Genomic DNA, 56,761 nt, shown 5'->3' on the forward strand with positions numbered 1-56,761 from the left:
CACCGGTGGTGGTGACGACAGGCTCACTATTGATGCGGACAACCTCTACAGTGTCTCCGCTGGCGATGGGAACGACAGGCTGCGGATCTCAGCCGATTATGCGCAGGGCATCAACGCCGGTGCAGGCAATGATATCATCAGCTTACACGCGACAATTGCCGAACGCATCAGCGGCGGCGATGGGGCCGATGCGATTGACGTGACGGCGGCGCGGGGCTCTGTGGATGGCGGTGAGGGCGACGATCTGATCCGCATTTCCGCAACCGAAGCGGTGACCGTCAGCGGGGGACGCGGCAATGACCTAATCGAGGTGCGCAACGGCGGTGGCACCGTCACCCTGTCGCGCAAGACCGGGGACGGCGATGATATTGCCATGCTGGCTCCGGGGGCGAACCTGACCATCGCCTCTGCCGCGCCCACCAGCATCACCCGCGAAGGCGACAAACTGCTCCTGCGCTATGCCGATGGCGGCAGCCTCACCCTGAGCGGGATTGATCAGGCGGGAGAGATTTCCCTCGCCAATGCCCGCGGCGGTGATCCGGTACCGCTGCAAATCCCGCCGGCAGACGCCAATGGTGTCGATACGAGGGTCTGACATTCGGATCTGACAGAGGCCACGGCTGCCGCCCCTTTAGATGCCCGCGAAGACATGGGCCTTGGTCTGCACGCTGGACGCACTCGCGCCCCGGCGTGCGCGCCGTTCACCGGCGTTGCGCGTATCACTCGAACAAAGACATCTGATCTGGATGCGGCTGTGTGGGTGTCTTGGGGCTGTCCGCAAGGACTGCATCATCCAACGCGCGGAGATCTCTGGCCAATGCGGACGAAGCGCTCGTTTGCCACCGCCCTACCAAGGTCTGCTATCGCGCTCGAGACAAGGTTACGACCTTGATTCAGGTCAATGACGCAATCCGATCAACCGCTAGCCTTCAGGCATGCCAGCAGCAACCAACAAAACCGATCTACTAGTCGTTTTCGATAAAGACTTGGCCAAGCTCCGCAAAACGCTCGATGGCGTCGACGAAGCAAAAGCTTCTTTGTCGCCCCCCGATGACGACACGACGATCAAAGGTGTGATTGCGCACCGCACCCATTGGATGGGCATGTTTCATGGTTGGTACGAAGACGGCGTTACTGGCCGCGAGGTTCATGTCCCCGCCAAGGGCTATAAATGGAACCAGCTAAGAGAGTACAACGCGCCGCTCTACGAGAAAGGCAACGAGACGCCGTGGGCAGACTTGCTTTCCGATTTTGAGGCCGCTTGTGACAAGTTGCGCCGGTTTATTGCAGCACAAGACGATGAAACGCTCTACGCTGGCGGCGCACATGCGTGGACCGGCAAGTGGACGCTTGGCCGCTTTGCAGAAGCATCTGGTCCGTCGCATTTCCGCTCCGCGAACACCTACATCCGGAAAGCGTTGCGTAACGCCAAATAAGGCAGGCTAAGCTATCGGCACGTCTAACTTTCAAGTTTACGAAACCATGAAGTGCAGTTCGTAAACTGACTGTTTTTGATGAACTCAGTACAGCGAAGTTGCAATTCCTCTAAGCCGCAGCATCCAGTAAAGCGGGCTCAAACCCGACGTTAGCATAGATGCCTTGCACTCGCAGCATTGCTGGCCCAACTTGGCGTTCAGCGCAGAACAAACCCCGCCCGACGGGCCTGTCGGACGGGGCTCAATTCTGTTGCGCCAGTGGCTTCAGAAGCCGCGCGGCGTGGGGTGGTTGGCGTAGATCGCGGCGATTTTCTTTACCGCGTCTTCCGGGCTCATCTCTTCGCTTTCGCCGGTGCGGCGGCTGGTCACCTCGACGACGCCGTTCTTCAGCCCGCGCGGTCCGACGGTGATGCGCCATGGCAGGCCGATGAGGTCCATGCTGGCGAATTTGCCGCCCGCACGCTCCTTGCGATCATCATAAAGCGGCTCCAGACCAATGGCGGTCAGCGCGGCATAGAGCTGCTCGCAGGCGGCATCCGCTTCATCGTCGCCCTGCTTGAGGTTCACGATCCCGCAGTGGAAGGGGGTGACACCCTCGGGCCAGATGATGCCCTTGTCGTCGTGGCTGGCCTCGATGATGGCGCCGAGAAGACGCGACACACCAATCCCGTGCGAGCCCATGTGGACCGGCACGCTGTCGCCCTCGGCGGTCTGCACGGTGGCGCCCAGCGCCTCGGAGTATTTGGTGCCGAAGTAGAAGATCTGGCCAACCTCGATACCGCGGGCGACGCGACGGCGCTCTTCTGGCACCGCGTTGAACAGCGCCTCGTCGTGGGTCTCGTCGGTGCGGGCATAGCGCGAGGTGAACTCTTCGAGCACCGCCTGACATTGTTCGACGCTGTCATAGTCAATCTCGCGCGCGCCAAAGGTCAGATCGGTGATCTCGCTGTCATAAAAGACCTCCGACTCGCCGGTTTCTGCCAGCACCAGGAATTCGTGGGTGTAGTCGCCACCGATCGGGCCACCATCGGCGCGCATCGGGATCGCCTGCAGACCCATGCGCTCGTAGGTGCGCAGGTAGCTGACCAGATGGCGGTTGTAGGCGTGCAGCGCGTCCTCTTTGGTGAGGTCGAAGTTATAGCCGTCCTTCATGTAGAATTCGCGCCCCCGCATCACGCCAAAGCGCGGGCGGATCTCGTCGCGGAACTTCCACTGGATCTGATACATCGTCAGCGGCAGATCTTTGTAGCTGGACACATTGGCGCGGAAGATGTCGGTGATCAGCTCCTCGGCGGTGGGGGTGAACAGCATATCGCGGTCATGGCGGTCGCGGATGCGCAGCATCTCCTCGCCATAGGCATCATAGCGCCCGGACTCGCGCCACAGATCGGCCGACTGGATGGTGGGCATCAGCATCGGGATGTGGCCCGCGCGCATCTGCTCTTCGTGCACGATGCCTTCGATCTTTTTCAGCACCCGGTAGCCCAGCGGCAGCCAGGAGTAGATCCCGGCGGCGGACTGTTTGATCATGCCGGCGCGCAGCATGTAACGGTGGCTGACGACCTGCGCCTCGGAGGGGGTCTCCTTGAGGACAGGCAGGAAATAGCGAGACAGGCGCATAATGGCTCCATGCGGTGAACGAGTGTTCTGCCCGGTTTAGTAGCTGGCAGGGAGACGGACAAGGGTGCAGTTGCACCGCGCGGGCATCGCGCCCCGTGATCAGGGCAGCCAAGGGGCGGCCCATGGCGAAAGTCGCGGTTCCGCCCGGCAATACTCCCCTCTGGATTGCAATGCTTCGCCCGCGCAATTGGCGTTTCCGCAGAGGCGGCGCCGTGATGGTGATTTTGCGATAAAGACGGAGCGCGCAATTCCGCATCGGAGATTTGCACCAATGCCCGCGGTGCGGTATGTCGTCAGGGGAACCGCTGCGTGGGAGGACCCGACCCCCGGACCCAAAAATCACCCGGATCAGCCGCAAAACCGACGGTCATGACCCCTGTCGCCCCGTGTCACGACCTTTCAGCCCCCTGACCTCCCGCGAGCCGTGTAGGCGCGCGGAATCGACTCGCCACTCGCGCGAGGCACCGCGCCCGCCCGACCAAACCCAAGTTTCACGAATTACGGATAACCCCCTGTCACCACAGCCGTTTTTAAAGTCATAAAAATAATTCCAATTAAATATAGTTTTTTGATACATTCTCGCAGAATGTGAGTATTCAAGTATCGGAATTTTGGCACAATAGTCGTGCCCAAGCTGTAATGCGGCCCCTGCCCGCGTGATGTTAAAAGATGTTTTGTTCATGACCCATGCCTTGCCACTGACGCCCGATGCCTATGACGTGCAGCTGCGCGAACTGGGCCTGGTCGAACACCACAGCGAAGACGCGCTGGACAATCTCACATCGCTGGCCGCCCGCGTCCTGAACACGCCCACCGCGATGATTTCGGTGGTGCAGCCCAGCCAGGACCGGCAGTTCTTCAAGAGCTGCATCGGCCTGCCCGACATGGTGAGCGAGTTGCGCCAGACGCCGCTGTCGCATTCCTTCTGCCAGTATGTGCAGGCCACCGGGCAGCCGCTGATGGTCGACGACAGCCGCGACAACGGCCAGCTGCGCGACAATGAGGCGGTGCGCGATCTGCATATGATCGCCTATCTCGGGGTGCCCATCCACCTGCCCGACGGCACTGCCATCGGCGCACTCTGCGTGGTGGATCGCAAGCCCCGACCGTGGCAGCACGGCGATCTGGAGACCTTGCAGCAGCTGGCGCTGACCGTCGATCACCTGATCGCGCTGAAACAGGCCCGCGACAGCGCCGAGGCGTCAGAGGCCACCGCCCGGCGCGAGGCCGAGGCCCGCAAGACCTTCCTGGCCCATATGAGCCACGAGATCCGCACGCCGCTGAATGGCATCATCGGCTCGACCGATCTGTTGATGCGCAATGTGACCGGGATCGCCAGCTCTCCGCGGCAGCAGGGTGAATTGCTGCGCACCGTCAACCGATCTGCACAGAGCCTGGAGCGGCTGCTGAATGATGCGCTCGACATTGCAAAGATCGACGCCGGCAAGATGGAACTGGCCCCGACCCCCTTTGACCTGCGCGAAACCATTCAGGACGTCGTGCAGCTGTTTTCCGCCAATGCCGCGCGCAAGGGCATCGAGATCACCCACAATTTCACCGACATCGCCATGGGCGAGCTGCGCCAGGGCGACGGGTTCCGGCTTGGTCAGGTGCTGGGCAACCTGCTGAGCAACGCGGTGAAATTCACCGATCACGGCCGGGTCTGCCTCTGTCTGCGCGGCACCCCGCAGGCGGTGCATATCACCCTGCGGGACAGCGGCTGCGGCATCGCGCCCGAGCAGATCGACGCTCTGTTCAAACCCTTTGTCCAGGCCGAGCCCACCACGGCGCACAGCAAGGGCGGCACCGGGCTGGGCATGGCGATCGTGCAGCAGATGGTGCAGCTGATGGGCGGCCGCATCCGTGCCGAGAGCCTCCCGGGCGAGGGCACCACCTTTTTCCTGTCGCTGCCGATGCCGGTGGTCGCGCCGGCGCTTGCGGACCCCGGTCGCGGGGATGACCACCCCCCGGTGGAGACCGACGCGCAGATCCTGCGCGGCAAGCGGGTGCTGGTGGCGGATGACAGCCCGGCCAACCGGCTGGTGCTGCAAAAACTGCTGGAGAGCCTCGGCGCCGAGGTCGACAAGGCCTATGACGGCGGTGACGCCTTCGGGCGCGCGGTAACCACCCGCTATGACATTCTGTTCCTCGACATCCAGATGCCGGGCTACAGCGGGCTCGAGGTGCTGGAGAAGCTGCGCGCCTCGCCGCGCCATGTTGCCCGTGACGCGCTCTGCATCGCGGTCACCGGAAATACGCTGCCCAGCCAGGTGCAGCAATACCGCGACAGCGGCTTTGACGCCTGGCTCAGCAAACCGCTGCGCCACAGCGACCTGATCCGCGCCCTCTCGCCGCTGCTCGCGCCCGCCGGCCCGGCAGAGGCCTGATCGCCCGGTCGCCGCCGGCGGCGGTCATGCGCCCCTATGCACCAGCAGCAGCCAACCGTCGCGCCAGCGCCAGGCTCAGCGCCATCGCCGCCAGCAGGAACACGGCGCCAACGCTCCAGGCCACGGGGGGTGCATAGACGTCGGCAAGGGCCCCCGCCAGAACCAGCCCGATCGCCGCGCCACACTGCTGGATCAGGGAGCGCAGCGACAGCATGGTGGACCTCTGGCGATCCTCCACGCAGCGATGCAGCAGGCTGCTCGCAGGGGTCTCGCTGGCGCCGAGGAGGATGGAGTAGAGCGCAAAGATAACGACAAAGCCGACGATGCCGCCCTGTATCGCCAGCGCAACCTGCACCCCCGCGAGACAGGCAAAGATCGCCGCAAGCGTGCGCGCATGGCGCCGCCTGAAGATCCGGCTGATCTGCGGCGACAGGGAGGCGCCGATGGCGATCGCAAGGAAGTAGCCCGCCGTCAACGCCCCGATGACGGTATTGGCATAGGCCGCCTCCAGCATCGGCTTGGCGTGGGTCGGCCAGATCACCTCGACCGGGTTTGTCGCAATCAGGAACAGCGCCAGAGCCGCCAGAAGCATGGCAAGCGTCCGGTGTCGCAGCGCCAGGCGGAAGGACTCGGCCACCACCGACGGGACCCGCGCAAAACCCTGTGCAAGCGCATGGGGCGTCAGCGGCCGGGGGTCTTCGGCGATGGCGCAGAGGGTGTAGATCAGCACGCCGACCATCACCACAAAGCTGGCCGCATAGGACACATCATAGATGCTGATCCCATGGCGCAGACCAAGCGCCCCAAACGCGTCAGGCAGCAGCCCGCCCAGGACAGCCCCTACCGCGAGCCCCAGGGCGTTGGCCCCTTGCGCCCTGGCCAGCGCGGGCTGGACATCCACATTTGGCGCCGCCGCCCTGAAGGTCTCGACAAACCATGCATCCAGCGTGCCAGAGCGCAGGGCGCGCCCGAACCCGATGAAGGCGAAGGACAGTGCAAGCACGCCAAAGTCGCGCGACATGAGAAAAAGCGCCAGCGACACCAGACTGGCAAGGGTCGCTGCCAGAAAGACCGGCTTGCGCCCGATCGAGTCCGCCAGCCCGCCGAAGGGCAGTTCCATCGCCATGGTGGTCAGGGAGTAGATCCCAAACAGCAGCGAGATCTGAAACAGATCCATGCCGCGATCGGTCAACGCCAGCGCAACCACGGCAACCGTGAGCCCCATGGCAAAACGGTCAAGGAACTGATGTATCTGAAACACCCGGATGTGCCGCCGCGCGCCGTCGGTCAAGGCCGTGAAAGAAAAATCGAGTTCCGTCGTCATGGCGGCAGCATCCGCCTTTCCATCTCCCTGCGCAATGGCGGATCAGCCCCCGGGATGCCAGGCCCCGACCCCGCTGCACCAACCCGTGGCAAACGGCAGATCCGAGCCCAAACCAATCTACTGGAACGAGTTCTCCTATTGGCCGCTATAGTGTAGCCTAGTGCCAATTTAGATCATGCTGGGAAAACGCCGTGCACTCGCAAAAATTCAAACATGCGTCAGCGTCGAAAGGAGACGACTATGAAATGGTGGCCTTCGGCGATGCAAGTGACGGTTCATCAGACTATGTGCTTTTGCAGTTGGCATACGAATTTGACGATCAAGATCGCGCGACTGGGATGGACGGAATATATTTAGAAATCAACGATCAAGCACATGGCGCTTACAAGATTGTGCGTCGAATTGAAGTTTTTCTCAACGCTGTGATCATTCATTTCTCATCTCAACAGCTAAAGCTGCCAGACACGCTCAACCCGTTTTGCATTCCGCTTGACGACGTTACCCGCCTGAGCCCTGATGTTTGTGCGACGTTGGCCGGGATGGCTTGCCGTGCTGGAATAGACCTTGAGAACAAGCCTACCGAGTATTGATGCACTGCTACGGCAGCTTTGTCCGCACGGCAGACACGCCCGCAAGAGGACACGCGAGATCGCTTCGCCGTTGGCACACGAGGCGGAGGCAACGCGTCGCACAATCAGCCCACTCACTCCGGTGCGGTGTCCTGTGTCAGAACGCATTGATGCCACGGGGGGCGCAAGTCTGACTTGAAACGCTGCGCCCCATCGGCGATCACAGGGGCATCCGCGATCCACCCGTCCGCGACCCACCAAAGCGAGGATGCCTGACCATGGCCCTGCCCGCCCGCAAACAACTGAAATACTGGGGAATTGCCGCCGTCCTCTTTGCCATCGTCATGTGGGCGCTTGGCAATGTGCTGATGCCCTTCATCCTGGGCGGTGCCATCGCCTATATGATCGACCCGCTGGCGGACCGGCTGGAACGCGCGGGCCTCAGCCGCGAGGGGGCGACGGCGGTCATCACGGTGGGGGCGGTGCTGATCTTTCTGGTGCTGCTGCTGCTGATCGTCCCCGCGCTGATCAACCAGATGATCGATCTGGTGCAGACGCTGCCGCAGGCGCTGTCGAACCTGCGCGACTTTGCCCAGGAGCGGTTCCCGGCGCTGTTTGAAGACAACAGCCAGGTGCGCGAGGCGCTGGCGGGCCTGTGGAAGATGGTGCAGGACAAGAGCATCAGCCTGCTCCAGACCTTTGTCGGCTCGGCGATGTCGCTGCTGAACATCGTGGTGCTGCTGGTGATCGTGCCGGTGGTTGCGGTCTACCTGCTGGTGGACTGGGACCGGATGGTGGCCCGCATCGACGAGCTGCTGCCGCGCGATCACGCGCCGGTGGTGCGCAAGCTGGCCGGCGAGATCGATGCCGTGCTGTCGTCCTTCATTCGCGGCATGGGCACGGTCTGCGTGATCCTGGGCACCTATTACGCGGTGGCGCTGATGCTGGTGGGGCTGAACTTTGGCCTGGCGGTCGGGTTTGTCGCCGGTCTGGTGACCTTCATCCCCTATCTCGGGGCGATCTTTGGCGGCGTGCTGGCGATCGGCCTGGCACTGTTTCAGTTCTGGGGCGCGGCAGAGGGCGCCGACGGTGAAATGATCCGCCAGAGCACCGACTGGCTGCGCATCGCGCTGGTGGCGGGGATCTTTGTGATCGGCCAGATGGTCGAGGGCAACTTCCTGACCCCCAAGCTCGTCGGCAACTCCGTCGGGCTGCATCCGGTGTGGCTGCTGCTGGCGCTGTCGGTCTTTGGCGCGCTGTTTGGATTTGTCGGCATGCTGATCGCGGTGCCGGTGGCTGCGGCGATCGGGGTGGTTGCACGATTTGCCGTGGACCAGTATCTGCACAGTCGCCTCTATCAGGGGCTGAGCCACCGGGACGTCGCGTCCCTTTCCGCCGAGGCGCCGCAGGACGGTGCAGAGTAAGAAGACCCGATGTCCGAACAGCTGAGCTTTGATCTCCCGGCGAAACCTGCGCTGGGGCGGGATGATTTCTTTGTTGCGCCGTCGAATGCCATGGCCGTGGCGCTGATCGACCCGAGTTTTGCCTGGCCTTCGGGTAAGCTGGTGCTGACCGGGCCCAAGGGATCGGGCAAGACCCACCTCGCCCACGTCTGGGCCAAGGAAAGCGGCGCCCGCGTGGTGCCTGCACAGCAGCTGACCGAGGCCGACGTGCCGGAACTGGCCAGCGGCCCGGTGGCGATCGAGGACGTGCCGGAAATCGCCGAGGACGCGTTGGCGCAAAAGGCGCTGTTTCATCTGCACAACATGGTGCTGACCCATGGCCACCGGCTGATGCTGACGGGTCGTCCGGCGCCCAACCTCTGGGGGCTGGGGCTGGCGGATCTGCAAAGCCGGGTGCAGGCGGCCACCCATGCCGCGCTTGAGGCCCCCGATGATGCGCTGCTGGCGGTGGTGCTGGCGAAACTGTTCAACGACCGCCAAATCACCCCGAAACCGGATGTGATCCCCTATCTGGTGGGGCGCATGGACCGCAGCTTTGCCGCGGCGGCGGCGGTGGTCGATCAGCTCGACCGGCTGGCGCTGGCCGAGCAGCGCACCCTGAGCCGCGCGCTGGCGATTCGCATGATGGCCGCCGACCGCGAAAGCGAAGACAGATGACCCGGCGCCTCTGCAGCCCGAGGATCCCCCCGGCACCGCGGGCGGAATTGACCTCCGCGACCCGATACATCATTCTTTCCAAAGCCCAAACATCCGGTCCCCAGGGCCGGACCATCCCGGAGCCCGCATGACGATCCTGCCAGACGCCCCGCACCTCGCCTCCGAGACCACGCCTTCAGACGGCACAGAGTCCGATCTGGAACCGCCCGCGGGCAGCAGCGAGGACTGGGGCCCGTTTGGCCGCCCGCTGTTCGATGATCCGGATGCCCGCGCCCTGAAACGGGTCGGCGTGGTCGATGTGGGCTCGAACTCGGTGCGACTGGTGGTGTTTGACGGCGCAGCCCGCAGCCCGGCCTATTTCTACAACGAAAAGATCATGTGCGGCCTTGGCGCCGGCCTGTCGGAAACCGGCAAGCTCAATCCGAAGGGGCGCGTGCGCGCGCTGGAGGCACTGAAGCGCTTTCAGATGCTGGCGCAGGGGCTCTTGCCCTATTCGCTGATCGTGGTGGCCACCGCCGCCGTGCGCGATGCCAGTGACGGGCCGGAATTCTGCGCCGAGGTGGAGGCCGCCACCGGCCTGCGCATCCGTGTCATCACCGGCGAGGAAGAGGCGCGGCTGTCGGCGCAGGGGGTGCTTCTGGGCTGGCCCGGCGCCTATGGCCTGATCTGCGACATCGGCGGCTCCTCGATGGAGCTGGCGGAAATCCACGACGGCGAGGTCGGCAAATGCGTGACCTCGAACCTCGGCCCGCTGAAGCTGAAGGACATCAAGGGCGGGCGCCGGGGCCGCAAGAAACACATCGACGAGGTCATGGTCGCGCTGCGCGACCAGCTTGGCGATCAGCGCGACCGGCTGTTTCTGGTCGGCGGCAGCTGGCGGGCCATCGCCCGCGTCGACATGCTGCGGCGCAACTACCCGCTGACGGTGCAGCACGAATACCGCATGACCGCCAAGGACGTGCGCGAAACCGCCAAATACCTGGAAAAGAACGATCTCGACAAGATCCGCAGCGACTGCGGCATTTCCTCAGCCCGGATGGCGCTGGTGCCCTATGCGGCGGATGTGCTGTCGCGCCTGATCAAGACCTTTCGCCCCAAGGACATCGCCATTTCCAGCTATGGGATTCGCGAGGGGCTCTTGTATGAACAGATGCCCGAGCGGCTGCGCGAACGCGACCCGCTGATCGAGGCGGCCCGCTTTGCCGAGGCCAAGGACGCGCGGGTGCCGGGCTTTGGCAAGACGCTCTATACCTTTGTAAAACCGCTGTTTTCCGGCGAACCCTATGCCAAGATGCGGCTGGTGAAGGCCGCCTGCGTGCTGCATGACGTGAGCTGGCGCGCGCATCCCGATTATCGCGCCGAGGTCTGTTTCGACAATGCCACCCGCGCCAATCTCGGCGGGCTGAAACACTCGGAACGGATCTTCCTCGGGCTGGCGCTGCTGCATCGCTACCGCAACAAGCGGCAGGGCACCCATTTCGAACATCTCTATGATCTGCTGGCCGCGGCACAGCAGGTGGAGGCCGAAATCCTCGGCAAGGCCATGCGCTTTGGCGCCATGCTGATGGTGGGCGAGGATCAGGACATCGGCCGCCTGCGCTGGCAGCCGCGCAAACGCATCCTGCATGTGGAGCTGCCCGCCGCCAGCGCGGCGCTGTTTGGCGAGGTGGCGCAATCGCGGCTGATGTCGCTGGTCAATGCGCTGGAGGCCGAGGTGCGGGTGACCATCGCCGGCAAGCGCGGCGCGTTGTTGGAAAAGGACGCGCGGGGCTAGCGCCCCAAGATCACCGCAGGGCGAACGCCCCAAGATCACGATGGCGCCTGGCTCAGAGCTCAGAGCTCAGAGCTCGATACTGCCGTCCTCTTGCGCCTCTGGCGTGCTCTCGGGCTGTGGCGCCTTGCGGCGGATGATGATGTCGCCGTTGGGCAGGATTTCCGGCATCTCGTAGACGCTCCAGTCCTCCACCTGATTGGCGATATCCGCCAGCGCGGGCCCCATCTCGGTGAGAAAGCTGCGCATGGAAGGGCCGATTTCGGCAAAGAGGCGCGCGGCCTCGTCCAGCGTCGGCTCCATCTCGCGGCGCAGCCCCTCAAAGAACAAATCCGCTCCGCGCTCCATCAGTGTCGGCCCCTCCTCGTCGGTCGGGGTGTCTTCAGCGGCGAGCGGCAGCGCCAACAGGGCCGCAACCCCAGCCCCAAGGGCAAGGCGGCGAAACATGCGGGGGCGAATATCCTGTGTCATGCCTCAGAATATAGCGCGCTTCTGTAACAGGCATAGGGGGACAAATCCGCGCCGCTTACCCCCGCCACATCGGCTTGGCGATCTCTTGCCGAAGGGCGGCGCGGGTCCAGCCTGCATCCTGCAATGCGCTGTCGGGCGCGCCGAGCAACTCGCGAGCCAGCATCAGGCGCAGACGACGACGGGCAAGCCACAGCGCCAGCCCCCGCTGATCCGGGGCGCAACAGATCGGGCGCAAGGGGCGCGCGTGCGGCAGGGTCAGAATATCGGCAGACATGAGAGGCTCCTTTGTTCCAATACCGCCAGATTATCCCTACAGTGACCGCAGAAAAATTGAGTTCTTCTCCTGCCCTTTGGTCTTTCTAGGAACATATGAGACATCTGCCACCCCTCTCCGCCCTGCCCGCATTCGAGGCCACCGCCCGGCTTGGGTCCGTGACCGCTGCGGCCGCCGAACTGGGCCGGACCCATAGCGCCATCAGCAAGCAGCTGCGCCATCTGGGCGAGGATCTGGGTGGCGCGCTGTTTGAAAAAGACGGCACCGGATTGCGGCTGACCCAGCGTGGTGCACAGTTGCAGGCGGAGCTGCGGCCCATGCTGGACCGGCTGGATCATGTGGCGCAGCAGTTGCGACAGCAGCAGGATCAGCGCCGGGTGCGACTGGCGGTGAGCGCCACCTTTGCCACCCGCTGGCTGACCCCGCGCCTGCCCCGGTTTTATGCGCAGCACCCGGATGTGGAGGTGGATCTGCTGATGTCCGGTCCCCACCGCGACATGCGCGACACCTATGATCTGATCCTGAGCTATGATCGCCTGCGCGGCCCTCTGCGGGACACGCGCAGGCCCGAAATCCTTGGCGATACCTCTTATGGTCCGGTCTGCGCGCCGGGCTATCCGCTGGTGCGATCGCCCGAGGGCTGGCGTGCGGAGCTGCGGTTGGTGCACGCAGGCGCGCCGCAATCCTGGGACGCGTGGTGCCGTCTGAGCGGCGTGGCCCTGCTCGCTGCGCGTGAGAGCGCCTATCCGCACCACATCCTCGCGCTGGAGGCGGCGGCAGCGGGGCTTGGCGTGGCGGTGGCAGAGCGGCGGCTGGTGGCGGATGATCTGGCCTCGGGGCGGCTGATTGCGCCGCTGGGATTTGTGCGCGTGTCCAATGGCTTGCAGGCGATCGTCACCCCGGCGGGTGAGACCAGCGGCCAGCACAAACATGCGGTGTGCGCGGTGCTGGACTGGCTGCGCGCCAGCGTCGCCGAAGAAAACGCACAGGATTAGCCGGAGGCAAACGCCAGATCCAGCGTGACCGGGAAATGGTCCGATGCGGTCAACAACGCCTGACAGAGCGGGGGCGTGCCATAGCAGGCCGCGTCCTCAAACGGGTGCCAGATGCGCCATTTCGGCTGATGCGCCTGCAAGGGCGGCGAGATCATGATATAATCCAGCAGCGCCTGAAAATACCGCCCTTCCAGATGGTTATAGAACCGTGCCGAGGTCGGCAGCCCCTGTTGATTGGGCCGGAGCAAATGGCGCGCCTGGGGGTCAAACAGCTCTGCCCCCATGATGATTTCCACCGAAGAGCGGCCAAAGAGCGCCTCGTAAACATCAAGGCCGGGGCCGTCGTTCAGATCCCCCATCACCACCAGCGGATCGCCCGCCTCCAGATGATCCTCCACCCGCGCCCTGAGCCAGACCGCCTGCGCCAGCTGCTTGCGGCGGTTGGCAATGGAGATCGCGCGGGCTTCTTCCGGGGTGCGTGCGCCATGGGGGGCCTTGGATTTCAGATGCGCGCCGATCAGGCGAAAGGGCATGCCATCCGCCGGGGTCACCATAAGCTCCATCGGGGGTTTGGAAAACCGCACCATATCGGCCTTGGCATCGACATCGAGGTCGATTTCAAACATCGCATCAAACCGGGGCGCGCGGGGCGATGAGATGGGCGCATGCTCCGCCTGCATCACATTGGAATCAAATAGAAATGCGATTTCCTGACGGGTGTCATTGGCAAAGCCCATCACCACGTCCCTTGTGCGCAGATCCGCCCATTCGGCAAACCGCGTGAGGGCGCGCACGGTGCTTTGACGTTTGCCGGTGTTGGGGCCCTCAATGATGGTGATGCCATCGGCATCGATGGCGCGCAGCACATCGGCAATGGCCTCGGCCTGCGCGCGGCGGCTGACCTCGTGACGGGCGGAGGGGGCCTCATCCAGACGCAAGTGATCGCTCTCGTCAAAGAGCGCCTCGAACCATTCGATATTATACGTGCTCAGGCGCATGATCGCGGGCTTGCGCCTTGCCGCTGAGGTCTTCCCACGCGCGGTTGATGTCGATCATGCGCTTTTCGGCCAGCCGGATCGCCTCTTGCGGGACGCCGCGCGCGATCATCGCGTCGGGGTGATTGTCGCGCACCAACCGACGCCAGATGCTGCGAATGTCTTCCATCGGGGTGCCGGGGGCCACGCCGAGCACCTCATGCGGGTCCTTGGGGGCATCCTCGACAAACCGCGCCCGAAGCGAGCGAAACTGCGCCTCGGACTGGCCAAAGATGCGGCTCACCTCCTCAAGGAACACATCCTCATTGGGGTGGTAGAACCCGTCGGCAATGGCGATGTGAAACAGCCCCTCCATCAGGTCACAGAGCGTTTCGGGATCATCCGAGAACATCGCCCGGATGCGGCGGGCATAATCGTCGTAGCCTGCGATATCCTGCCGGGCGAGGTTGAAGACCCGCGCGGCCTGTGCCTCATCCTCGGCGGCGATCTGGAACACCTCGCGAAAGGCGGCGACCTCATCGCGGGTCACCTGCCCGTCGGCCTTGGCCATTTTAGCCCCCAGTGCGATCACCGCGATGGTGAAGCCCACGGAACGTTCCGGCGGCGTGCGCAGGCGGTCGAACACCTCGGCCAGGCTTTCGCCCTGCGTCAGCGCCGCAAGCGCCTCGGTTATGCGGGTCCAGAGTGACATAAGGCCAGTTTAGCCGGGATTGGCCGCGCTGTCAGGCGGGGCAGTGCCGTCCTCACGCAGAATTTTCTGCATCAGCACAAGATCGAGCCACTGATCCCATTTGCGCCCCACCTGCGGCAGGCGTCCGACCTCTGTGTAGCCACAGGCGGCGTGGAACTGTTGGGCGGTGGGGTTGGCGCTGCTGATGGCGGCGACCATGACGTGGATGTTGCCTTGAACGGCTCGGTTTTCCAGGTCTGTCAGGAGCTTACGCCCTGCCCCTCGTCCACGGGCGGCCTCGGAGAGGTAGATCGACAGCTCTGCCGTGTGGCGATAGCCCTCGCTGCTGCGAAAGCCCGTGTAGGTGGCGTAGCCAAGGAAGTCCCCATCCCTATCTTCGGCCACCAGAATGGGCGGATCACCATAGAGGATATCATCCTGCCAGTCGCTGAGCGAGCGCGCCTCGGTGGCGAAGGTCATAAGCGTGGTGTCAACGATGTGGCGCTGCAGATGCGTGATCGCCTCGGTATCGCTGTCGCGGGCGGGTCTGATCCGCGTCGTCTGTGCGGCGGTCATGACAGATGGCGCAACCCGTGCGGCGTGTCGATTTCCGCCCGCAACGCGGCGGGGCCGGGTTCAAACACCACCCGTGCATCATCAAGCGGCAGCAGCTCTGCCAGAGCCTGCGCCTCGGGGTGGGAGACCACCAGACGACGCAGGCTACAGCCCTGTTGCGTCAGGCGCGGTGCAGGGTGCGGCCCCTGCCACTGGATCAGCGCGGGAAAGAGATTGTCATAGGGCAGGATGCCGCTTTTGGGCACCGCCATCTGCCAGCTGAGATCCCCACGGGTGAGCGAGACCGGTGCGCCCGCATCCACCGGCAGCGCGGCCAACGTGTTGTCCAGATCGCTGCTGCGGCAGATCCAGTTGGTGATCCGGGCGGCACCGTCGAATCGGTCCAGATCAAACCAGCGCGGCTGACGCTCCGGCGTGGCCTCCGGGTCGATGGCGATGGCCTCCAGATAGAGCCCGTCTGCCAGCCCCAGAAGACGGTTGTGGGTGCCAAAGACCGCATGTTCCCCGCCCGGCTGCAGGGGCACACCAAGTGCTTCCTCGACATGGGCGGTGGCCTCGGCCAACGTGTTGGCGGCAATGGCGAAATGATCAAGTTCCATGGTGAGGCCCCCTGGCTGGATCGGTGTGGTCCTGGGCGGCAGCCTAGCAAATCCGGGGGGGAAGGAAACCCGCATTGCACGCGGATCGCAGAGGCACGATGGTCTTGGTGTTTTGCGCTTGATCTAAAGTGAGCTTGAGGAATTACCGTCTGAGTCGCCGCCCCGGTTGTGCTGCTCTGCACCCCACAGGGCGCACCGACGATGATTGGAGTTCACATATGCACAACCCTTTGACGCCCGAAGACTGGGCTGCAAACCACATCCTTGGCATCTATGAGACGCATCTGCCGGTGCGAGATCTGGACCGTTCGCTGGCGTTTTATACCGGCCAGCTGGGATTAAAGCTGGCGCATCGATTGCCCGCGCGCAATGTCGCCTTTGTCTGGGCCGGACCCAAGGAGGTGGGCATGCTGGGGCTGTGGGGGGCGGGCAGCGCGCCGTTGAGCATGACGATGCATTTTGCGTTTCGCGCGACAAAATCAGCGGTATTGAGCGCCTGCGAGGTATTGCCGCGCCGGGGCATCACGCCGCTTGGCTTTGGCGGAACACCGGTCACCGAGCCGGTGGTGTTTGGCTGGATGCCTGCGATGTCGATCTATTTCAAGGACCCGGACGGCCACTCCATCGAGATGCTGCATATGCTGGAAGATGAGCCGGATGCGGATTTTGGCGTACAGGGCTATTCCGACTGGCTCAACCGAGCGTAACCGGCGCGATAACCGGGGCGGCTCCCGCCCGTCCCGGTGGCATGGCACATGCCACCACGCCCGTTGGGCGTGGCGCGTCGCACCCATTGGGTGCGACGCGCGCAGCCGACCCTCTCGTTGAGGGTCGGCTGCCACCGCCAGGATGAGACCCAGCGCCCAGGATCAGCACCCTAGTCTTCGGTGATTTCATACGCGCGACGTATGCCCTGCGTTTTTTGACCCCAGAGGGAGGCCCCTGCCCGCAGTTGATGCGCATCAAACGCCGCGCGATCCGTGAAACATTCCTCCACCCGCCAAACGGATGGATCATCGGTTTGCGTCACCTCAAAGGACAGGCACCCCGGCTCCGCCCGCGTAAGGCGGAGGTGCTCCGGCAGATATTGCTTCACCAGGGCCCGCTCCTGCGCCGAGGCGCAGAAGAGATGACCCGAGAGGTGCACGCGGCCCTTGGGGGTTGCATCGCTCATATCGCACCCCTCGCGTCAGCTGCGGGCATCGCGGATCAGCTCCAGAATGTCTTGCGCGGCGGTGGGGATATTGGTGCCGGGGCCAAAAATGGCCTTCACCCCTGCCTTATACAGGAACTCATAATCCTGCTGCGGGATCACCCCGCCACAGATCACGATGATATCCTCGGCCCCTTGTGCCTTCAGCTCGGCGATCAATTGCGGTGCCAGTGTCTTGTGCCCCGCCGCCTGAGAGGAGATGCCGATCACATGCACGTCATTGTCGATTGCGTCCTGCGCGGCCTCGGCCGGGGTCTGGAACAGCGGCCCCACGTCCACGTCAAAGCCGATGTCGGCAAAGGCGGTGGCGATCACTTTGGCGCCCCGGTCATGGCCGTCCTGCCCCATCTTGACCACCAAAAGACGCGGGCGGCGGCCCTCTTCCTCGGCAAAGGCCTCAATAGATTTCTGGATCGCGGCAAAGCCTTCGTCGCCCTCATAGGCCGCGCCATAGACACCGGCGAGGGTTTTTACCTCGGCGCGGTGGCGGCCAAACTCTTTTTCCATTGCCATGCTGATTTCTCCGACTGAGGCCCGGGCGCGGGCAGCCTCGACCGCCGCTTCGAGCAGGTTGCCGCCCTCAGACGCGCGGCGGGTCAGCTCGGCCAGAGCCGCCTCGCAGGCCGCCGTATCACGGCTGGCGCGGATCTGTTTGAGCCGGGCGATCTGGCTGTCGCGCACCTTGACGTTGTCCACATCAAGAATGTCGATCGGGTCTTCCTTGTCCTTGCGGTATTTGTTGACGCCGACGATCACCTCTTCGCCGCGGTCGATCATCGCCTGACGGCGGGCGGCGGTTTCCTCGATGCGCAGTTTTGGCATGCCGGAGGCCACGGCCTTGGTCATGCCGCCCATCTCCTCGACTTCCTGCATCATCGCCCAGGCTTTATCCACGAGTTCCGCGGTGAGGCTTTCGACATAGTAGCTGCCGGCGAGCGGATCGACGACATTGGTGACGCCGGTTTCTTCCTGCAAGATCAACTGGGTATTGCGCGCAATTCGGGCAGAGAAATCAGTGGGCAGCGCAATCGCCTCATCGAGCGCATTGGTGTGCAGACTTTGCGTGCCGCCCAGAACCGCGCTCATCGCCTCGTAGGCGGTTCGGATCACGTTGTTGTAAGGGTCCTGCTCCTGCAGGCTCACGCCCGAGGTCTGACAGTGAGTGCGCAGCATCTTGGAGCGGTCGGATTTGGCGTCAAACTCCGTCATCACACGGTGCCAGAGCGTGCGGGCGGCGCGCAGCTTTGCGGACTCCATGAAAAAGTTCATGCCAATCGCAAAGAAGAACGAGAGGCGGCCTGCGAATTTGTCCACGTCCATGCCCGCCTCGATGGCGGCTTTGACGTATTCGCGCCCATCCGCCAGCGTATAGGCGAGTTCCTGAACGAGGTTCGCGCCCGCCTCCTGCATGTGGTAGCCGGAGATCGAGATGGAGTTGAATTTCGGCATCTCGTTTGAGGTGTATTCAATGATATCCGCAATGATCCGCATCGAGGGTTCGGGCGGATAGATATAGGTGTTGCGGACCATGAACTCCTTGAGGATGTCGTTCTGAATGGTCCCGGAGAGGAGCGCCTTGTCGTGGCCCTGCTCTTCGCCCGCGACGATGAAGCTGGCCAGAATCGGGATCACCGCGCCATTCATGGTCATGGAGACCGAAACCTGATCGAGCGGGATGCCGTCAAAGAGGATCTTCATATCCTCGACACTGTCGATGGCCACGCCCGCCTTGCCGACATCGCCCATCACCCGTTCATGGTCACTGTCATAGCCGCGGTGGGTGGCGAGATCGAAGGCGACGGAGACGCCCTGCTGACCGGCGGCAAGGTTGCGGCGGTAAAAGGCGTTGGATTCCTCGGCCGTGGAAAAACCCGCGTATTGGCGGATGGTCCAGGGGCGGCCGGCGTACATGGTGGCCTTCACCCCGCGGGTGAAAGGGCCAAAGCCCGGCAGCGTGCCCATATGGCCAAGGTCTGCGGTATCCTCAGCCGTATAGATCGGCTTTACGTCGATGCCTTCGAGGGTCTGCCAGGTGAGATCCTCGAGCGGGCGGCCACGGAGCTCCTTTTCAGCCAGTGCCCGCCAGTCTTCCGGTGTCTGGGTCATGCATTTGTCCTCTTGTCAGGTCATCCTGCGGCACGCGGTCCGCCGCAGCAGGGGGAGTGGCTGTGATGTCCGATTTGTTCGGATCTTCAACCAGTTCGGCGAGGCCGTCGGCACCGCCGACCAGCCACATCATATCGTCATAGTAGCTTTCCCGCAGGCTTGCGGCCTCGGCCTCGGAAAACGGCATCCAGCGGCCGTCGCCCTCCGGCAGGGCCCGGGCGAAACGCCCCGGCAGATCGCTGCGCAGTTCCGGCAGGCGGGCGCAGGCATTGAGACGGAAGCTGCCGCGCGCAGGCGGACAATCGACGCCGGTCATGGCCGAGAGCTGTGCTTCGGGCTGGGAGGCAAAGACCTCATGCGCAAAGACCCGGATGCGGGCGCCGGGCATGGCGCAGTAGATGTCCTGGATCACGTCGCGCCAGCTGCGCGGGGACGCTGCGATGCGCGCCAGCGTGCGGGCGTTGGGCAGACGCAGGGAGTGTTCCAGCCGCAGCGACAGCGCGGAGGCCCAGAAGCTCTCGGGGCTGCGGATGTTGAGCATGACGTCGGTCACCGCCCCGTCAAAGGCATGATCCAGGCGCGACAGCTGCTCTCCGGCGCCGGGATACAGCGTCCCGAGCGACAGGCTCTGCTCCAGCGCGCCCAGCATCCTGGCATCCGAGATCACCAGCGCCGCCGTTCCGGCCTCCTGCATTGCCGCCAACTGCAAGGCGATGCGTCCCTTGGCCCGCTCGACCGGATCCCGGCCCGTCACCGACACCGCGCCCGGCTGGACCCCGTGCAGCAGCCCCTTGCGGGTGCGCTCCGGCCCCCAGGACACGATCCCGTATTGCGACAGGTGATCGCCCTTGCGGGTGAGGTAGTTCTGGAAGCTGCGCGTCGCGCAGCGGTGGGCACCGATATGCAGAATGACTTTCATTGCAGGTTCTCCTTGCGCTGGCCCGGGCCCCGGCGTGGGCTCCGGCGGCAAGCTTGGCGCAAAAGGGGTTCTGTCCTGCTTAACGAAAGGTGATTTTTTTGTGTCCACAGCGGTTTCTGCGGTCGCTTTTACGGTCGGAGCACATATATTTCTGGTCAGAGGAGAGCGTATGAACAGAATGCACAGCCTGGCCCTGACCGCCGCCCTAGCCGCCCTGCCCCTGTCTTCGGTGGCCGTTGCCGCGCAAGAGACACAGGCCGCCGAAACCCTGTCGGAGGCCGCGATCAGCGAAGATGCGGCCCCCGAAGACCTGTCGGCGGAGGCGGCCGAGCCCGCGTTCGAGATCCGCGACGGGTATGACGTGGAGATCGGCGAATACCGCTGGACCCACCGCCCGGTGGTGGTCTTTGCCGACAGCCCCGCCGATCCGCGATACCAGGAACAGATCGACGAGTTCCTGCAGGACATCCCTGCCCTGATGACCCGCGACGTGCTGGTCTTTGTGGACACCGATCCGGCGGCCAAATCGGCACTGCGCAAGAAACTGCGCCCGCGCGGGTTCATGCTGGTGCTGATCGGCAAGGATGGCGGCGTCAAGCTGCGCAAACCGCTGCCGTGGAGCGTGCGGGAGCTGAGTCGCACCATCGACAAGATGCCCATGCGCCAGCGCGAGATCGAGGACCGGCGCGGCGGCTGACCCGCCCGGATAGTCCGGATAGAGCGGGTGGCGTCCCGCGCCGCCCGATCCTGCCCCTGCGGTGTCCCTAAGAACTGCGCCCGCGCGAGAAGAACAGCCGCCTGTTGCGACGGTCGAAGACGGCCATGAACTTTTCTTCCGGTTCGAAAATCAGCACCGAGGTCGGGTCCAGCAAGGCGTTGAAATAGGCCTCTTCCATCTCGATCGCCATGCAATCCTTGCCGCCGGTGCCCGACGACAGCACCCCAAGCCCCTGCGGCAGATCGCGGGTCATGATCTTTTCGGTCACGACGGTGGGCGACATGCCCGGGATTTCGAAGGCCACCGCCTCGCCCTCGGTGATCGCACGCATGCCTGCATCGACGTTGCGCACCTTTTTCACCATCGAGCTGATACGGCTCGCCTTCACCTCGAACAGGGCGGCGGTGCAATTGACCCGGGAAAAGAAATAATAGGTCTCGCCCAGCTTGACCCAGTCCTGCACCTGCGCGCGCACTTCCTCCTCCTGATCGAGGCTGCACCCCAGGAGCACAGCAACCAGCGCGGGTGCCGCTGCGGCCCGCAGTATCAGGCGCCGCAAGGAGGATGGGGAAAAGGGAACGACCACGGACAAGATCTCCAGCATCATCAGCGCGCGAGGCAACAGCGCCAGACAGACGCCTCGGCGAGGTGTTTTGCCCGACCCTAGGAACAGCGCCTTCAGAAAGCCTTAACAAACCCGCTGCAAGCGCCGGTTTTTGCGGAGATTTTGACCCGCACAGCTGATCCGCCCCGGCGCCAGACGGCCCCGGGATCGGATCAGGGGATATGCGGGTCGCGGCAGTCACCGGATCACTCGAACTCGATGATCACATCATCCACCGCGAGGCTGTCCCCGGCGCCGGCATTGATCTGCGAGACCACGGATTTCTTCTCGGCGCGCAGGATGTTTTCCATCTTCATCGCCTCGATGGTGCAGAGCGGCTGGCCCTCCTGCACCTCTTGTCCGACCTCGACGTGGATCTTCACCACCAGACCGGGCATCGGGCACAGGAGCATCTTGGAGGTATCCGGCGGCAGTTTCTCCGGCATCAAAGCGGCCAGTTCGGCCTGACGCGGACGGCGCACATGCACCTTGAGATCCGCCCCCCGGCTGCGCACTCGAAAGCCCTGGGTGATCTTGTCGACCTTCAGAACCAGGGGCGCACCATCGGTCAGCACATGGGCAAGGCTGTCCCCCGGCGTCCAGTCGGAGCTGACGCGGATTTCGCTCTTGTCCTCAAACCGCACGGTGGCGCCTTCGGGATCTGCGGAGATGCGCAGCGCATAAGAGTGATCGCCAATGGCCACCACCCAGTTGTTGCCGACACGGCGTTCGTGGTTGTCCATGCGGCCCGAAACCTGCGTGCGGCGGATTTCGGCGACACGGTGCATGGCCGCACAAGACGCCGCAATCCGGCGCAGGTCGCTTTCGGGCAGGTTCACGCCTTCGAACCCCTCGGGGTATTCCTCGGCAATAAAGGCGGTGGTCATATCGCCCGAAACAAACTTCGGATGATCCATCACCGCCGACAGGAACGGCAGGTTGTGACCGATGCCTTCGACCTCGAAACTGTCCAGCGCCACGCGCATCGCCTCGATCGCCGCCTCACGGGTCGGCGCCCAGGTGCAGAGCTTGGCGATCATCGGGTCGTAATACATTGAAATCTCACCGCCTTCATAGACGCCGGTGTCATTGCGCACGACCACATCGCCGGCATCCCCCGGTGCCACGCCGGGCGTATAGGCCGCCGTTTCCGCCGGCGGACGATAGCGCGTGAGACGCCCGATGGAGGGCAGGAAGTTGCGGTAGGGATCTTCGGCATAAAGGCGGTTTTCAATCGCCCAGCCGGTGAGCTTGACGTCATCCTGAGTGATCGACAGCTCCTTGCCAGCGGCCACGCGGATCATCTGCTCCACAAGGTCGACGCCGGTGATGAGTTCTGTCACCGGGTGTTCCACCTGCAAACGGGTGTTCATCTCAAGGAAGTAGAAGTTCTTGTTGCCATCAACGATGAATTCCACCGTGCCCGCAGAGGCATAGCCAACGGCCTTGGCCAGCGCCACGGATTGCTCGCCCATGGCGCGGCGGGTCTCTTCATCAAGGAAGGGGCTGGGCGCCTCTTCGACAACCTTCTGGTTGCGGCGCTGGATGGAGCATTCACGCTCGCCCAAGTAAACGCCGTTGCCATGGGCATCACAAAGCACCTGAATTTCGATGTGGCGTGGTTGGGTGACGAATTTCTCAATGAAAATCCGGTCATCGCCAAAGGAGTTCGCAGCCTCATTCTTGGAGGACTGGAAGCCTTCGCGCGCCTCTTCGTCGTTCCATGCAATCCGCATGCCCTTGCCGCCGCCGCCTGCAGAGGCTTTGATCATCACCGGATAGCCGATCTCGCCCGAGATCTTCACAGCCTCATCGGCATCCGCGATCAGGCCCATGTAGCCCGGCACGGTGGAAACACCTGCTTCCTGGGCGATTTTCTTCGAGGTGATCTTGTCCCCCATCGCCTCGATCGCGCCTTTGGGCGGGCCGACAAAGGCGACGCCTGCGGCCTCCAGCGCCTCGGCGAATTTGGCGTTTTCCGACAGGAAGCCATAGCCCGGATGCACCGCCTGCGCGCCCGAGGATTTGATCGCCGCCATGACGTTGTCGATGACGATATAGGATTGGTTGGCGGGGGCTGGCCCCACATGCACCGCCTCATCCGCCATTTGCACATGCAGCGCCTGACGGTCGGCATCAGAGTAGATGGCGACGGTCTCAATGCCCATCTTGCGCGCGGTCTTGATGACGCGACAGGCGATTTCCCCCCGGTTGGCGATCAGGATCTTATCAAACATGGGCTGTCCCTTGTGGTCCGTGTTGATGGGTCTGGCGCGCACACGAAAAACCGCCGCGCACGGGGATGTCCCGTGGCGGCGGTGCGTCCGCGCCAAAGCGAAATGTCAGCGCCGCGCGACCCGGTCGCGCGCCCGAGGCTGGCTTAGCAGCGGCCCGGGTTTTCCTGACAGTAGATGAGGTTACCGGCTGCGCCCACGGCTGCGCCGGTGACAAGGCTGCCGTTGAGCAGCGCCGCACCTGCGGCACCGGCGCCAGCGCCATAAAGCGCCTGCTCGCCCGTGGTATCGCCACAGGCCGCAAGCACCGCGGTGCCTGCAAGGAAAGCGGCCAGAATGGATTTGCGCATCGGAAGACTCCTTTTCGCCGAGCTGCGAGATTTGGTCTCACTTTGCTCAGACAACGCGGAGCGTCCAGATATGTTCCACGCAGATTGTTGCGATGGGCGATGGATCGCCCGTTAATCCAGCGCAAGCGGCGACGTTTCGCCCATGGCGACACGGCCGCATGCCGCGCCCCTCCGGCGGTCTCGCCATGCAGGCGGCGCTTGGGCTGTTCGGCCTGGTGGCAACAAGATACGGAAGCGGTCGCGAACCCAAAAGCGGGCAGCTGGCACGGGGCTGTGCACAGCTGCCCAGTCAGGTTTTGGGGCCAGAACAACAGCCAGAAGGGACGAAACGGCTGTGTAGGCTCTGTCAGCCTGTCAGCCTCTGCGCGCCCTGCAAACCCGCCTGTCAACGCGGCGCTCATTTGGGCGCACGCCCGCGCAAATCGCCGCTGCGCCAGCGGGAAGACGCCGAGGCACCCTGCTCGGGCACGGCCCTGCGCGGCTTTCCGCTGCACAGGACGGCCCGTTCGGGTGATATGACGCCGATCCCGCATGCGATCAGCCCTCAAACGCCTCGGGGAACGAGCGGCGCGCGACCTCGACGTCGATCACCAGGAGCGACTCGTAGCTTTCAGGATCAAAGGGATCGTCCACCGCCAGCACCTCGCGCCCGAACAGCCAGCTGAGCCGCCCTGCGTCGAGATTGCCGCGTTCGAACGGCTGGTCGCCAAAGTTTTCCCACAGCGCGCGCATGAAGCCCGCATCGGCCCGCTTGTCCGCAGGCTTGCGGTCGCGAAACCGTTCGCGCCGGGTGATCGGCGTCACCCCCTTGGGATTGGGGCGACGGATGACAAATTGATAATCGGTGCCCGGAAGACGGCCGGGAAAGCCGCGATGTTTCAACATGGAAGTGCCTCCGGTCCGGCACCCCGCAGGTCGGAAAGGTCCGGCCACAGGGCCGGACCCCTGAAGTGTTTACTTGTATTTGCCGGTGTAGACCGGCTCTTGCGAGATCGGCTCGGGCTCGACCACGACGAATTCTTCTTCCTGCTGGCCGGCACAGGCGGTGACGGCGGCCAGGAGGCCTGCGAGGGTGAAAAGCTTGATGCTCTTGGACATGTCAGTCTCCTAAGATCATAGATGAAACCTGCACGGGCGTGCGCCCGTACCTCTGTCAGCCCGGCGGATCGAAATCCCCCCGGCCGAGGCGCATATTTGCGTCCTGCGCGCAGCATAGCGGCATTGGTTTGAAGGTTATATGCAAATTCCGCCGCCCGCGCCTGTTGTGGCGCGAAAACCGCAGAAAAATGCCGATCCGCAGGGCATGGGGGCATCAGAACCCCTCCCAGATGCAGGCATCGCCTTCGATGCGATAGGTTTCAAAGAACTGCGTCGCCTCCGGGGCCGACTGGCCAAAGGGCAGCGCGCGGTCCGACAGCGAGATCACCACCCGCTCCGGATGCAGGTCGTGGTGGGCCAGATAGGGCAGCGCCAGCGTGGCGCAGAGATGATCGATGTCGGTGGCGCTGGCGCCCTGGCTGGTCTGGCTGGCAATCTCCGGCGCGACAAATCGGAACCGCGCCCAAAGCGCGCCCGGAGCCTTGTCCAGAAGCACCTCGGACAGTGAGATCGGCTGGCCGGAGGGCACCCGGATCCGCGCCCTCTCCTGTCCGTCGCCCGCCGCGCCCGCCAGGTCCGGCTGGTCGGAGGCCGCGCTGGCGGAAGACGGCAGGCCCAGACCGGTCAGCCCCAGCCCCAAGGCCAGCACCAATGCCCGGCACAAATTGCGCCCCCGCTCTACCAGAGCGTGCATATCCAGTGATGCGGTGTGACACCCGAAATTGCCGCAGCCCCGACCCCAATCAGATTGGGCTCCTCCTGCCGAGGCTGCGGGCGCTGCGCCGATGGCGCGCGCTGATCCAGAAGATCTGATTTCGGCTGGGACGGAGCATGCAACCGATTCGGCCTTCGTGTCAAACCCTGTTACAAATTTGTGCAACACCCGCCCGCCGTGCTGAAGCGCGTGGCACCCTGTGGACTCATCGGCACAGCCCGCCCCCGCAAGCGGCGATTTGTGACCTGATCGCCCGAAAATTACGCCGTTTTTACGTTGACTTAAGGTCATCTTAACACGCGCCCCGACCGCCCCGCCTGAGCCACCCAACGGGCGCGATGCGCCGGGCACGCCAGCAGATCGGCAATCTGTGCGCTCAGACCCGGCGCCACCGGTCCGGCAACGCGTCCGCCGGCGGTGAGTCGAATCACATCCCCCTCACGGGTGAGCTGCACCACCGGCGAAAACCCCCGCACCCGTTGCAGCGCCCGCCACATGTCCTGCCGGATCTGATGCGCCAGCCGCACCGGATCCCCCATAGGGAGAGTGGTGCTGGCCGCCACATCAAAGCGCGGGGGCAGCTGACGGCAGAGCGTCAGAGCGCCGTCAGTGCGCAGGATATGCCAACGGGGTGCCATGGATTGCGATCAAAGCGGGATGTTGTCGTGTTTCTTCCACGGGTTCTGCAGCTTCTTGTTGCGAAGGCTGGCAAAGGCGCGCGCCACCCGGCGTCGGGTGGATCTGGGCTGGATCACCTCGTCGATAAAACCGCGCTCCGCCGCCACAAAGGGATTGGCAAAGCGGTCCTCGTATTCGGCGGTCTTGGCGGCGATCTTTTCCGCATCGCTGAGGTCGGCGCGGTGGATGATCTCGGTGGCGCCCTTGGCGCCCATCACCGCGATCTCTGCCGTTGGCCAGGCGTAGTTGAAATCGCCGCGCAGGTGCTTGGACGCCATCACGTCATAGGCGCCGCCATAGGCCTTGCGGGTGATCACGGTGACCTTGGGTACCGTCGCCTCCCCATAGGCAAACAGCAGCTTGGCGCCATGCTTGATGACACCGCCGTATTCCTGACTGGTCCCCGGCAGGAATCCCGGCACGTCGACAAAGGTCAGGATCGGGATTTCAAAGGCGTCGCAGAACCGCACAAAGCGCGCCGCCTTGCGCGAACTGTCGATATCGAGACAGCCCGCCAGCACCATCGGCTGGTTCGCCACCACGCCCACGGTCTGCCCTTCAAGGCGGACAAAGCCGGTGAGGATGTTCTTGGCAAAATCCTCCTGGATCTCGTAGAAATCGCCCTCATCCGCCACTTTGGTGATGAGTTCCTTCATATCATACGGCGTGTTGGCGTTTTCCGGGATCAGCGTGTCGAGGCTGTCCTCGATCCGTGCCGGATCGTCAAAGAACGGGCGCACCGGGGGTTTTTCCCGGTTGTTCAGCGGCAGGAAATCCACCAGACGGCGCACTTCGGCCAGCGCTTCGACGTCGTTCTCAAAGGCACCATCGGCCACGGAGGATTTCTTGGTATGGGTGGAGGCCCCGCCCAGCTCCTCGGCAGTGACCTGTTCGTTGGTCACGGTTTTTACAACATCCGGGCCGGTCACGAACATATAGGAGGTGTCCTTCACCATAAAGATGAAGTCGGTCATCGCCGGGCTGTAGACCGCGCCACCGGCGCACGGCCCCATGATGACGGAGATCTGCGGGATCACGCCAGAGGCCATGATGTTGCGCTGGAAGATCTCGGCATAGCCCGCGAGTGCATCGACGCCTTCCTGGATGCGGGCACCGCCGGAATCGTTGAGGCCAATAATGGGCGCGCCGTTCTGGATCGCCATATCCTGAATTTTACAGATCTTTTGTGCGTGGGTTGCGGACACCGAGCCGCCCAGCACGGTGAAATCCTGTGAAAACACATAGACCTGACGGCCATTGATGGTGCCCCAGCCGGTGATCACGCCGTCGCCTGCGGGTTTGTTGCCCTCCATGCCAAAATCGGTGCAGCGATGGCTGATGAACATGTCGAACTCTTCAAAGCTGCCTTCGTCCAGCAGGAGTTCGATGCGTTCGCGAGCGGTCAGCTTGCCGCGCGCGTGCTGTGCATCAATGCGTTTCTGCCCACCGCCGAGCCGCGCGTTTTCGCGGCGCTCTTCGAGTTCGGCAAGGATATCCTTCATGGCAAATGCCCCCTGATCAGTTTGGGCCCAATGTTTCGAACGTGTTTGAACCGGGTTCGTTGCGGCCGACCCTAACGTGACGCCGGATCGACCCCAAGGCAAATATGGCAAATTTGCAAATATAATGCATAGCCCGCTCGCTAATCAGCAAATCAGCAAATTCCACCCATCGCCCCCCGCCCCGGCCGTCGGATCGGACCGCCGCGTGCCGCCTGGTGACCTGCTTCACAGACAGGCGCCGCGATGTCGGGCAAAATTGTACCCTAGGGACGGGTTCATTGGACAAGCACCGCGCCGCGCCCTAGACCCTGAACAGGTAAACTAAACCGAGACGTACAGTGACCCGCACCACCCCACCGACCATTTGGACCCTGATTCTGCTCTCCGGCCTTTCCGCCCTGGGGATGAACATCTTTCAGCCCTCACTGCCCGGCATGGCCGCCTATTTCGGGGTCGAGTATCGCCTGATCGCCCTGTCGGTGCCGCTTTATCTGGCCGCAAGCACGGTGATCCAGATCGTTGTCGGGCCGATTTCGGACAAGATGGGGCGGCGGCCGGTGATGATGGCGTCATTGGTGCTGTTCCTGCTGGCCACATTGGGCTGTATCTTTGCCACAACCGCCGAGGGGTTCCTGGCCTTTCGCATGGCGCAGGCGGTGGTCGCCACCTGCATGGTGCTGAGCCGCGCCGCCGTGCGCGACATGTATGAAGGGCCCAAGGCCGCGAGCATGATCGGCTATGTCACCATGGGGATGACGGTGGTGCCGATGGTGGGGCCGGCGCTTGGCGGGATCTTGGATCAGGCCTTTGGCTGGCACGCGAATTTCTGGCTGCTGTTTGCCGCCGCTGCGGTGACGCTGATGATTTTCTACGCCGATTTTGGCGAGACCGCGACCGCAAGCGGAAAGCCGTTGATCGCGCAGTTTCGCGAATACCCGGCGCTGCTGCGCTCGCCGCGCTTCTGGGGCTACTCCTTGGCGGCGGGCCTGTCGTCGGGCAGCTTCTTTGCCTATCTCGGCGGCAGCCCCTTTGTGGGCACCAATGTCTACGGGCTGAACAGCGCTCAGCTGGGGATTTATTTCTCGGCCCCGGCGCTGGGGTATTTCCTCGGCAACTTCCTGTCCGGGCGCTACTCGGAGCGGTTCGGGATCAATGCGATGGTGTTCTGGGGCGCGATCATCAACATCTTTGGCGTCGGACTGTCGCTGACCATCACCCTGGTTGGGATGGACTCGGTCTGGACCTTCTTTGGGCTGATGTGTTTTGTCGGGCTCGGCAACGGTATGGCGATCCCCAACGGCACCACCGGCGCGATCAGCGTGCGCCCGCATCTGGCAGGGACCGCTGCGGGGCTGTCATCGGCGATCATGATCGGCGCGGGTGCGGCGCTCTCGGCCACGGCAAGCTGGCTGCTGGTGCCCGGCTCTGACGCCTCGCCGCTTCTGGAGATCATGTTTGCAAGCGGTGTCTGCGGGTTGATCGCCATCCTCTATGTGATGCGCCGCGAGCGGCAGTTGGGCCTTGCAGCCTGATCCTTCTGACATTCTCACCTGACATTTCTGCCTGCCCAGAGGTGTTTCGCTTCGGGCTTTGCCCGAAGCGACCCGCGCGGCGCGCGCCCCTGCGGGGCGCGCGCCGCGCTCGGCCCAACTGCGGGCCTTGCTTTTTCAAAGCAGGGGCCGTGGGCGGGAGGTCTCCCCTCGCCCTTTCGGGTTGTTCTCTAAGGCCACTGCTCGGGTCACCGCGGCTTGCCAGCTTGAATTTGCAGTTATACAAATAGACCAGCTCAATTTGCAAAGGCACGCCACATGGCCACCCAAAAGCTCTATGCCGGGGCGAAGCTGCGCGAGATGCGCAACCGGATCGGCCTCACCCAGAAGGACTTTGCCGCCAAGCTCGGCGTCTCCCTGCCCTATCTGAACCAGATGGAGAACAACAACCGGCCCGTGTCCACCACCGTAGTTCTGGCGCTGGCACAGGAGTTCGGGCTGGATGTAACGGAGCTGTCGTCTGGAGATAGCGAGCGGCTGATTTCCGACATGCGCGAGGCGATGGCCGATCCGGTCTTTGCCGATGATGTGCCGCCGCTTGCGGATCTGCGTCTCACCGCCTCAAACGCGCCAGCGCTCGCGCGCGCTTTCCTCAGCCTGCACCGCGCTTACCGGCAAACCCATGAACGGCTTGCCTCGCTGGATGAGGCGCTGGGGCGTGCGGATGCGCGCATTCAGGCCAGCCCCTGGGAAGAGGTCCGCGACTTCTTTCACTACTGCGACAACTATATCGACGCCGTGGACCGCGCGGCCGAGCGGTTTTCGGGCAGCGGCGACACCCGCCTCAACGCCGAGACCGCCCTGCAGGGGATGGGCGTCACCCTGACCCTGCGCGACATGGAGGGGCTGCGCGCTTATGATCCGGAGACCAAGGTGCTGGCGCTTTCGCATCGCTCCGCGCCGCAGACACGGCTGTTCCAGATGCTCTTGCAACTGGCGCTGCTGCGCTACGGGGATTTGCTGGAGGCAACACTGGACTTTGCAAAGTTTCAGACAGAAGAAGCGCGCTCTATCGCAAAGATCGGCCTTGCCAACTATTTCGCGGGCGCAGCCCTGATGCCCTACACAAGATTTCTGGAGGCCGCACAATCCTGCCGCCACGATCTGGAACTGCTGGCGATCCGATTTGGTGCCTCGATCGAGCAGGTGGCGCATCGCCTCTCCACCCTGCAACGCCCCGGTGCCAAGGGCATTCCGTTCTTCTTCGTGCGTGTCGATCAGGCTGGCACCATCACCAAGCGCCACTCTGCCACGCGGCTGCAATTTGCCCGTTTTGGCGGTGCCTGCCCCTTGTGGAACGTGCACCGCGCCTTTGAGACACCGGGGCGGTTTTTGCGCCAACTGGCCGAGACCCCCGACGGGGTGCGCTATATCTCACTGGCGCGAGATGTGTCGAAACCGGGCGGATCCTTCGGGGCACCGGTGCGGCGCTATGCGATCTCGCTGGGCTGCGAAGTCAGTCACGCGGATGCGCTGGTCTTTGCGGATGGGCTGGATGTGACGCAGGCCTCGGCGTTTGAACCCATCGGCATTTCCTGCCGGATCTGCGAGCGCCAGCATTGCCACCAGCGCTCGGTGCCGCCTTTGGAGCGACGCCTGTCGGTCGATACCAATGAGCGCAGCGTGCTGCCCTACCGGGTCAACTAGTCACGCAAAAGGGCCGCCCAAATCCGGGCGACCCTTGGTGTTCATCAGGAAGGCTCAGGCCTTGGACAGAATGCCCCAGATCTCATCCTTGAGAGCGGCACGTGTCTTGCGCAATTCGCTTTCGGCTTGCTCGGACACCGGCTCCACATTGGTTTCGGCGCGGTGCACGGCGCGGTTTACTTCGTGGTATTCATCCGCAAGCTTTGCAAAATGCGCATCGGACTGCTTGAGATCACTCATCAGCGCGGCTTTTTCGGGGAATTCCTCAGCAAGTTCATGTGGGGTATGGGACATCTGTTCGCTCCTTCAATGCGTTGTTTGACAAAAGCTTAGAAGATGACTCGCAGGCACACTTTGACCGGGATCAAGTTTTTGGGGAATTCCAAACCCCGAATGACCTGCGGCCGGCATCGCTGCGATATCCGGGCCTCAAGTCAAGCTGCCGCACCAGCGCCCGATTTGAAGCGCCGCTACATGTTATTCCCTGTGGTGGCAGAGGTTTCGAACCGTGTGAAGCACTGCTCACCTGCTCCACCCCACTCCGACAAGGAGCAGATCTCTGATCGGGCACAGGGAGAGGAGTAAAAGGACAGCCTTCAAATCGGGGTGGTCTGCTTTGAGCCCTTCACAGCTATAAAGCGTTGTTCGCTGGCTCGGATTATGCGAGCCGTTTCTTCCATGACAGACCTGTATTTGACCGAGCCTGACTTCGAAGCTGAGATTACGATCCTTACCGAAGAGCAGCGAGGGCGCCAAACGCCGCCACACAACTACATTCGCTGGGATTTCGGCTATGCAGAGGACAATCCTCTAGAGCCAGAGCGCAATCTGGATGCAGAAATCTACATGATTTGGCCAAATTTTCTGGATACCGAAGGCACACCTATTCAGAAGGGCATCCCGCTTGTAGGAACATACAAGGCTTGGATGCACATCTTGGTGAGAGAAATGGTGTGCTACCACCGGAAACGGATATCGGTTGGTCTAAAATTCAATTGCTATGAAGGCGGCCAGATCGTGGCAAGAGGGGTTGTAACAGAGCTTCGGGCCATTTCGCCCAACGGCAACTAAATCTCGCTTTCCGACCAACAGGAATTTCAGACACGTCCATAAAAAACCGCCCCACTGCGGATGCAGGGGGCGGCCAGTCGTGACCGACAGTGCAGGGTTCAGCGCTGTGCGGTCTGCCAGTTCGGATTGAACCAGGGTTCGGCATTCGACGATGGCAGCCGTCGGCCGAGGATATGGTCGGAGGCTTTCTCGCCGGTCATGATCGAGGGCCCGTTGAGGTTGCCGTTGGTGATGCGCGGGAAGATGGAGCTATCCGCCACCCGCAGCCCCTCGACGCCGATCACCCGGCATTCGGGATCAACCACCGCCATCGGATCATCCACCGCGCCCATCTTGCAGGTGCCGCAGGGGTGATAGGCGCTTTCGACGTGTTCGCGCAGGAAACCGTCGATCTCCTCGTCTGTTTGCAGGTCGGTGCCGGGCTGGATCTCGTGCTTCAGGTAGGGTTTCATCGCGTCCTGAGCAAAGATCTCGCGGGTCAGGCGCACACATTTGCGGAAATCGATCCAGTCCTGTTCGGTGGACATGTAGTTGAACAGGATCTTCGGCGCGACATTGGGATCGGCACTGGCCAGCGTGACCTCACCGCGCGAGGCGGAGCGCATCGGGCCGACATGGGCCTGGAACCCGTGCCCCTCGGCAGCGACCTTGCCGTCGTAACGCACCGCCAGCGGCAGGAAGTGATACTGGATGTCCGGGTAGTCGATCCCCTTGTCGGAACGGATGAAGGCCGCGCTCTCGAACTGGTTCGAGGCCCCCAACCCGGTCTTGGTAAAGAGCCACTGCGCCCCCACCAAAGCCTTGCCGAAGAGGTTCCAGTATTTATAGAGCGTGATCGGCTGTTTGGAGGCGAACTGGAAATAGAACTCCAGATGGTCCTGCAAGTTCTGGCCGACGCCGGGGCGGTCTGCGATCACCTCGATGCCATGTTCGGCCAGATGTTTGGCGGGACCAATGCCCGAGAGCATCAGGAGTTTCGGCGAGTTGAGCGAGGAGGCTGCGAGGATCACCTCAGCCCCCGCACGGATCACCTCGATCTGGCCGCCGCGCTCGACTTCGACACCAACGGCGCGGCCGTCTTCGATCACCACCTTGCGGGCCAGCGCGCGGATCATGGTGCAATTGTCGCGCTTCAGGGCGGGCTTGAGATAGGCGTTGGCGGCGGACCAGCGGCGGCCCTTGTGGACCGTCATCTCCATCGGGCCAAAGCCCTCTTGCTGCTCGCCATTGTAGTCCTTGGTGACCGGATAGCCCGCCTCTTCGCCCGCTTTCACAAAGGCATCATGCAGCGGGTTGTCGCGGGGGCCGCGGGTGACATGCAGCGGGCCATCTTTGCCGCGCCAGTCGGGATCGCCGCCATGGCCACGGTCGTCCCAGGTCTCCATGCGTTTGAAATAGGGCAGCACGTCGGCGTAGGACCAGCCCGTGGCACCGCTCTCGGCCCAGTGGTTGTAGTCGCCGGCGTGGCCGCGCACATAGACCATGCCGTTGATCGAGGACGAGCCGCCGACCACCTTGCCGCGCGGGGTGACCAGCTCGCGCCCGCCCAGATGCGGCTCGGGCTGGGATTTGTAGCCCCAGTCATACATCGACATGTTCATCGGGTAGCTGAGCGCGCCCGGCATCTGGATGAACGGGCCTGCATCGGTGCCGCCATGTTCGATCACCAGCACCGATTTCCCCGCCTCGCTCAGACGGTAGGCCATGGCGCAGCCTGCGCTGCCGGCCCCAACAATCACGTAATCCGCGTTCATCGCGTCCATTCTCCTGTCACAGGGCCGCACCCGCCGGGGCTGACCACAAGGCATAGCTTCTCAGTTCGCCCGCGTCCTTTTGGGCGACGGGGCGGGTGGGTGGGCGTCGTCCAAAAGGACGCGCCCTATCGTTTAGGTGCAGACCTCAGAAGGCTGCTTCGCAATCGCCCATGCGCACATAGACCGACTTCACCTGGCTGAAGTGCTTGATCGCCTCCTTGGAGTTTTCACGCCCCACGCCAGAGGCTTTGACACCGCCAAAGGGCGCCTCGACCGGCGCGTCATTGTAGGAATTGATAAAGCAGCTGCCCGCTTCCAGCTGACCGATCACCCGGTGGGCGCGGGTGAAATCCTTGGTGAAGACCCCTGCCGAGAGACCAAATTCGGTATCATTAGCGCGCGCGACGACCTCGTCTTCGCTGTCGAAATCCAGCACGCACATGACCGGGCCAAAGATCTCTTCGCGGGCGATGGTCATATCGTCGGTGACATCGGCAAAGACGGTGGGCTGCACATAGTAGCCATCCATCTCGGCGCGCCCGCCGCCGCAGATCAGCCGGGCGCCCTCTGCCTTGCCCTTCTCGATATAGCCCAGCACGATGTTCATCTGGTTTTCGGTCACCATCGGGCCGAAGTTCACCTCTTCATCCATCGGGTCGCCCAGCTTGGCGGTCGCTGTGCGCTCGGCCAGACGGGCGAGGAATTTCTCCTTGATGTCCTTGTGCACAAACACCCGCGTGCCGTTGGAGCAGACCTGACCGGAGGAGTAGAAGTTGCCGTTGATCGCGCCGGAGATGGCGTTCTCGATGTCGGCGTCCTCAAACACCAGCATCGGGGATTTACCGCCCAGCTCCATGGTCACGTGTTTCATGCCCTCGGCGGCGGCGGCATAGACCTTCTTGCCGGTGGGCACGGAGCCGGTCAGCGAGACCTTGTCGACGCGCGGGTCGGTGACCAGCTGACCGCCGACCTCGCCCATGCCCTGCACCACGTTGAACAGGCCCGCAGGCGCGCCGGCCTCGATCAGGATCTCGGCCACCTTGAGCGCGCAGAGCGGCGTGGTCTCGGAGGGTTTGAACACCATGGAGTTGCCGCAGGCCAATGCAGGCGCGCCCTTCCAGCAGGCGATCTGGGTCGGGTAGTTCCACGCCCCGATACCAACGCAGAGGCCCAGCGGTTCGCGGATGGTATAGACCCAATCCTCGCCCAGCGGGATGTGCTCGCCGGTCAGGCTTGCCGCCAGACCGCCGAAATACTCCAGCGCGTCGGCGCCGGAGGTGGCATCCGCGACCAGCGTTTCCTGCAAGGGCTTGCCGGTGTCATAGGTTTCCAGCACCGACAGGTCATGGTTGCGTTCGCGCATGATGTCGGCCGCCCGGCGCAGCACCCGGCCGCGTTCAGTCGGGGCGGTCTTGGCCCAGATCTTCTGCGCCGCCTGCGCCGAGGTCAGCGCCTGTTCGACGATCGCCGGGGTGGCGGCATAGACGGTGGCGATCTCTTCGCCGGTGGCGGCATAGATCACCGGGATCGGGGTGCCGGAGGTATCTTCGACATAGGCGCCATTGATGAAATGGCTGGCTTTGGGCTGGGCCGGATGTGTCATGTCTCTCGCCTCTTTCCTTCTCAGGTCAGCGTGGGTCCCGCGCATCTGCGGGACGGTGTGATGATCCTCCGTGCCCGCAGATGCGGCACACGAAGCTGTGCGGTTTTTCGGGGACCGGCACATGCAGGAAGGGCGCGGGCAGCGCCACTCTTGCATGGGTCGGTAGCGGACCCTGGATGGTGTCGCCCCGCCTGCGGGCACAGGCCGGGCGACACCGGAGGTGCGTCTTAGTGCACCGCTTCGATCTTGGAGAAGTCCAGATCGTTTTCTTCCGGGCTGGCCTCGATCGCCATGACCTCGTCGCGTTTGCTGACGAAGATGTAGATCAGGCAGGCCACGTAGAGACCGATCACCACGGCACCGATCCACTGGATCTGCAGCCACTGGCTCTGGAAGGCGACGGTCAGCGCAAAGAGCACAACCGCGTTGCCCAGGATATAGGGCAGCTTGCCAAAGCGTTTGCTGGTGAGGTTCAGGTTGTCGGTATAGAGACGGATCAGCGAGTCAAACGAGTTGATCACAAAGACCACGCCCACAACCATCATCGAGACATTGATGAACAGCGTCGTCGGGATCTCGTTCAGGTGGTAGTAGTAGAGCACCGAGAACCACACGCCGAGCGGGATCGACGGGAAGATCAGCAGCGCGGCCAGCACCTGCCAGGTCTTCAGACCGCCGACAAAGCGCGAGGTGAACTGACCGATCATGATCGACCAGGCAAACCACCAGAACAGGTAGAATTCGTGGTAGTCGGTGAGCGGCAGCACGAACTTGTGGATGTTGGCGAAATAGCCGCCGATGTTGCCGGCGGTGCCTGCAAACTCGCCCAGCCCCATGCCGGAATAGGCCCACATGCCCAAGATCAGCGCCGCAAACAGGCCGGTGGAGCCCAGCGACAGGATGCGCACGTATTTGATGTCGGTCGAGGAGAAGGCCGCAAACAGGATCACCAGGAAGGTGATGACGTAGAAGGCCGGGATCACCGTCTCGCCGTCGCCCATGAAGGTGGCGTAATAGGGCAGATAGATCAGGAACAGCGCGCCGGTGAAGGCACAGGTGCCGATGATGACGATGTTGTTGATCCATTTGACCACCGGGATCTCGAAGAACTTCACCCGCGGTTCGATGACGCAGAAGTAGAAGGTGGTCAGGAAGTAGAAGCCCCAGATCAGGAAGCCCCAGAAGCCGAACTCCAGCGCCAGCGGGTTGGTGAACCCATAGGCGGGATTGTTTTCCACATCCGCATAGAGCGGGAAGTCCCAGGCCAGCGGGAACATGATGAGGCCGACGTCGAGGCCGGATGTGAACAGGATCGCGATGAATGTGAACAGCGGCACGGGTGTGACGCCGACCACCTCCAGGTTCCACCACTTGATGACGCAGAATGCCACCAGCGCAAAGGCCAGCAGAATGCCTGCGGAAATCAGGTATGTCATATATTTCACCTCCCAGTGAATAAGTCGCAGAGGCGCGGGCTGGCGCCTCCTCGGGTCGATGTTATTGTTGTTGGTGACCGGGATCACACGATCCCGGCCTGACCAAGCTAACCAAATTTTGAATGGCCATTCAAGTTTTGGTTTTTTGAAGTGAAATATTGAATCTGAAACCAAGCTGACGCACTCTCATTTTATGGCACGTAAACGCATCCGCGACATCCGCAACGAAGAACTGATCGAAGCCACCATCGTCACCGTACACAAGCGGGGCTATGGGACTGTAACCATGGCGGAAATCGCGCGTGAAGCCGGCGCCTCCGCGGCCTCGATCAGCTATTATTTCGGCTCCAAGGAAGGGCTGATGGAGGCCACGATGCGCCACCTTCTGCGCAAGCTGCGCGCCGCCATGGTGGCGGGTTATGCACAGGCCGAAACACCGCTCGAACGGCTCTATGCGGTGATGGATGCGAACTTTGCAGATTCGCTTTACACCGTGCCGCAGTGCAGCATCTGGATGCAATTCTGGGCCAATGCGCCCTATTCCACCAGTCTGGCGCGGCTGCACCGAATCAACCGGGCCCGGGTCCGAAGCCATTTTGTAGCCGAGTTGAGCCAACTGATCCCGCCCGAACAAGTCGAGACCGCGCGTCAGGCGCTGCAAAGCTACATGGACGGGGTCTGGCTTCAGGCGGCACAGTCCGAAGGTCCGCTGGACACCGCCGCCGCCCGTCGCGCCGCCCATCGGGTGGTGGATCTGGTGACCTCGCGCGAATTGGTTGCCTGAGCAGGTGCGGGATCTCTGCCGCGCGATGCGTGTGTCGGGCGGGACTGCGGGCGATGGCAGGCGGCTCAGCCGTCGCGGTGATACCGGAGCGTGGTGCCCTGCGGCAGATAAACCAGTGACAGGTCCTGCCCGGAGACATGCTCCAGCCGGTAACAGAGATGCGTCCCGGCGGTATTGGCCCAGGTAAAGAGATACGGCCCCTGCCCGCTATGCGCGCCGCAGTGGTCCTGTATGGAGAGATACTCCACCGACGTTTCCGCCCCCGCATAGGTGTTCACCCGTTCGGCGCCACTGACGCGGAAGCTGTCGTCCGGGTCGGTCATGCGCCGCCAGGTCCCCTGCAACCGCGCCAACAGCCGGTCGGCGGCGTTGACGGGTTGCAACACCGCCTGACGCAGCACCAGTTCGGAGGTGGTGTCGAAGAGATCGGCGCGCTGACCGGAAATCGCCACCCGCCGCCCTTGCGGCAACTCCGCAAGCTGCTGCCAGAGCGCCGGATCGATGCGACTGTCGTCATAGACCAGAAACCGCCGCCCTGCCCCGATGAAGGTGCAGAAGCTCACATAGGGGGCCGTGTCCAGCTGGCAGTCCTGAAACACCGCAACGCCGCTGAATTCGGGCGCGGTGATCGCCCGGGGCGCCCCGGCGCCACGTCCGGGGATCAGATTGGCACTGAGCCGGTGGCTGTGCTCAACCGCCGCGATGCCGGTATCGATGCGGGCAAAGTTTTCCTGCCGATGGCCCCGGAGGGCGCAGTTGGTGTCACCGGTGATGCGAAAATCGCTATCGTCGACACAGAAAGACAGCTTGTCGTCCTGAAACTCCCAGCCCTCGGTTTCCACCCGCAGATAGTAGAACCGATGCCGCAACGCGCCCGCGACCACATCGCTGCACTCTTGCGGCGCGAGGTCCCACCAGCCCGTCGAGCTCCAGTCCGCGGTCGCCTTGTAGCCGATGGCCACCCGTTGCCGGGCGCTGGTGTCGTTGCAGATCTCCAGCCCGGCCTGCGCAGAGGTCGACAGGCCCAGCGCCAGCGCCAGCCACAACAGCCCTCTGATCTGATGCAAGGCCATGGCATCCTTACGTAAGATGGTCGTTCCGCAGCCGTATCTATGACAGAAATGTAACCGCTTGACGACAGACCGGACGGTAAGCCGTTCAAGTTTTTGTTAATTTCTGCCACACGGCGGAGCGCGCAGGCCACTGCGTTCAGGATTTCATCGCATGCGGGGCCGGCGTGATGGCGCGCCGTTTCAGCATCGCTTCACGCCAGGTGATAAAGGTCACGGCGCCCAGGATCATGGTGCCGCCGAGGACGACCCAGACATCGACGCTCTCGCCAAAGGCCAGCGCCCCGAGGAGCGTCGCCCAGATCAGCTGCAGGAAGGTGACGGGCTGCGTCACCGTCAGCGGCGCGGAGGCAAAGGCCAGCGTCATGGTATAGTGGCCCGCGGTGGCAAAACAGGCCACGCCGAACAGCACCGCCAGTTCATAAAGCGTCGGCGTGACCCAGTTCGCCAGCGCAAAGGGGGCCAGACCGATCGTCACCCACAGCGACAGCATCGCCACCACCACCGTGGGATTGGTGCGCCCCACCATGGTCTTGGCCAGAAGATAAGAGATCCCAAAGGCAAACCCCGTGACCAGCATCGCCAGATGCCCAGGAGAGACCGCGCGAAACCCGGGCCGCAGGATCACCACCACCCCCAACAGCGCCACCGCAACCGCGGCGATGCGGCGAAAGGCCAGCTTTTCGCCCATAAAAATCGCAGCACCCAGCGTCACATAGACCGGCGAGAGGTAGTTCATCGCCGTGACCTCGGCCAGCGGAATGCGGGTCATGGCAAAGAACCACATGATGACCCCCAGCGCATGCACCGCGCCGCGCAGGGCAAAAAGACCGTGCAGGTTCGGGGTCCAGGTCACCGCCCGGAGCGAACCGATCATCGGGATCAGGAACACCAGCCCCAGCAGATAGCGCAGAAACGCGCTCTCGGCCGGAGGGATGCGCGGCCCCATGTATTTCACCAGCGCCGTCACCGCCACGAAGTTGAGCCCCGTCACCAGCATCCAGAAGACACCGCGCATGGGGTTGGACGCTGGCTGGGCTGGCTGGCTTGCCATCTCTTTGGTCAGGGTTGCATCGCTCATGGGCGCAAGCAGACACCCATTGCAAGGGCAAGACAACCCTTCACTTGTGAAATATTGTACCCCTTCTTGCGCTGTCATGATGGGTACAAGCGGCCACCAGTTGAGCAAAGCCCTGCCTGACGTGTCGGTCCTGTCGACACCTCTTGCCTTTCGCGTTCTGGCGCATATGTTTCTTGGCAGGAGCAACAGAGGAAGACCCTATCCATGATCCAGACCCTTGCCGCACTCGCCCTGTTTGTGTCGCTGCACGTGGTTCTTTATCATGCCCTCTCCCAACGCCTCCGTCCGTCTCGACAGCCTGCATTGGTCCGCCGCTGACGCGCGGCCCGTTCTCTCGGACGTCACCCTCAGTTTTCACCCCGGTCGCACCGGGATTGTGGGCCGCAATGGCACCGGCAAGACGACGCTGCTGCGTCTGATAGCGGGGGATCTGTCGCCTGCATCGGGTCGTATCGTGACCACCGGCACGGTCGGTTGGATGCAACAGGATGTGGCCGCGCAGGATCACCTGACGGTCGCGGAGCTGTTCGGCGCGGCCTCCGGTCTGGCGCGGCTGACGCGTGCCGAGGCTGGTTGCGCGAGTGCTGCCGATCTGGCCGAGGCCGATTGGACCCTGCCCGCCCGGATGGAAGCCGCCATGCAGCGCTGCGGCCTGTCGTTGCGCCCGGAGGCCACGCTGGCGCAGCTGTCGGGCGGGCAACGCACCCGGCTTGCTCTGGCGGCGCTGCTGTTTCAGGAGCCGGATATCCTGCTGCTGGACGAGCCGACCAACACCCTCGACACCGAAGGGCGCGCCACGGTGCGGCAGGTTCTGCACGACTGGCGGGGCACCGCGCTGGTGGTGAGTCATGATCGCGAACTGCTTGACGACATGGATGCCATCGTGGAACTGAGCCCGCTTGGCGCCAGCCGCTTTGGTGGGCCCTACAGCCACTATCGGGCAGAGAAGGACGCAGCCTTGGCGGCGGCGCATCATGACCTGACCGAGGCCGAAAAAGCCCGTAAGGACACCGCCCGCCGCGCGCAGGAGGCCGCCGAGCGCAAGGCGCGGCGCGACAGCGCGGGCAAGGCGGCGCGAGCCTCAGGAAGCCAGCCCAAAGTCCTGATGGACAAGGCAAAAGAGCGCGCCGAGGCCTCCAAAGGCGCAGGCGTGCGGCTGCGCGAGGCGCGGCAGGCGGCGGCGGATGAGGCGCTGGCGGAGGCCCGCGCCCGTATCGAAATACTTGAGCCGATCCGCATGGCCATCCCCGCAACTGGCGTGCAGCCCGCCACGCGCATCCTGACCCTGCAAGGGATCACTGCTGGCTACGGCACCCGCGACGTGCTGCGGGATCTGTCGCTGGAGATCACCGGGCCGGAACGGATTGCGCTGCACGGCCCCAATGGCTGCGGCAAGACCACGCTTGTGTCGGTGATCCTCGGGCAGCTTGCACCCCGCGCCGGATCTGTGGAACGCCACGCAGATGCCGCGCTGCTGGATCAGCATGTGAGCCTGCTGGAGGCCTCCGAGACACTGGTGGAGAACTTCCAGCGCCTCAGCCCCGAGGCCACCCTGAATGAAGCCCGCGCGGCGCTGGCGCGGTTTCGGTTTCGCGCCGAGGATGGTTTGCAATTGGCGGGCGCACTCAGCAGCGGGCAGCGGTTGCGGGCGGGACTGGCCTGCACCCTTGGTCGCCCGGTACCGCCGCAGCTATTGGTGCTGGACGAGCCGACCAACCACCTCGATCTGGAGGCGGTTGAGGCCTTGGAAGCCGCGCTGCGGGACTATGACGGCGCGCTCCTCGTGGTGAGCCACGACAGCGCATTTCTCGACCGGATCAACCTGACCCGGCACATCAGCTTGGGGCCTTAACGGTTTGGTAACGGGATGAATTCTGCGTCATCGCCGGGCGGCAGGTGGAAGCGCGGGTTATTGGCAAAATCCCCGCGCGCCCAGGCCTGTTTGGCCTCTTCAATCTTTTCCTTGGAGGAGGCGACGAAGTTCCACCAGATGTGGCGCGGCCCGCCCATGGTCTCGCCGCCCAGCGCCATCAGCCGTGCGCCCTCCGGCCCGGCGGTCACGGTGATCGCATCGCCGGGGCGAAACACCATCATCTGCCCCGCCTCAAAGGTCTGGCCTGCAATCTCGACCGCGCCGCGGGTGATATAAAGCCCGCGATCCTCGTGATCATCCGGCATCGGCAGCTTGGCCCCGGCATCCAGAATGACATCGGCATAGAAGGTCTCTGACAGCATGGTCACAGGCGCGCGCTCGCCCCAGGCGGAACCGAGGATCAGCCGCACGTCCTTGCCCTCGCCCAAAAGATGCGGCAGCGCCTCTTTGCCGTGGTGTTCAAAGACCGGTGTCATGTCTTCCTTGTCTTCGGGCAGCGCGATCCATGTCTGGATGCCAAAGAGGCTGCTGTGCCCCTTGCGAGTCGCCTCAGAGGTGCGCTCGGAATGGGTGACGCCATTGCCGGCGACCATCCAGTTGACCTCGCCCGGGTAGATCATCTGATGGGTGCCGAGGCTGTCGCGGTGTTCAAACTCACCCTGATACAGATAGGTCACGGTGCCAAGGCCGATGTGCGGATGCGGGCGCACGTCGATGCCGCCACCGGTGATGAACTCTGCCGGGCCCATCTGATCGAAAAAGATGAAGGGCCCCACCATCTGACGCCGGGGCGCGGGCAAGGCGCGGCGCACCTCAAACCCGCCGATGTCGCGGGCGCGGGGAATGATCAGCGTCTCGATACTGTCGAGGCTGCCTGCATCGGGGCACTTGGGTTCCAGTGTCGGGTTCCAGCTCATGGGCCTGTCCTTTCCTCGCCGCGTTCCCCCTAAACTAGGCCACGGGCGCCGCTCTGACAGCCTGCTGGTTTTGCACAGACCCTGCGCGCCCGCTCACATCAGGGCGAGTTTCAACGCCAGCGCCAGCATCACCACGCCGATCAGCGCGTCCAGCACCTGCCATGCGCGGGGCCGCGCAAACACCGGCGCCAGGAGCCGCGCGCCATAGCCCAGCGTGAAGAAGAACACGAAAGAGGCCGTGACCGCGCCGAGGCCAAAGATCCACGCCGGTGTGTATTGCGCCGAGATCGCCCCAAGCAGCACCACCGTATCAAGATAGACATGCGGGTTGAGCCAGGTAAACGCCAGACAGGTCAGCACCGCGGGCCAGAGCGCGGTCTGCACGCCCTGCCCTTCGGTCCTGAGTGCTGCGCCCCCTGTCCACGCCGCCCGAAGCGCGCGCAGCCCGTACCATGTCAGGAACAGCACGCCGCCAAGGCGCATCGTAGTTTCGAACCACGGCACCGCGGCGGTGAGCGTGCCAAACCCCGCCACCCCGGCGGTGATCAGCAGCGCGTCCGAGATCGCGCAGGTCAACACGATGGGCAGCACATGCTGGCCCCGGATGCCTTGGCGCAGCACAAAGGCGTTCTGCGCCCCGATCGCCAGGATCAGGCTGAAGCCAAGGCCAAAGCCCGCCATCAGGGTCGGCAGCATGTCCGGGGTCATCGAGATGGGCTGCATGGGGCTTTGTCCTTATGTGTCTTTGTGCGTCGCCGGGGCGGTTGCCTTTGACTAACCGCTGGCGTTGGCGTAATCCAATTAAAGATACTCACCTCAATTAAGCACAGCTAATGAATTTCGATCCCCCTCACCTCGCCGCTCTCTCGGCGGTGCTGCAACTCGGCAGCTTTGATGCGGCGGCTGCGGCGCTTGGCGTGACGCCCTCGGCGGTCTCGCAGCGGATCAAGGCGCTGGAGGATCGGGTGGGCACGCCGCTGGTGAACCGCACCAGCCCCTGCACCGGCACCGAAACCGGGCTGCGCATTGCCAAACATGCCGAGGATGTCGCCCTGCTGGAGCGCCGCCTGGGCCGGGATCTGGCCTTGGAGACCACCGACAAACCGGCACGGCTGAAGGTTGCGGTCAATGCCGACAGCCTTGCCACCTGGTTTGTGCAGGCAATGGTCGCCGCCGAGGGGGTGCTGTTTGATTTGGTGATCGACGATCAGGACCACAGCACCGACTGGCTGCGGCGCGGCGCGGTGTCGGCGGCAGTCACGGCAGAGGCGCAGCCGGTGAGCGGCTGCGATGTGCATGCCCTGGGGCGGCTGTCGTATGTGGCCACCGCCAGCCCCGCCTATGTGGCACGCTGGTTCCCGGAGGGGCTGACGGCAGAGGCGGCCCGCCATGCGCCCTGCATGATCTTCAACGCCAAGGACCGCTTGCAGCATCGCTGGCTGGAGACGCATGTGGCAGCCGCGATCATACCGCCCGCGCATTACCTGTCCTCCACGCAGGCGTTTCTGGATGCGGCCGCCGCCGGGCTCGGCTGGGGGATGAACCCCGAAGTCCTGGCGCGCCCCTATCTGGCGCGCGGTGATCTGGTGGAGCTGGTGCCGGGCAGCCGACTGGATACGCCGCTGTATTGGCAGGTCAGCCGGATCATGGCCCCGGCCCTGCGCGAGATCACCCTTGCGGTGCGCCGGGCGGCGGGGGCTGCATTGGGACAAGACGGCTGAGGCGGGCGCGGCTGCGGTCCCGCGCCCCGATCTGCGCCGCAGGACCCACAGCTTTGCCCCTTGCCGCCGCCCGCCACTGCGCCTATTCCGGGGGGCATGCGAATTCTGTTTCTTGGCGATGTCATGGGCCGCGCGGGACGTGCGGCGATTACCGAAACCCTGCCCCGTCTGCGCGCGGACTGGCGGCTCGATTTTGTCGTGGTGAACGGCGAAAACGCCTCCAACGGCATGGGGCTCTCGGGCGATCATGCCAAGATCCTGTTCGATGCCGGGGCCGATTGCGTGACCCTGGGCGATCATGCTTTCGATCAGAAAGACATGCTGCAATACATCGAACAGGACAGCCGCATCGTGCGGCCCCTGAACTTTGCCAAGGGCGCGCCCGGACGCGGGCACCGGCTATTCACCGCCCGTGGCGGCCAGAAGGTGCTGGTGACGCAGGTGCTGGGACAGGTGTTCATGAAACGCGCCTTTGACGACCCGTTTGGCGCTGTCGAAAGCGTGCTGAAATCGCACCCGCGCGGTGGTCTGGCGCAGGCGATCATTGTCGACATGCATTGCGAAGCCACGTCGGAAAAGATGGCGATGGGTCATTTCTGCAATGGCAGGGCCTCGCTGGTTGTGGGTACCCATACCCATGTGCCGACGGGCGATGCCCAGATCCTCGAGGGCGGCACCGCCTATCTGAGTGATGCCGGCATGTGCGGCGACTACAATTCGGTGATCGGCATGGACAAGGCCGAGCCGATGCGCCGGTTCCTGACCGGCATGCCCAAGGGGCGCTTTACCCCAGCCTCCGGGGCGGCGACGCTGTCCGGCGTCTATGTCGAAACCGATGATCGCACCGGGGCCGCCAAACGCATCGAGATGGTGCGCCAGGGCGGCCTCCTGCAACAGGCCGCCCCCTGACCCCTGCACCCGCGCCGTTTGCCCTCAGGCTCGAACGCCGCCCAGCCGGGAGCAAACCCGGCCTGTGCCGCATTGAACGACAGGCTTAGCGTCGTTTTGCTGCCGGTTCGCGCCCCTTGCGCGTCCACGCTTCCGACGAGCGGGGGCTCCTGCCTCACGCAGGCCTTCGGCGCGTTGGCGTCGGCACTGACAGCGCCCGGGCCTCCGGATCAAACGCCTCACGCGGCTCTCGACCCTGCCAGCTCCGCACGATCTCATTCCCATTTCCCCGCCGACCCCAAAACCTCTCCGCCCTCTTCATGCCCAACGCCAGCTCAGGCTGACCGCCGGATGATCGGTAGGCATGGAGGGCCGGTCACGAAGCACGGGCCTTTGTCCAGTGGCGACGGTCCCGGTGCACAGCCGCAGAGATACGACCTGACGGTCGGTCGCACCACAAGACGGGGGCGCTCCCGCCCACGGCGCGCTGCTCTGGCCTGCGCCAGAGAAACGGCCGCGGTTGGGCCGGGCACCGCACGCAAGCGTGCGGTGCCCGGCCCAACGGGAGGAGGGCTTTTGTCAAAAAGCATGACGACGGGCGGGAGCGCCCCCGGCCTGTGTTCCGGTCTGTCATCACGCGACATCGGATGGCCGGCGACCGCCGCGGTGCCGGCGGCGCCCGGATGTCGTCCCCGCAACGGTGGCAGAGGCGCAGATCCTGCCGCAGTCACTGATTTTTTGCTGCGACAATCGCTTGCTGCGCGCCACAGGATCGGTGAAACTGCCCGTCGGCTGAAGCCCCGCCCCGGAGTGTGGCGGGCGCAACCCTGGCATACTGGATCTCTATGTTTCTCTTTCAATCGGGTGACACCTCAAGCGCAATTCTGGCGCTGCTGATCGTCCTTGGCATGTTCGTGGCCTTTCTGCGCGAAACCTACCCGACCGAAGTGGTCGCCCTCTGCGGCGTCTCCCTGATGCTGGTGACCGGCGTGCTGCCCTATGAACAGGCGCTGCCGGTGCTGGCAAACCCCGCGCCCTGGACCATCGCGGCGATGTTCCTGATCATGGGGGCGCTGGTGCGCACCGGCGCGCTGGATGCCTTCACCTCGGTCGCACGCAAGAAGGCCGAGGTCAGCCCGAAGATGGCGATCGCGCTCCTGATGGGCTTTGTGGTGATCGCCTCGGCGTTTGTGTCCAACACGCCGGTGGTGGTGGTGATGATCCCGGTCTTTATCCAGATCGCCCGCACGCTCAATGTATCGCCCTCCAAGATGCTGATTCCGCTGTCCTATGCGGCGGTTCTGGGCGGCACGCTCACCCTGATCGGCACCTCGACCAACCTGCTCGTCGATGGTGTGGCCCGCGCGCAGGGGCTGGCGCCGTTTTCGATCTTCGAGGTCACGCCCCTGGGCATCGTCGTGGTCGCGTGGGGCCTGATCTACCTGCGTTTCATCGCCCCGCGTCTGCTGCCGGAACGCGACAGCATGGCCTCGATGCTCTCCGACCGCTCCAGGATGAAGTTCTTCACCGAGGCCGTGATCCCCCCCGACAGCAACCTGATCGGACGCGAAGTCACCGGCGTGCAGCTGTTCAAACGCCCCGGCGTGCGGCTGATCGATGTGATCCGGGGCGATGACTCCCTGCGCCGCAACCTCGAAGGGGTGGAGCTTCAGGTGGGCGACCGCGTGGTCCTGCGCACCAAGATGACCGAACTTCTGAGCCTGCAACGCAACAAGGAACTGAAGCGGGTCGATCAGGTCTCGGCCGTGGAGACCAAAACGGTCGAGGTGCTGATCACGCCGGGCTGTCGTATGGTGGGCCGCAGCCTCGGCGCCATGCGCCTGCGCCGCCGCTATGGCGTCTATGTGCTGGCGGTGCACCGGCGCAATCAGAACATTGGCGTGCAGCTCGACGATCTGGTGGTGCGCGTGGGCGATACATTGCTTCTGGAGGGCGCGCCCGGCGACATCCAGCGCCTTGCCGCCGAGATGGATATGGCCGATGTCTCCCAGCCCACGCAGCGCGCCTATCGGCGCAGCCATGCGCCGGTGGCGGTGGCCGCAATGGTCGGGATCGTCATCGGCGCGGCCTTTGGCCTGGCACCGATCCTGATGCTGTCGATCCTTGCGGTGGCGCTGGTGCTGGCAACCCGCTGTATCGACGCGGATGAGGCGTTTTCCTTTATCGACGGGCGGTTGCTGGCGCTGATCTTCTCCATGCTGGCCATCGGGGCCGCACTTGAAAGCTCCGGCGCGGTCAAACTGATCGTCAGTGGCATTTCGCCGGTTCTGGCCGATCTGCCGCCGTTCTTCCTTGTCTGGGCGGTCTATCTGCTGACCTCGGTGCTGACCGAACTGGTCTCGAACAACGCGGTGGCCGTGGTGGTCACCCCGATTGCGGTGGGGCTTGCTCAGGCGATGGGGCTTGATCCGCGCCCGCTGGTGATTGCGGTGATGGTTGCGGCCTCGGCCTCCTTTGCCACGCCCATTGGCTACCAGACCAATATGCTGGTCTATGGCCCCGGCGGCTACAAGTTCTCGGACTTCCTGCGGGTGGGCATTCCGCTCAATCTCTCGATGGGAGTGCTGGCCTCGGCGGTCATTCCGCTGTTGTGGCCGCTCTAGGCACCTGACCACCGGGATGCGCGTCTTTTCGCGCATCTTGGCCGCATGTCATGCAGGTCCCCTTGCGACGGCCCCTGCCGCTTCCCACGTTTGTCTTTCGAGACAGACACAATTGGGAATGGGACCCATGCAAACAACCCGAAGAGCCTTTATCGCCGCCGTATTGGTGGCCGCCTCCGCCATTGTGATGGGCGCGCAGACCCGTGCCACGGAGCCTGCAAAACCACCGCTGGCCGAGACCGAGTGGACCCTGAGCCAGATCGAGGGCGAGACCCCGCTCGAGGGGCGTGGCCTTGACCTGAGCTTTGACGAAAACGGCCGCTTTGGCACCAGCGCCGGGTGCAACCGTTTTATGGGTGACGTCGAGATCGAGGGCGAAGAGATCACCTTCCCCGACAAGATCGCCGGCACCATGATGGCCTGCCCCGAGGGACTGGCGGAGCAGGAGGAAAAGGTGCTCTCGCTCCTTGCACAGGTGACGCGCTACCAAATGGAGCCCGACGCCCTGATCCTGCTGGACAGCGAGGGCAGCGAGCTGTTGCGCTATAGCCGCGAGGTCGAAGACGACAGCCTTGTGGAAACCAGCGGCTAAGACATGTGGTCAGGACGGGCGCACCCTGCCCCCCTGCGCTTTGGTCAGGCACTGCCGACATCTGCATTACCTGACAGCGCGCGTCGAACCGTCATCAGGATCTGGCCCAGCTTATTGAGGCCGCGCCCATCCGGGCCGCAGCCCCAATAGGCATCCATCGGCGCATTCTCGACCAGTTGTGCATCCCCGGTGCTCAGAAGGAGCTGCCAGGGGGCCGCGTGGGTCTGGAATTTGCACCTGACAGCGGTAAGCATGATGTCGTCCTTGACCTCTTCCCAATCCGCGCGCAGCGGTATGGCGCGTGTCATGCCAAGGGCTTTGGCCGCTTTTGGCTTGTGACAGCGGCGAATGCGTTCGCGGTGGTCGGCGTCATGAAACTTCATCGCCTGAAAGTAATGCTCCACCGTGCGCCACCGTGTGCCGCTAAACGCCACACCATAGGGAGCAAAGTTTGAAAACTCCGCGTAAGGGTCTGTTTGAGCATAAAAATAGATGGGTTCCGGGTGTAGGGACATCGGTATTGAGTATCTCACTTCAGGGGCATGGCGCCAGCCAAAGATGCATTCAACGGGTGTGCACACTTGTGGCGTCGGTCAGGCGATCTGATCCGAGCGTCCGGCTTGCCGGCCGGAAAACAGGCAGCCGCCCAGAAATGTGCCCTCCAGCGCGTTGTAGCCGTGATAGCCGCCGCCCCCAAACCCCGCCGCTTCGTCCACCGCAAACAGGCCGGGCAGTGGCGCGCCGTCTGCGCCGATCATCTGGCTGTCCAGCGTGGTGTGCAAACCGCCCAGTGTTTTGCGGGTGAGGATACTCAGCCGCGCCGCAATCAGCGGTCCGTTGGCGCGGTCCAGCAGACGGTGCGGCTTGGCCGTGCGAATGAGCCGGTCGCCGCGATAGTTGCGCGCCGCGTGGATCGCCTGAATTTGACGGTCCTTGGCAAAGCCATTGTCGACCTGCGCATCCCGCGCCTCGATCTGTGCCCGGATATGCGCTTCATCCAGCGCCACATCGCCGATCTCATTCATGCCCCGCACCAGATCCGAGAGGGTCTCTGCCACCACAAAATCGGCGCAGTGTTTTTTGAAGGCTTCCACCGGGGCCGGAGCCTTGCCGCCGGACAACAGCCGCGCGCGCAGCACCTCGGCCCATGTGCCAGAGGTGAGGTCCGGGTTCTGCTCGGAGCCGGAGAGGGCGAATTCCTTCTGGATGATCTTCTGGCTCAGGATGAACCAGCTGTAATCCTGCCCGCTCGCCAAGATCGCCTTCAGCGTGCCCAGCGTGTCAAACCCCGGCAGCGCCGGGTCGGGCAGCCGGGTGCCATGGGCATCAAACCACAGGGATGAGGGGCCGGGCAGGATGCGAATGCCATGGTTGGGCCAGATCGGGTCCCAGTTCCTCAGCCCCTCGCAGTAGTGCCACATGCGATCACCATTGATGATATGGCCGCCTGCGGATTGCGCCACCTTCAGCATGCGCCCGTCCACATGGGCAGGCACGCCCGAGACCATGCGGCTGGGCGCGGGGCCAAGACGCTCGGTGGGCCAGTTGGCGCGCACCATCTCCAGATTGCCGCCGATGCCGCCCGAGGCCACGATGAGCGAGGGGGCATAGACCTCAAACTCGCCCACCTCCTGCCGGTTGGTTTGTGCGCCGATGGGGCTGGTGTCTTCGGCCAGCACCTCACCCGAAACGCCTTTGATCTGGCCGCCCTGCTGGATGATGTGGCTGACCTGATGGCGAAAGCGCGCATCTATGCGACCAGAGGTCATATGCGCCTCGACGCGCCGGGCAAAGGGGGCCACGACGCCCGGCCCGGTGCCCCATGTGATGTGAAAACGCGGCACCGAGTTGCCATGCCCCTCGGCGCGACCATCGCCGCGCTCGGCCCAGCCCACCACGGGAAACCAGCGCAGGCCGAGACCGTGCAGCCACGGGCGCATGTCGCTGGCGGCGAACTCCAGATAGGCCTTGGCCCATTGTCGGGGGTAGTCGTCCTCGGGACGATCAAACTGTGCGCTGCCCGCCCAATCCCGCCGCGCCAGATCAAGGCTGTCGCGAATGCCCATGCGGCGCTGCTCGGGCGTGTCGATCATGAAGAGACCGCCCAGGCTCCAATGCACCTGACCGCCGAGGAAATGAGCAGGCTCCTGCTCCAGCAGGATCACCTGCTTGCCCCGGTCTGCCAGCTCATTCGCGGCCACCAGCCCCGCCAGCCCGGCCCCGATGACGATGACATCGGCGCTGTTGTCTCTCTGCGCGGCGGCCATGGCGCTCCTCCCCGATTGGCAATGCCCTTGGGTCTGAGCCTAGGCGCAAGGGGCCGCGCCGCGCAATCCTTGCGTGTGGTCTTGCCGTAAGGGTAGGGCATGCGCGGGGGAACGGGCAGGTGGGTGGAAATCTGCGCGGCGGGGGCTTGAGGTGTTGCGCCGCACCTTCGTGCGTCGCGTGGGGGCGGGGGCCGCGCCTTTGGCGCGGCCCCCGCCGGGCCCAACGCTTTTGGAGGTGGCTTTGCCACATTCACAAAAGGGGCGGGAGCTCCCCCTCCCTCGTGTGGTTTTGATCAGAGCGGCCAGAAGATCAGGATTGCGGGGATCGACACGGCGATCACGAGGATCTCCAGCGGCAGCCCCATGCGCCAATAGTCGCCAAACCGATATCCCCCTGGCCCCAGCACCAGCGTGTTGTTCTTATGCCCGATGGGGGTCAGGAACGCCGCCGAGGCTGCCACGGCTACCGCCATCAGAAACGGATCGGGCGAGACATCCAGCGCATTGGCCATGGAAATCCCCACCGGGGCCGCCACAATTGCCGTGGCCGTATTGTTGAGCACATCCGACAGCGTCATCGTCACCACCATCAGCACCGTCAGGATCGCCCACGCGGGCATCCCCGCCGTCAGATCCACCAGCCCATTGGCCAAGAGTTCGGTGCCGCCGGATTTCTCCAGCGCCTGTCCCAGCGGGATCATCGACCCCAAGAGCACCACCACCGGCCATTCCACGTGGTCATAGATCTCTGCCACCGGCAGGATTTTCAACAACACATAGCCAATCGCCACCAGTCCCAGTGCAATCGGCAAATAGAGGAAGCCCACCGAGGCCGCCAGAACCGCCGCCGCAAAGAGACCAATGGCCCACCATGTCTTGTCATTTGCCGTCACCGAAAGGCCGCGCGCGGCGAGCGGCAGACAGCCCAGCCAGTCTGCCACCTCTGCGCCGCGATCACGTGGGCACAGGATCAGCAGAATGTCACCCGCCGCCACTTCGGTCTGGCGCAGGTGCTTTTTCAGCCGCTCACCCTGCCGGGCGATCCCCAAGAGAACCGCGCTTTGCCGCCACGCCAGCCCCACGGCCTGGGCACTGCGGCCAGCAATGCGGGAATGCTCCGGCACCACCACCTCGATCAACTCCAGCCCATCGCCTGCGGCCTTGAGTTTTTCTTCGCGCGCCGCATCCGAGAAATCGAGTTTCAGGGTGGTGCGGAACTCATCCAGCGCCTCGGGCGTGGCCTCCAGCACAATGGTATCGCCGGCCTGCAACAGCGCGCCCGAGGCACGACCATAGCGGCGCTGGCCGCTCCGGATCAGTCCAAGAATGGCCACATCGGCCTTCTCGGCTTCGGTATCCAGACTGCCGAGCCGCTGGCCGATCAGCTCAGATTCTTCGGGTACGGTGAGTTCCGCCACATAGGGGGCAAGCTGGCTCTCGGTTGCGCCTGCCGCGCCAGAGCGGTCTGGGATCAGCCGCCAACCGACCAGTGCCACAAAGGCCAGACCCGCCGCCGCCGCCGCAAGACCGACGGGGGCAAAGTCAAACATCTTGAACGGCTCGCCCAATGTATCATGACGGATCGTGGCGATGATGATGTTGGGCGGCGTGCCGATCAGCGTGGCCATACCGCCAAGGATGGTGGCAAAGGACAAGGGCATCAGGCTTTGCCCCGGCGCACGCCCCGCTTTGCGCGCGGTCTGAATATCCACCGGCATCAACAGCGCCAGCGCCGCCACATTATTCATAAACGCCGAGAGCACCGCACCCACGCTGCCCATCAGGGCAATATGCGCCCCAAGCGCGCGGCTCTGGTCCACCAGCGTGCGCGTGATCAGATGCACCGCACCGGATTTCACCAGCCCTGCCGAGACCACAAGCACCAGTGCCACCACCAATGTGGCCGGATGACCAAAGCCGGCAAAGGCGTCCTTGCTCTCCACCAGCCCCAGCACCACCGCCACCATCAGCGCGGCAAACGCCACCAGATCGTAGCGAAACCTGCCCCAGAGCAGGAGGCCAAAAACGGCGGCGAAGAGGCTGAAAAGCAGGGTCTGGTCCAATGTCATGCGGCCACTCTAGCTTCTGGCGTGGCGCTGACAAGGCGTTGAAATGAAATCCGCATCAATCGGCCCATGCCTGTCAACGCCACCGCACGCCCACCTCAGGCAAGCGCTCAGGATCTCGCCGCTCATACCCCAACCCATCGACGCGTGAGCCATCCGGCAACAGGCAGGCATTTGGTTGGCGGCCATAGGGTTGAAACCCCAGCCGACGTGCGAGTGCGGCACTGGCCCGATTGGGGGCGGCATGGCCGGTGGTGACACGCTGTGCCCCGAGTGCGCGAAATGCCATCTGGGTGACAGCGGTGACCGCTTCGCTGCCATAACCCTTGGCTTGATGCGTGTTGCTGACCCAGTAAGCGAGCCGGAAACGCGCCTCGTGCCAATGCGGGATCACGTCGATCCGACCGATCAGCTGCGTTTGCTGCCAGATGATATAGGGCAAGCGCTGGCGCCGGTTGAATGCGTCGATATCACGTGTCAGCCGCTGGCGCTGCCAGTCCGGGCTGGCTTCTTCAGCTGTGGTCCCCATCTCTTGATGAAACCAGGGCCAGAGTTCTGCGTGGTTCTTGCTGCGCACCTCCGCAAGTGCAGTGGCATCGTCACGGCGCGCAAGTCGCAGATTGAGCCTCTGGGTTTTTATCTGTTGCAGGGTAAACCCCCTTGGCTCTGCGTGATCGCCGGATGGGTATCGCATCGCAATGGCTCCTCTGCCTGCCCGACCAGATCAGCAGAAAATCCACTAAAGACCAAGGCTTGGCGCAACAGACCCTGCCTTCTGAGCAATGCATCGCCCGTCGACGCCATGCGGTCTGAGGGCCTCCCCTAAAAGCCCCGCCTTGAAAGCCTGTGCGCTCCGGGGCTATATGAGCGCCAGTTTCTGAAATCAAAACACAGGATGCACCATGGCAGGCCATTCCAAATGGGCAAACATCCAGCACCGTAAAGGTCGCCAGGATGCTGCGCGGTCCAAGCTCTTCTCCAAACTTTCCAAAGAAATCACCGTCGCTGCCAAGATGGGCGACCCGGACCCCGAGAAAAACCCGCGCCTGCGTCTTGCTGTCAAGGAAGCCAAGTCGAACTCGGTGCCCAAGGACGTGATCGACCGCGCCATCAAAAAGGCCACTGGCGGTGACGCGGAGAATTACGATGAGATCCGCTATGAGGGCTACGGCCCCAACGGTGTTGCGGTGATCGTGGAAACCATGACCGACAACAAGAACCGCACCGCCTCCACCGTGCGTTCGACGTTCTCCAAAAACGGCGGCAACCTTGGCGAGACGGGCTCCGTGGGGTTCATGTTCGAGCGCAAGGGCGAGGTCACCTACCCGGCTGAGGTGGGCGATGCCGACACCGTCATGATGGCCGCGATCGAGGCTGGTGCCGAGGATGTTGAAAGCTCCGAGGACGGTCATGTGATCTACTGCGCCGACACGGATCTGAACGAGGTCTCCACCGCGCTGGAGGGGGAGCTTGGCGAATCCGAGAGCACCAAGCTGATCTGGAAGCCAACCACCACCACCGAGCTGGACCTTGAAGGCATGCAGAAGCTGATGAAGCTGGTCGACGCGCTTGAAGATGACGATGACGTGCAACGCGTCACCACCAACTTTGAGGCCTCTGACGAGGTGATGGCGCAGCTCTGAGCCAGAGCGGTCTTAGGCTTGTAACGACGGCTCCGACCGGTTTGGTCGGGGCCGTTTTGCGTTTGGACACCGGCCTGCGGGAGCGGGGAGCCTGATTTGCAGGCGCGGCATGAGGTGTTGCGCTGCGCCCTGCGCATCGCGCGGGGGGCGGCGGCCGCGCCTTTGGCGCGGCCGCCGCCGGGCCCAACGCTTTCGGGGGTGGCTCCGCCACACCTGCAAAGGGGCGGGAGCCCCCCGCTCCGCGGTCGACCGTCCCTATGGGCGCAATACCCCCGCCGCCCGCAAGTCCGCCGGGTCAGGATACCACATCCGGTCCGGCGGCATGTCAAAGATCCGCGCTGCAAACTCCGGCCGCATGCCCTGTGCGATGAAATAGGCGCGATCCTTGTCCTGGGCGCCGAGGATATCGTACCAGGGCAGATGCACGGCTTCGCCCAGACCATAGCCGTGAAACCCCAATCGCGCGCCCGCCGACAGGTCTCGTCTGACCCCCGCCATAAAAAGGAGGGTGCAGGCCGAGCTGCACTCCCCCACCGCCCGGGTCGCCAGCCCCGCCTCGGCAATCACCTGCGCGGCCCCGCGCGCCTCGTAGACGTGCCCCCCCGGACTGCTCAGGCGGATCTCACGCACATCCGGGGCCTGGGCCAGCGTCTGCGCCAGGCGCGCCTTGAGGCCAAAGGTTATTTCGCCCTCGAAGATGACGGTGCGACCATCCGGGCCCAGCGTGAGCAGGTACAGCGCCTCGCGGGCGCGGCGCATCTTCTCGTCGTAGCGCTCTTCTGCAGGCGGACGGTGGGCGATCAGTATCATGTCCCACCACAGCGTCGCGCTCGCCAACAGAGCCAGCAGGCAGATCAGATAGCCTGCCCAGCTTGCAGCCATGGCGCCGGTATCGCGGATATGCGCCTCTGCCGCGCCATGGTAGCGCGCGATCTGCAACAGCAACAGGGCGGCATCGCCGGTGACCAGCAGATAGGCAAGCCAGCCGGGCAGATGCAGCGTCTGGTTCATCCCCCAGATGGCCACCAGCACCGCCCCCCGCGGCAGCACGAGCCGCCAGATGCTCTCAGCGAAGGAACCGCGTGGGGGAACTGCAAACACCGACATGCTGTCGCCCTCAGACCAACGCAGGGGCGCATCGCGGCCGTGCTCCCCCAGACCGCAGGAGCAGCGCCAGATGCGGAACGGGTCCAACACGCCCGGTCGGGTCCGGCTCTGCGACCGGCAGGTGATCCGCCCGGCGTCGGGGATTTGGACCAGCACCTGCACTCACGATCTGCATGGGTTCTCCCTCCTGTGGGATTTGCGGTGGCCCTGCCTCAGGCAATCACGCGCCCCGGCCAGCCCCACCACCAGCGCCTCGCGCGCCCTGCCCCATGACCGCAACATCGGGCACGTGTCTCGGTCAGGCTAGCACAGCCGCCTGCCCGGCGCATAGGCCGCACCAGTGCCAACCAGTGTCGCCAGTGTTGCACTGATCAGCGGCGACGACCGGACCATTTGCGTGGAGCGCAAGAAAGAGTGACACGGGCCGGATTGTCGCCGCGCCGGAAACACCAAACCTGTCTATTTCGGCTATTTCGCCCTGCAACGCCGATGCCCCCTGCACAAATCGCCAAAGTTTAATAAAATGTCATTCAGCTCGTCCTGCGGCGCATGTTGCCTGTCAACAGCCTGCCCCATGCCCCACGCAGGTCTCGCCCAGTCCTGTCGCCGTTATTTTCGAGAGAGTTACCATGACCACACCCGTTCTGAACCTCGACCCCGACACATTGCTGATGTCCAGCAAGGACGCCCGTGCGGCGGCCACGGCGCTGGCGCCGCAGTATCAGTCGCGCGCGCCCTTCCACTATGGCGGCTATGACACTTTCCTCAACCCGGAGATCCTGGAGCGCGTGCGCGAGGAGCTGAAGCAGCTGCCCGAGGCGGAGAACAGCTATGACCGCCCGCAGGAGAGGCTGAAGACCTCCTATGTGCCGGAACGCCTGCCAATGTACACCCGGCAGCTGTTCTATGCGCTGAACTCGCGCCCGGTGCTGGCCTTCGTCGAGGAACTGACCGGCATCAAGGGGCTGATCCCCGACCCCTATTTCGCCGGCGGCGGTGTGCATGTGGTGGCCAATGGCGGCCATCTCGACATCCATGCGGATTTCAACCACCACGCCGGTCTGAACCTGGAACGCCGGGTCAATATGCTGATCTACCTCAACAAGGACTGGCGCGAGGAATA

53 protein-coding genes (2 of these 53 running past the window's edge) are annotated in these 56,761 nt (G+C 63.7%); 21 read left to right on the forward strand and 32 right to left on the reverse strand.

What is annotated here, in order from left to right:
• Together MHM88_RS06270 and MHM88_RS06275 are read left to right on the forward strand one after the other, a co-directional pair.
• A protein-coding gene (locus tag MHM88_RS06270; protein ID WP_239361452.1) for a calcium-binding protein crosses the window boundary here: on the forward strand, positions 1–595 show its 3' portion. 677 nt of this gene lie to the left of the window's left edge; the window shows 595 of its 1,272 coding nt (coding positions 678–1,272); its start codon lies off the left edge, out of view; it ends in the stop codon at positions 593–595.
• Between the two features lie 340 nt (positions 596–935).
• Positions 936–1,436, forward strand: coding sequence for a ClbS/DfsB family four-helix bundle protein (locus tag MHM88_RS06275; RefSeq protein ID WP_239361454.1), 501 nt, complete (start codon positions 936–938; stop codon positions 1,434–1,436).
• Positions 1,437–1,700: 264 nt separating this feature from the next.
• Here the strand turns inward: MHM88_RS06275 and proS are convergent, their stop codons facing one another.
• Entirely contained in the window at positions 1,701–3,056 is a 1,356-nt protein-coding gene (gene proS / locus MHM88_RS06280; protein WP_239361456.1) for a proline--tRNA ligase, read from the reverse strand.
• Between the two features lie 680 nt (positions 3,057–3,736).
• On the opposite strand from proS, the gene MHM88_RS06285 reads away from it, so the two are divergent.
• Positions 3,737–5,443 (forward strand): GAF domain-containing hybrid sensor histidine kinase/response regulator, encoded by a 1,707-nt coding sequence (locus MHM88_RS06285; RefSeq protein ID WP_239361469.1) that lies wholly within the window; start codon positions 3,737–3,739, stop codon positions 5,441–5,443.
• 34 nt (positions 5,444–5,477) lie between these two features.
• On the opposite strand, the gene MHM88_RS06290 is transcribed toward MHM88_RS06285, so the two are convergent.
• The gene (locus tag MHM88_RS06290; protein WP_239361471.1) at positions 5,478–6,767 is read right to left on the reverse strand and encodes an MFS transporter; all 1,290 of its coding nucleotides are present in this window, start codon (positions 6,765–6,767) and stop codon (positions 5,478–5,480) included.
• A gap of 191 nt (positions 6,768–6,958) precedes the next feature.
• Between MHM88_RS06290 and MHM88_RS06295 the strand changes: the two genes are divergently transcribed.
• From MHM88_RS06295 to MHM88_RS06310, 4 genes are all read left to right on the forward strand, one after another.
• The gene (locus MHM88_RS06295; RefSeq protein ID WP_239361473.1) at positions 6,959–7,357 is read left to right on the forward strand and encodes an Imm10 family immunity protein; all 399 of its coding nucleotides are present in this window, start codon (positions 6,959–6,961) and stop codon (positions 7,355–7,357) included.
• A 257-nt stretch (positions 7,358–7,614) separates the two neighbouring features.
• Positions 7,615–8,760 carry an AI-2E family transporter gene (locus tag MHM88_RS06300; protein WP_239321174.1) on the forward strand — a complete coding sequence of 382 codons (1,146 nt, stop codon included), beginning with the start codon at positions 7,615–7,617 and terminating at the stop codon, positions 8,758–8,760.
• 9 nt (positions 8,761–8,769) lie between these two features.
• Positions 8,770–9,456, forward strand: a complete 687-nt coding sequence (locus MHM88_RS06305; protein WP_239321171.1) for a DnaA ATPase domain-containing protein — start codon at positions 8,770–8,772, stop codon at positions 9,454–9,456.
• A 127-nt stretch (positions 9,457–9,583) separates the two neighbouring features.
• Positions 9,584–11,230 (forward strand): Ppx/GppA family phosphatase, encoded by a 1,647-nt coding sequence (locus MHM88_RS06310; protein WP_239361475.1) that lies wholly within the window; start codon positions 9,584–9,586, stop codon positions 11,228–11,230.
• Between the two features lie 66 nt (positions 11,231–11,296).
• On the opposite strand, the gene MHM88_RS06315 is transcribed toward MHM88_RS06310, so the two are convergent.
• On the reverse strand, positions 11,297–11,674 hold the full coding sequence (locus MHM88_RS06315) for a hypothetical protein (RefSeq protein WP_239361477.1): 378 nt from the start codon (positions 11,672–11,674) through the stop codon (positions 11,297–11,299).
• A 79-nt stretch (positions 11,675–11,753) separates the two neighbouring features.
• Positions 11,754–11,972 carry a hypothetical protein gene (locus MHM88_RS06320; RefSeq protein WP_239361479.1) on the reverse strand — a complete coding sequence of 73 codons (219 nt, stop codon included), beginning with the start codon at positions 11,970–11,972 and terminating at the stop codon, positions 11,754–11,756.
• 95 nt (positions 11,973–12,067) lie between these two features.
• On the opposite strand from MHM88_RS06320, the gene MHM88_RS06325 reads away from it, so the two are divergent.
• Complete coding sequence (locus MHM88_RS06325) at positions 12,068–12,967, forward strand: LysR family transcriptional regulator (protein ID WP_239361482.1); 900 nt, start codon at positions 12,068–12,070, stop codon at positions 12,965–12,967.
• Here the strand turns inward: MHM88_RS06325 and MHM88_RS06330 are convergent.
• Genes MHM88_RS06330 through MHM88_RS06345 form a run of 4 tightly spaced genes read right to left on the reverse strand, consistent with a single transcriptional unit; the run spans position 12,964 to position 15,807 of the window.
• Positions 12,964–13,965 (reverse strand): endonuclease/exonuclease/phosphatase family protein, encoded by a 1,002-nt coding sequence (locus MHM88_RS06330; RefSeq protein WP_239361484.1) that lies wholly within the window; start codon positions 13,963–13,965, stop codon positions 12,964–12,966. The two genes, MHM88_RS06325 and MHM88_RS06330, sit on opposite strands and share 4 nt — an antisense overlap.
• Positions 13,946–14,653: a molecular chaperone DjiA gene (locus MHM88_RS06335; protein WP_239361485.1), complete on the reverse strand. Its 708-nt coding sequence runs from the start codon at positions 14,651–14,653 to the stop codon at positions 13,946–13,948. The genes MHM88_RS06330 and MHM88_RS06335 overlap by 20 nt, the downstream gene beginning before the upstream one ends.
• 9 nt (positions 14,654–14,662) lie before the next feature.
• The gene (locus tag MHM88_RS06340) at positions 14,663–15,208 is read right to left on the reverse strand and encodes a GNAT family N-acetyltransferase (protein WP_239361486.1); all 546 of its coding nucleotides are present in this window, start codon (positions 15,206–15,208) and stop codon (positions 14,663–14,665) included.
• Positions 15,205–15,807, reverse strand: a complete 603-nt coding sequence (locus tag MHM88_RS06345) for a VOC family protein (RefSeq protein WP_239361487.1) — start codon at positions 15,805–15,807, stop codon at positions 15,205–15,207. The genes MHM88_RS06340 and MHM88_RS06345 overlap by 4 nt, the downstream gene beginning before the upstream one ends.
• A gap of 218 nt (positions 15,808–16,025) precedes the next feature.
• On the opposite strand from MHM88_RS06345, the gene MHM88_RS06350 reads away from it, so the two are divergent.
• A complete protein-coding gene (locus MHM88_RS06350) occupies positions 16,026–16,514 on the forward strand; it encodes a VOC family protein (RefSeq protein WP_239361489.1) in 489 nt (162 codons plus the stop codon).
• Positions 16,515–16,684: 170 nt separating this feature from the next.
• Here MHM88_RS06350 and MHM88_RS06355 read toward each other — a convergent pair whose 3' ends face one another.
• From MHM88_RS06355 to MHM88_RS06365, 3 genes are read right to left on the reverse strand one after another with little or no spacing between them, the layout of a single operon-like run.
• Positions 16,685–16,981 carry a putative quinol monooxygenase gene (locus tag MHM88_RS06355; protein ID WP_239361491.1) on the reverse strand — a complete coding sequence of 99 codons (297 nt, stop codon included), beginning with the start codon at positions 16,979–16,981 and terminating at the stop codon, positions 16,685–16,687.
• Between the two features lie 15 nt (positions 16,982–16,996).
• A complete protein-coding gene (scpA, locus tag MHM88_RS06360) occupies positions 16,997–19,126 on the reverse strand; it encodes a methylmalonyl-CoA mutase (protein ID WP_239361494.1) in 2,130 nt (709 codons plus the stop codon).
• Positions 19,089–20,045 (reverse strand): hypothetical protein, encoded by a 957-nt coding sequence (locus MHM88_RS06365; protein WP_239361496.1) that lies wholly within the window; start codon positions 20,043–20,045, stop codon positions 19,089–19,091. Before MHM88_RS06365 ends, scpA begins: the two co-directional genes overlap by 38 nt.
• A 169-nt stretch (positions 20,046–20,214) precedes the next feature.
• Between MHM88_RS06365 and MHM88_RS06370 the strand changes: the two genes are divergently transcribed.
• Positions 20,215–20,742 (forward strand): DUF4174 domain-containing protein, encoded by a 528-nt coding sequence (locus tag MHM88_RS06370; protein WP_239321139.1) that lies wholly within the window; start codon positions 20,215–20,217, stop codon positions 20,740–20,742.
• Positions 20,743–20,809: 67 nt separating this feature from the next.
• On the opposite strand, the gene MHM88_RS06375 is transcribed toward MHM88_RS06370, so the two are convergent.
• The 8 genes from MHM88_RS06375 to MHM88_RS06410 form a co-directional block, all read right to left on the reverse strand.
• Entirely contained in the window at positions 20,810–21,349 is a 540-nt protein-coding gene (locus MHM88_RS06375) for a hypothetical protein (RefSeq protein WP_239361498.1), read from the reverse strand.
• 224 nt (positions 21,350–21,573) lie between these two features.
• Positions 21,574–23,604, reverse strand: coding sequence for an acetyl/propionyl/methylcrotonyl-CoA carboxylase subunit alpha (locus MHM88_RS06380; RefSeq protein ID WP_239361499.1), 2,031 nt, complete (start codon positions 23,602–23,604; stop codon positions 21,574–21,576).
• A 143-nt stretch (positions 23,605–23,747) separates the two neighbouring features.
• The gene (locus MHM88_RS06385; RefSeq protein WP_239321130.1) at positions 23,748–23,951 is read right to left on the reverse strand and encodes a hypothetical protein; all 204 of its coding nucleotides are present in this window, start codon (positions 23,949–23,951) and stop codon (positions 23,748–23,750) included.
• Positions 23,952–24,488: 537 nt separating this feature from the next.
• Entirely contained in the window at positions 24,489–24,836 is a 348-nt protein-coding gene (locus tag MHM88_RS06390; RefSeq protein WP_239321128.1) for a hypothetical protein, read from the reverse strand.
• Positions 24,837–24,905: 69 nt separating this feature from the next.
• Positions 24,906–25,049, reverse strand: coding sequence for a hypothetical protein (locus tag MHM88_RS06395; protein WP_239321125.1), 144 nt, complete (start codon positions 25,047–25,049; stop codon positions 24,906–24,908).
• 214 nt (positions 25,050–25,263) lie between these two features.
• Positions 25,264–25,743 (reverse strand): DUF6497 family protein, encoded by a 480-nt coding sequence (locus MHM88_RS06400; protein WP_239361500.1) that lies wholly within the window; start codon positions 25,741–25,743, stop codon positions 25,264–25,266.
• A gap of 308 nt (positions 25,744–26,051) precedes the next feature.
• A complete protein-coding gene (locus MHM88_RS06405) occupies positions 26,052–26,402 on the reverse strand; it encodes a hypothetical protein (protein WP_239361501.1) in 351 nt (116 codons plus the stop codon).
• A gap of 9 nt (positions 26,403–26,411) precedes the next feature.
• Positions 26,412–27,944, reverse strand: a complete 1,533-nt coding sequence (locus MHM88_RS06410) for an acyl-CoA carboxylase subunit beta (RefSeq protein ID WP_239361502.1) — start codon at positions 27,942–27,944, stop codon at positions 26,412–26,414.
• 338 nt (positions 27,945–28,282) lie between these two features.
• Between MHM88_RS06410 and MHM88_RS06415 the strand changes: the two genes are divergently transcribed.
• Positions 28,283–29,476: a multidrug effflux MFS transporter gene (locus tag MHM88_RS06415; protein ID WP_239361505.1), complete on the forward strand. Its 1,194-nt coding sequence runs from the start codon at positions 28,283–28,285 to the stop codon at positions 29,474–29,476.
• Positions 29,477–29,752: 276 nt separating this feature from the next.
• Positions 29,753–31,141 (forward strand): short-chain fatty acyl-CoA regulator family protein, encoded by a 1,389-nt coding sequence (locus MHM88_RS06420; RefSeq protein ID WP_239361507.1) that lies wholly within the window; start codon positions 29,753–29,755, stop codon positions 31,139–31,141.
• 54 nt (positions 31,142–31,195) lie between these two features.
• On the opposite strand, the gene MHM88_RS06425 is transcribed toward MHM88_RS06420, so the two are convergent.
• Positions 31,196–31,435: a YdcH family protein gene (locus tag MHM88_RS06425; RefSeq protein ID WP_239361509.1), complete on the reverse strand. Its 240-nt coding sequence runs from the start codon at positions 31,433–31,435 to the stop codon at positions 31,196–31,198.
• 384 nt (positions 31,436–31,819) lie between these two features.
• On the opposite strand from MHM88_RS06425, the gene MHM88_RS06430 reads away from it, so the two are divergent.
• On the forward strand, positions 31,820–32,212 hold the full coding sequence (locus tag MHM88_RS06430; RefSeq protein WP_239361511.1) for a hypothetical protein: 393 nt from the start codon (positions 31,820–31,822) through the stop codon (positions 32,210–32,212).
• A 98-nt stretch (positions 32,213–32,310) separates the two neighbouring features.
• Here MHM88_RS06430 and betA read toward each other — a convergent pair whose 3' ends face one another.
• The 3 genes from betA to MHM88_RS06445 all read right to left on the reverse strand — a co-directional run bounded on the left by betA (position 32,311) and on the right by MHM88_RS06445 (position 37,005).
• Positions 32,311–33,966 (reverse strand): choline dehydrogenase, encoded by a 1,656-nt coding sequence (gene betA / locus MHM88_RS06435; protein ID WP_239362521.1) that lies wholly within the window; start codon positions 33,964–33,966, stop codon positions 32,311–32,313.
• A gap of 145 nt (positions 33,967–34,111) precedes the next feature.
• Positions 34,112–35,569, reverse strand: coding sequence for a betaine-aldehyde dehydrogenase (gene betB / locus MHM88_RS06440; protein ID WP_239361513.1), 1,458 nt, complete (start codon positions 35,567–35,569; stop codon positions 34,112–34,114).
• A gap of 227 nt (positions 35,570–35,796) precedes the next feature.
• A complete protein-coding gene (locus MHM88_RS06445; protein WP_239361515.1) occupies positions 35,797–37,005 on the reverse strand; it encodes a BCCT family transporter in 1,209 nt (402 codons plus the stop codon).
• Positions 37,006–37,198: 193 nt separating this feature from the next.
• On the opposite strand from MHM88_RS06445, the gene betI reads away from it, so the two are divergent.
• Complete coding sequence (gene betI, locus MHM88_RS06450) at positions 37,199–37,789, forward strand: transcriptional regulator BetI (protein WP_239361517.1); 591 nt, start codon at positions 37,199–37,201, stop codon at positions 37,787–37,789.
• A 65-nt stretch (positions 37,790–37,854) separates the two neighbouring features.
• On the opposite strand, the gene MHM88_RS06455 is transcribed toward betI, so the two are convergent.
• Complete coding sequence (locus tag MHM88_RS06455) at positions 37,855–38,862, reverse strand: DUF1036 domain-containing protein (RefSeq protein ID WP_239361519.1); 1,008 nt, start codon at positions 38,860–38,862, stop codon at positions 37,855–37,857.
• 136 nt (positions 38,863–38,998) lie between these two features.
• Positions 38,999–39,940, reverse strand: coding sequence for a DMT family transporter (locus tag MHM88_RS06460; RefSeq protein ID WP_239361521.1), 942 nt, complete (start codon positions 39,938–39,940; stop codon positions 38,999–39,001).
• A 262-nt stretch (positions 39,941–40,202) separates the two neighbouring features.
• Here MHM88_RS06460 and MHM88_RS06465 point away from each other — a divergent pair, with 262 nt between their 5' ends.
• Positions 40,203–41,792, forward strand: a complete 1,590-nt coding sequence (locus tag MHM88_RS06465) for an ABC-F family ATP-binding cassette domain-containing protein (protein ID WP_239361523.1) — start codon at positions 40,203–40,205, stop codon at positions 41,790–41,792.
• On the opposite strand, the gene MHM88_RS06470 is transcribed toward MHM88_RS06465, so the two are convergent.
• Both MHM88_RS06470 and MHM88_RS06475 read right to left on the reverse strand, forming a co-directional pair.
• Complete coding sequence (locus MHM88_RS06470) at positions 41,789–42,730, reverse strand: pirin family protein (RefSeq protein WP_065328914.1); 942 nt, start codon at positions 42,728–42,730, stop codon at positions 41,789–41,791. The genes MHM88_RS06465 and MHM88_RS06470 overlap by 4 nt on opposite strands.
• 93 nt (positions 42,731–42,823) lie before the next feature.
• Positions 42,824–43,453, reverse strand: coding sequence for a LysE/ArgO family amino acid transporter (locus MHM88_RS06475; RefSeq protein ID WP_239361525.1), 630 nt, complete (start codon positions 43,451–43,453; stop codon positions 42,824–42,826).
• A gap of 110 nt (positions 43,454–43,563) precedes the next feature.
• Between MHM88_RS06475 and MHM88_RS06480 the strand changes: the two genes are divergently transcribed.
• From MHM88_RS06480 to MHM88_RS06495, 4 genes are all read left to right on the forward strand, one after another.
• Positions 43,564–44,451 (forward strand): LysR family transcriptional regulator ArgP, encoded by an 888-nt coding sequence (locus tag MHM88_RS06480; RefSeq protein WP_239361526.1) that lies wholly within the window; start codon positions 43,564–43,566, stop codon positions 44,449–44,451.
• Between the two features lie 96 nt (positions 44,452–44,547).
• Positions 44,548–45,360: a TIGR00282 family metallophosphoesterase gene (locus MHM88_RS06485; protein ID WP_239361527.1), complete on the forward strand. Its 813-nt coding sequence runs from the start codon at positions 44,548–44,550 to the stop codon at positions 45,358–45,360.
• 824 nt (positions 45,361–46,184) lie between these two features.
• Positions 46,185–47,963, forward strand: coding sequence for an SLC13 family permease (locus MHM88_RS06490; RefSeq protein ID WP_239361528.1), 1,779 nt, complete (start codon positions 46,185–46,187; stop codon positions 47,961–47,963).
• Between the two features lie 127 nt (positions 47,964–48,090).
• A complete protein-coding gene (locus MHM88_RS06495; protein ID WP_239361530.1) occupies positions 48,091–48,555 on the forward strand; it encodes an META domain-containing protein in 465 nt (154 codons plus the stop codon).
• Between the two features lie 44 nt (positions 48,556–48,599).
• Here the strand turns inward: MHM88_RS06495 and MHM88_RS06500 are convergent, their stop codons facing one another.
• The 4 genes from MHM88_RS06500 to MHM88_RS06515 form a co-directional block, all read right to left on the reverse strand.
• Positions 48,600–49,070 (reverse strand): NADAR family protein, encoded by a 471-nt coding sequence (locus tag MHM88_RS06500; RefSeq protein WP_239361531.1) that lies wholly within the window; start codon positions 49,068–49,070, stop codon positions 48,600–48,602.
• A 78-nt stretch (positions 49,071–49,148) separates the two neighbouring features.
• Entirely contained in the window at positions 49,149–50,822 is a 1,674-nt protein-coding gene (locus MHM88_RS06505) for an FAD-binding dehydrogenase (protein WP_239361532.1), read from the reverse strand.
• A gap of 293 nt (positions 50,823–51,115) precedes the next feature.
• The gene (locus tag MHM88_RS06510; RefSeq protein WP_239361533.1) at positions 51,116–52,891 is read right to left on the reverse strand and encodes an SLC13 family permease; all 1,776 of its coding nucleotides are present in this window, start codon (positions 52,889–52,891) and stop codon (positions 51,116–51,118) included.
• 73 nt (positions 52,892–52,964) lie between these two features.
• Entirely contained in the window at positions 52,965–53,582 is a 618-nt protein-coding gene (locus tag MHM88_RS06515) for a GNAT family N-acetyltransferase (protein ID WP_239361534.1), read from the reverse strand.
• Positions 53,583–53,790: 208 nt separating this feature from the next.
• Between MHM88_RS06515 and MHM88_RS06520 the strand changes: the two genes are divergently transcribed.
• Positions 53,791–54,531 (forward strand): YebC/PmpR family DNA-binding transcriptional regulator, encoded by a 741-nt coding sequence (locus tag MHM88_RS06520; protein WP_239321061.1) that lies wholly within the window; start codon positions 53,791–53,793, stop codon positions 54,529–54,531.
• A gap of 255 nt (positions 54,532–54,786) precedes the next feature.
• Here the strand turns inward: MHM88_RS06520 and MHM88_RS06525 are convergent, their stop codons facing one another.
• Complete coding sequence (locus MHM88_RS06525) at positions 54,787–55,794, reverse strand: hypothetical protein (protein ID WP_239361538.1); 1,008 nt, start codon at positions 55,792–55,794, stop codon at positions 54,787–54,789.
• A 473-nt stretch (positions 55,795–56,267) separates the two neighbouring features.
• On the opposite strand from MHM88_RS06525, the gene MHM88_RS06530 reads away from it, so the two are divergent.
• Positions 56,268–56,761, forward strand: partial view of a 2OG-Fe(II) oxygenase gene (locus MHM88_RS06530; protein ID WP_239361540.1) — the 5' portion only. Its footprint extends 346 nt past the window's final position; 494 of the gene's 840 nt are visible here — the first part of the coding sequence; the start codon lies at positions 56,268–56,270; its stop codon lies beyond the right edge, outside the window.

This window comes from Epibacterium sp. MM17-32, assembly GCF_022348205.1.
Classification (GTDB): domain Bacteria; phylum Pseudomonadota; class Alphaproteobacteria; order Rhodobacterales; family Rhodobacteraceae; genus Epibacterium.

Bases quoted from the DNA above. Each gene is read 5' to 3' on its own strand.
- MHM88_RS06465 (WP_239361523.1), top strand. From the start codon at position 40,203: ATGCCCTCTCCCAACGCCTCCGTCCGTCTCGACAGCCTGCATTGGTCC.
- MHM88_RS06400 (WP_239361500.1), bottom strand. From the start codon at position 25,743: ATGCACGCTCTGGTAGAGCGGGGGCGCAATTTGTGCCGGGCATTGGTG.
- MHM88_RS06300 (WP_239321174.1), top strand. From the start codon at position 7,615: ATGGCCCTGCCCGCCCGCAAACAACTGAAATACTGGGGAATTGCCGCC.
- betB (WP_239361513.1), bottom strand. From the start codon at position 35,569: ATGACACATCCGGCCCAGCCCAAAGCCAGCCATTTCATCAATGGCGCC.
- scpA (WP_239361494.1), bottom strand. From the start codon at position 19,126: ATGACCCAGACACCGGAAGACTGGCGGGCACTGGCTGAAAAGGAGCTC.
- MHM88_RS06420 (WP_239361507.1), top strand. From the start codon at position 29,753: ATGGCCACCCAAAAGCTCTATGCCGGGGCGAAGCTGCGCGAGATGCGC.
- MHM88_RS06340 (WP_239361486.1), bottom strand. From the start codon at position 15,208: ATGACCGCCGCACAGACGACGCGGATCAGACCCGCCCGCGACAGCGAT.
- MHM88_RS06385 (WP_239321130.1), bottom strand. From the start codon at position 23,951: ATGCGCAAATCCATTCTGGCCGCTTTCCTTGCAGGCACCGCGGTGCTT.
- MHM88_RS06355 (WP_239361491.1), bottom strand. From the start codon at position 16,981: ATGAGCGATGCAACCCCCAAGGGCCGCGTGCACCTCTCGGGTCATCTC.
- MHM88_RS06330 (WP_239361484.1), bottom strand. From the start codon at position 13,965: ATGCGCCTGAGCACGTATAATATCGAATGGTTCGAGGCGCTCTTTGAC.
- MHM88_RS06315 (WP_239361477.1), bottom strand. From the start codon at position 11,674: ATGTTTCGCCGCCTTGCCCTTGGGGCTGGGGTTGCGGCCCTGTTGGCG.
- MHM88_RS06275 (WP_239361454.1), top strand. From the start codon at position 936: ATGCCAGCAGCAACCAACAAAACCGATCTACTAGTCGTTTTCGATAAA.
- MHM88_RS06320 (WP_239361479.1), bottom strand. From the start codon at position 11,972: ATGTCTGCCGATATTCTGACCCTGCCGCACGCGCGCCCCTTGCGCCCG.
- MHM88_RS06335 (WP_239361485.1), bottom strand. From the start codon at position 14,653: ATGTCACTCTGGACCCGCATAACCGAGGCGCTTGCGGCGCTGACGCAG.
- MHM88_RS06365 (WP_239361496.1), bottom strand. From the start codon at position 20,045: ATGAAAGTCATTCTGCATATCGGTGCCCACCGCTGCGCGACGCGCAGC.
- MHM88_RS06520 (WP_239321061.1), top strand. From the start codon at position 53,791: ATGGCAGGCCATTCCAAATGGGCAAACATCCAGCACCGTAAAGGTCGC.
- MHM88_RS06325 (WP_239361482.1), top strand. From the start codon at position 12,068: ATGAGACATCTGCCACCCCTCTCCGCCCTGCCCGCATTCGAGGCCACC.
- MHM88_RS06290 (WP_239361471.1), bottom strand. From the start codon at position 6,767: ATGACGACGGAACTCGATTTTTCTTTCACGGCCTTGACCGACGGCGCG.
- MHM88_RS06510 (WP_239361533.1), bottom strand. From the start codon at position 52,891: ATGACATTGGACCAGACCCTGCTTTTCAGCCTCTTCGCCGCCGTTTTT.
- MHM88_RS06485 (WP_239361527.1), top strand. From the start codon at position 44,548: ATGCGAATTCTGTTTCTTGGCGATGTCATGGGCCGCGCGGGACGTGCG.
- MHM88_RS06425 (WP_239361509.1), bottom strand. From the start codon at position 31,435: ATGTCCCATACCCCACATGAACTTGCTGAGGAATTCCCCGAAAAAGCC.
- betI (WP_239361517.1), top strand. From the start codon at position 37,199: ATGGCACGTAAACGCATCCGCGACATCCGCAACGAAGAACTGATCGAA.
- MHM88_RS06475 (WP_239361525.1), bottom strand. From the start codon at position 43,453: ATGCAGCCCATCTCGATGACCCCGGACATGCTGCCGACCCTGATGGCG.
- MHM88_RS06480 (WP_239361526.1), top strand. From the start codon at position 43,564: ATGAATTTCGATCCCCCTCACCTCGCCGCTCTCTCGGCGGTGCTGCAA.
- MHM88_RS06445 (WP_239361515.1), bottom strand. From the start codon at position 37,005: ATGACATACCTGATTTCCGCAGGCATTCTGCTGGCCTTTGCGCTGGTG.
- MHM88_RS06350 (WP_239361489.1), top strand. From the start codon at position 16,026: ATGCACAACCCTTTGACGCCCGAAGACTGGGCTGCAAACCACATCCTT.
- MHM88_RS06410 (WP_239361502.1), bottom strand. From the start codon at position 27,944: ATGAAGGATATCCTTGCCGAACTCGAAGAGCGCCGCGAAAACGCGCGG.
- MHM88_RS06470 (WP_065328914.1), bottom strand. From the start codon at position 42,730: ATGAGCTGGAACCCGACACTGGAACCCAAGTGCCCCGATGCAGGCAGC.
- MHM88_RS06490 (WP_239361528.1), top strand. From the start codon at position 46,185: ATGTTTCTCTTTCAATCGGGTGACACCTCAAGCGCAATTCTGGCGCTG.
- betA (WP_239362521.1), bottom strand. From the start codon at position 33,966: ATGAACGCGGATTACGTGATTGTTGGGGCCGGCAGCGCAGGCTGCGCC.
- MHM88_RS06460 (WP_239361521.1), bottom strand. From the start codon at position 39,940: ATGAGCGATGCAACCCTGACCAAAGAGATGGCAAGCCAGCCAGCCCAG.
- MHM88_RS06305 (WP_239321171.1), top strand. From the start codon at position 8,770: ATGTCCGAACAGCTGAGCTTTGATCTCCCGGCGAAACCTGCGCTGGGG.
- MHM88_RS06395 (WP_239321125.1), bottom strand. From the start codon at position 25,049: ATGTCCAAGAGCATCAAGCTTTTCACCCTCGCAGGCCTCCTGGCCGCC.
- MHM88_RS06380 (WP_239361499.1), bottom strand. From the start codon at position 23,604: ATGTTTGATAAGATCCTGATCGCCAACCGGGGGGAAATCGCCTGTCGC.
- MHM88_RS06370 (WP_239321139.1), top strand. From the start codon at position 20,215: ATGAACAGAATGCACAGCCTGGCCCTGACCGCCGCCCTAGCCGCCCTG.
- MHM88_RS06500 (WP_239361531.1), bottom strand. From the start codon at position 49,070: ATGTCCCTACACCCGGAACCCATCTATTTTTATGCTCAAACAGACCCT.
- proS (WP_239361456.1), bottom strand. From the start codon at position 3,056: ATGCGCCTGTCTCGCTATTTCCTGCCTGTCCTCAAGGAGACCCCCTCC.
- MHM88_RS06495 (WP_239361530.1), top strand. From the start codon at position 48,091: ATGCAAACAACCCGAAGAGCCTTTATCGCCGCCGTATTGGTGGCCGCC.
- MHM88_RS06430 (WP_239361511.1), top strand. From the start codon at position 31,820: ATGACAGACCTGTATTTGACCGAGCCTGACTTCGAAGCTGAGATTACG.
- MHM88_RS06390 (WP_239321128.1), bottom strand. From the start codon at position 24,836: ATGTTGAAACATCGCGGCTTTCCCGGCCGTCTTCCGGGCACCGATTAT.
- MHM88_RS06515 (WP_239361534.1), bottom strand. From the start codon at position 53,582: ATGCGATACCCATCCGGCGATCACGCAGAGCCAAGGGGGTTTACCCTG.
- MHM88_RS06505 (WP_239361532.1), bottom strand. From the start codon at position 50,822: ATGGCCGCCGCGCAGAGAGACAACAGCGCCGATGTCATCGTCATCGGG.
- MHM88_RS06455 (WP_239361519.1), bottom strand. From the start codon at position 38,862: ATGGCCTTGCATCAGATCAGAGGGCTGTTGTGGCTGGCGCTGGCGCTG.
- MHM88_RS06345 (WP_239361487.1), bottom strand. From the start codon at position 15,807: ATGGAACTTGATCATTTCGCCATTGCCGCCAACACGTTGGCCGAGGCC.
- MHM88_RS06285 (WP_239361469.1), top strand. From the start codon at position 3,737: ATGACCCATGCCTTGCCACTGACGCCCGATGCCTATGACGTGCAGCTG.
- MHM88_RS06405 (WP_239361501.1), bottom strand. From the start codon at position 26,402: ATGGCACCCCGTTGGCATATCCTGCGCACTGACGGCGCTCTGACGCTC.
- MHM88_RS06310 (WP_239361475.1), top strand. From the start codon at position 9,584: ATGACGATCCTGCCAGACGCCCCGCACCTCGCCTCCGAGACCACGCCT.